46 protein-coding genes are annotated in these 57,671 nt (G+C 34.7%); 26 read left to right on the forward strand and 20 right to left on the reverse strand.

Annotated features, from left to right (window positions below; translation table 11 throughout):
• Nucleotides 1–324: 324 nt before the first annotated feature.
• The 3 genes from ACGH6S_RS08440 to rph form a co-directional block, all read right to left on the reverse strand.
• A complete protein-coding gene (locus ACGH6S_RS08440; RefSeq protein WP_065589926.1) occupies nucleotides 325–2,109 on the reverse strand; it encodes a DUF262 domain-containing protein in 1,785 nt (594 codons plus the stop codon).
• Between the two features lie 285 nt (nucleotides 2,110–2,394).
• On the reverse strand, nucleotides 2,395–3,042 hold the full coding sequence (pyrE, locus tag ACGH6S_RS08445; protein ID WP_174798089.1) for an orotate phosphoribosyltransferase: 648 nt from the start codon (nucleotides 3,040–3,042) through the stop codon (nucleotides 2,395–2,397).
• 13 nt (nucleotides 3,043–3,055) lie between these two features.
• Nucleotides 3,056–3,772 (reverse strand): ribonuclease PH, encoded by a 717-nt coding sequence (gene rph / locus ACGH6S_RS08450; protein ID WP_065561348.1) that lies wholly within the window; start codon nucleotides 3,770–3,772, stop codon nucleotides 3,056–3,058.
• Nucleotides 3,773–3,933: 161 nt separating this feature from the next.
• Between rph and ACGH6S_RS08455 the strand changes: the two genes are divergently transcribed.
• The 3 genes from ACGH6S_RS08455 to ACGH6S_RS08465 all read left to right on the forward strand — a co-directional run bounded on the left by ACGH6S_RS08455 (nucleotide 3,934) and on the right by ACGH6S_RS08465 (nucleotide 6,540).
• Nucleotides 3,934–4,800, forward strand: a complete 867-nt coding sequence (locus ACGH6S_RS08455; protein ID WP_065589924.1) for a YicC/YloC family endoribonuclease — start codon at nucleotides 3,934–3,936, stop codon at nucleotides 4,798–4,800.
• Between the two features lie 11 nt (nucleotides 4,801–4,811).
• On the forward strand, nucleotides 4,812–5,711 hold the full coding sequence (locus tag ACGH6S_RS08460; protein WP_411578684.1) for a DMT family transporter: 900 nt from the start codon (nucleotides 4,812–4,814) through the stop codon (nucleotides 5,709–5,711).
• 145 nt (nucleotides 5,712–5,856) lie between these two features.
• Nucleotides 5,857–6,540 (forward strand): tetratricopeptide repeat protein, encoded by a 684-nt coding sequence (locus ACGH6S_RS08465; protein ID WP_411578685.1) that lies wholly within the window; start codon nucleotides 5,857–5,859, stop codon nucleotides 6,538–6,540.
• Between the two features lie 72 nt (nucleotides 6,541–6,612).
• Here the strand turns inward: ACGH6S_RS08465 and ACGH6S_RS08470 are convergent, their stop codons facing one another.
• A complete protein-coding gene (locus ACGH6S_RS08470) occupies nucleotides 6,613–7,992 on the reverse strand; it encodes an MATE family efflux transporter (RefSeq protein WP_411578686.1) in 1,380 nt (459 codons plus the stop codon).
• A 400-nt stretch (nucleotides 7,993–8,392) separates the two neighbouring features.
• Here ACGH6S_RS08470 and yejK point away from each other — a divergent pair, with 400 nt between their 5' ends.
• The 12 genes from yejK to ACGH6S_RS08530 all read left to right on the forward strand — a co-directional run bounded on the left by yejK (nucleotide 8,393) and on the right by ACGH6S_RS08530 (nucleotide 26,464).
• Nucleotides 8,393–9,397 (forward strand): nucleoid-associated protein YejK, encoded by a 1,005-nt coding sequence (gene yejK / locus ACGH6S_RS08475; RefSeq protein WP_065589922.1) that lies wholly within the window; start codon nucleotides 8,393–8,395, stop codon nucleotides 9,395–9,397.
• A gap of 42 nt (nucleotides 9,398–9,439) precedes the next feature.
• Nucleotides 9,440–10,282 carry a deoxyribonuclease IV gene (gene nfo, locus ACGH6S_RS08480; RefSeq protein WP_174798096.1) on the forward strand — a complete coding sequence of 281 codons (843 nt, stop codon included), beginning with the start codon at nucleotides 9,440–9,442 and terminating at the stop codon, nucleotides 10,280–10,282.
• Between the two features lie 34 nt (nucleotides 10,283–10,316).
• Nucleotides 10,317–10,454: a hypothetical protein gene (locus tag ACGH6S_RS08485; protein WP_167370075.1), complete on the forward strand. Its 138-nt coding sequence runs from the start codon at nucleotides 10,317–10,319 to the stop codon at nucleotides 10,452–10,454.
• The gene (locus ACGH6S_RS08490; protein WP_411578687.1) at nucleotides 10,451–14,155 is read left to right on the forward strand and encodes a DUF4132 domain-containing protein; all 3,705 of its coding nucleotides are present in this window, start codon (nucleotides 10,451–10,453) and stop codon (nucleotides 14,153–14,155) included. Before ACGH6S_RS08485 ends, ACGH6S_RS08490 begins: the two co-directional genes overlap by 4 nt.
• The gene (locus ACGH6S_RS08495) at nucleotides 14,149–17,892 is read left to right on the forward strand and encodes a DUF4132 domain-containing protein (protein WP_411578688.1); all 3,744 of its coding nucleotides are present in this window, start codon (nucleotides 14,149–14,151) and stop codon (nucleotides 17,890–17,892) included. Before ACGH6S_RS08490 ends, ACGH6S_RS08495 begins: the two co-directional genes overlap by 7 nt.
• The gene (locus ACGH6S_RS08500) at nucleotides 17,886–18,983 is read left to right on the forward strand and encodes an ATP-binding protein (RefSeq protein WP_065609770.1); all 1,098 of its coding nucleotides are present in this window, start codon (nucleotides 17,886–17,888) and stop codon (nucleotides 18,981–18,983) included. The genes ACGH6S_RS08495 and ACGH6S_RS08500 overlap by 7 nt, the downstream gene beginning before the upstream one ends.
• A gap of 16 nt (nucleotides 18,984–18,999) precedes the next feature.
• Entirely contained in the window at nucleotides 19,000–21,567 is a 2,568-nt protein-coding gene (locus ACGH6S_RS08505; RefSeq protein ID WP_411578689.1) for a DUF5682 family protein, read from the forward strand.
• 9 nt (nucleotides 21,568–21,576) lie between these two features.
• Nucleotides 21,577–22,761: a VWA domain-containing protein gene (locus ACGH6S_RS08510; RefSeq protein ID WP_411578690.1), complete on the forward strand. Its 1,185-nt coding sequence runs from the start codon at nucleotides 21,577–21,579 to the stop codon at nucleotides 22,759–22,761.
• Nucleotides 22,758–24,932: a hypothetical protein gene (locus ACGH6S_RS08515; protein ID WP_411578691.1), complete on the forward strand. Its 2,175-nt coding sequence runs from the start codon at nucleotides 22,758–22,760 to the stop codon at nucleotides 24,930–24,932. Before ACGH6S_RS08510 ends, ACGH6S_RS08515 begins: the two co-directional genes overlap by 4 nt.
• Before the next feature lie 274 nt (nucleotides 24,933–25,206).
• Entirely contained in the window at nucleotides 25,207–25,458 is a 252-nt protein-coding gene (locus ACGH6S_RS08520) for a type II toxin-antitoxin system Phd/YefM family antitoxin (protein ID WP_065609784.1), read from the forward strand.
• Nucleotides 25,455–25,742 (forward strand): type II toxin-antitoxin system RelE family toxin, encoded by a 288-nt coding sequence (locus ACGH6S_RS08525; protein ID WP_065609762.1) that lies wholly within the window; start codon nucleotides 25,455–25,457, stop codon nucleotides 25,740–25,742. Before ACGH6S_RS08520 ends, ACGH6S_RS08525 begins: the two co-directional genes overlap by 4 nt.
• Nucleotides 25,743–26,047: 305 nt before the next feature.
• Nucleotides 26,048–26,464, forward strand: a complete 417-nt coding sequence (locus ACGH6S_RS08530; RefSeq protein ID WP_296318247.1) for a hypothetical protein — start codon at nucleotides 26,048–26,050, stop codon at nucleotides 26,462–26,464.
• Nucleotides 26,465–26,548: 84 nt separating this feature from the next.
• Here the strand turns inward: ACGH6S_RS08530 and yccS are convergent, their stop codons facing one another.
• Complete coding sequence (yccS, locus tag ACGH6S_RS08535; protein ID WP_202983889.1) at nucleotides 26,549–28,720, reverse strand: YccS family putative transporter; 2,172 nt, start codon at nucleotides 28,718–28,720, stop codon at nucleotides 26,549–26,551.
• Between the two features lie 509 nt (nucleotides 28,721–29,229).
• Between yccS and ACGH6S_RS08540 the strand changes: the two genes are divergently transcribed.
• Entirely contained in the window at nucleotides 29,230–30,768 is a 1,539-nt protein-coding gene (locus ACGH6S_RS08540; protein WP_411578693.1) for a hypothetical protein, read from the forward strand.
• 413 nt (nucleotides 30,769–31,181) lie between these two features.
• Here the strand turns inward: ACGH6S_RS08540 and pgm are convergent, their stop codons facing one another.
• The 3 genes from pgm to ACGH6S_RS08555 form a co-directional block, all read right to left on the reverse strand.
• Nucleotides 31,182–32,819 (reverse strand): phosphoglucomutase (alpha-D-glucose-1,6-bisphosphate-dependent), encoded by a 1,638-nt coding sequence (gene pgm / locus ACGH6S_RS08545; protein ID WP_296300842.1) that lies wholly within the window; start codon nucleotides 32,817–32,819, stop codon nucleotides 31,182–31,184.
• 100 nt (nucleotides 32,820–32,919) lie between these two features.
• On the reverse strand, nucleotides 32,920–33,423 hold the full coding sequence (locus tag ACGH6S_RS08550; RefSeq protein ID WP_065590464.1) for a hypothetical protein: 504 nt from the start codon (nucleotides 33,421–33,423) through the stop codon (nucleotides 32,920–32,922).
• Between the two features lie 22 nt (nucleotides 33,424–33,445).
• Nucleotides 33,446–33,631, reverse strand: coding sequence for a hypothetical protein (locus ACGH6S_RS08555; RefSeq protein ID WP_065609748.1), 186 nt, complete (start codon nucleotides 33,629–33,631; stop codon nucleotides 33,446–33,448).
• A gap of 166 nt (nucleotides 33,632–33,797) precedes the next feature.
• On the opposite strand from ACGH6S_RS08555, the gene ACGH6S_RS08560 reads away from it, so the two are divergent.
• Nucleotides 33,798–34,298 (forward strand): glycine zipper 2TM domain-containing protein, encoded by a 501-nt coding sequence (locus ACGH6S_RS08560; protein ID WP_085163798.1) that lies wholly within the window; start codon nucleotides 33,798–33,800, stop codon nucleotides 34,296–34,298.
• Between the two features lie 211 nt (nucleotides 34,299–34,509).
• Complete coding sequence (gene gloA / locus ACGH6S_RS08565) at nucleotides 34,510–34,917, forward strand: lactoylglutathione lyase (protein ID WP_065609744.1); 408 nt, start codon at nucleotides 34,510–34,512, stop codon at nucleotides 34,915–34,917.
• 57 nt (nucleotides 34,918–34,974) lie between these two features.
• Here gloA and gmk read toward each other — a convergent pair whose 3' ends face one another.
• Nucleotides 34,975–35,598, reverse strand: a complete 624-nt coding sequence (gene gmk, locus ACGH6S_RS08570; protein WP_085163796.1) for a guanylate kinase — start codon at nucleotides 35,596–35,598, stop codon at nucleotides 34,975–34,977.
• A 194-nt stretch (nucleotides 35,599–35,792) separates the two neighbouring features.
• Between gmk and ACGH6S_RS08575 the strand changes: the two genes are divergently transcribed.
• A complete protein-coding gene (locus ACGH6S_RS08575; protein WP_065590468.1) occupies nucleotides 35,793–36,497 on the forward strand; it encodes an AzlC family ABC transporter permease in 705 nt (234 codons plus the stop codon).
• The gene (locus ACGH6S_RS08580; RefSeq protein ID WP_065590469.1) at nucleotides 36,484–36,807 is read left to right on the forward strand and encodes an AzlD domain-containing protein; all 324 of its coding nucleotides are present in this window, start codon (nucleotides 36,484–36,486) and stop codon (nucleotides 36,805–36,807) included. Before ACGH6S_RS08575 ends, ACGH6S_RS08580 begins: the two co-directional genes overlap by 14 nt.
• 90 nt (nucleotides 36,808–36,897) lie before the next feature.
• On the opposite strand, the gene ACGH6S_RS08585 is transcribed toward ACGH6S_RS08580, so the two are convergent.
• From ACGH6S_RS08585 to ACGH6S_RS08620, 8 genes are all read right to left on the reverse strand, one after another.
• Nucleotides 36,898–37,797 (reverse strand): heme biosynthesis HemY N-terminal domain-containing protein, encoded by a 900-nt coding sequence (locus tag ACGH6S_RS08585; protein ID WP_174798107.1) that lies wholly within the window; start codon nucleotides 37,795–37,797, stop codon nucleotides 36,898–36,900.
• Between the two features lie 10 nt (nucleotides 37,798–37,807).
• Nucleotides 37,808–39,250, reverse strand: coding sequence for a uroporphyrinogen-III C-methyltransferase (locus ACGH6S_RS08590; RefSeq protein ID WP_411579496.1), 1,443 nt, complete (start codon nucleotides 39,248–39,250; stop codon nucleotides 37,808–37,810).
• 87 nt (nucleotides 39,251–39,337) lie between these two features.
• Nucleotides 39,338–40,081 (reverse strand): uroporphyrinogen-III synthase, encoded by a 744-nt coding sequence (locus ACGH6S_RS08595; RefSeq protein ID WP_065590472.1) that lies wholly within the window; start codon nucleotides 40,079–40,081, stop codon nucleotides 39,338–39,340.
• Nucleotides 40,078–40,998: a hydroxymethylbilane synthase gene (gene hemC / locus ACGH6S_RS08600; RefSeq protein WP_085163792.1), complete on the reverse strand. Its 921-nt coding sequence runs from the start codon at nucleotides 40,996–40,998 to the stop codon at nucleotides 40,078–40,080. The genes ACGH6S_RS08595 and hemC overlap by 4 nt, the downstream gene beginning before the upstream one ends.
• A gap of 135 nt (nucleotides 40,999–41,133) precedes the next feature.
• Entirely contained in the window at nucleotides 41,134–42,504 is a 1,371-nt protein-coding gene (gene purB / locus ACGH6S_RS08605) for an adenylosuccinate lyase (RefSeq protein WP_296302483.1), read from the reverse strand.
• A gap of 48 nt (nucleotides 42,505–42,552) precedes the next feature.
• A complete protein-coding gene (gene hflD / locus ACGH6S_RS08610; RefSeq protein ID WP_296300847.1) occupies nucleotides 42,553–43,200 on the reverse strand; it encodes a high frequency lysogenization protein HflD in 648 nt (215 codons plus the stop codon).
• A 1-nt stretch (nucleotide 43,201) separates the two neighbouring features.
• Complete coding sequence (mnmA, locus tag ACGH6S_RS08615) at nucleotides 43,202–44,320, reverse strand: tRNA 2-thiouridine(34) synthase MnmA (RefSeq protein WP_411578694.1); 1,119 nt, start codon at nucleotides 44,318–44,320, stop codon at nucleotides 43,202–43,204.
• Between the two features lie 277 nt (nucleotides 44,321–44,597).
• Nucleotides 44,598–45,287: a helix-turn-helix transcriptional regulator gene (locus ACGH6S_RS08620; RefSeq protein WP_085163789.1), complete on the reverse strand. Its 690-nt coding sequence runs from the start codon at nucleotides 45,285–45,287 to the stop codon at nucleotides 44,598–44,600.
• A 150-nt stretch (nucleotides 45,288–45,437) separates the two neighbouring features.
• On the opposite strand from ACGH6S_RS08620, the gene ACGH6S_RS08625 reads away from it, so the two are divergent.
• Entirely contained in the window at nucleotides 45,438–45,665 is a 228-nt protein-coding gene (locus tag ACGH6S_RS08625) for a helix-turn-helix domain-containing protein (RefSeq protein WP_411578695.1), read from the forward strand.
• A 70-nt stretch (nucleotides 45,666–45,735) separates the two neighbouring features.
• On the opposite strand, the gene tpiA is transcribed toward ACGH6S_RS08625, so the two are convergent.
• The gene (tpiA, locus tag ACGH6S_RS08630) at nucleotides 45,736–46,500 is read right to left on the reverse strand and encodes a triose-phosphate isomerase (protein ID WP_411578696.1); all 765 of its coding nucleotides are present in this window, start codon (nucleotides 46,498–46,500) and stop codon (nucleotides 45,736–45,738) included.
• A gap of 99 nt (nucleotides 46,501–46,599) precedes the next feature.
• Here tpiA and zapB point away from each other — a divergent pair, with 99 nt between their 5' ends.
• The 4 genes from zapB to ACGH6S_RS08650 all read left to right on the forward strand — a co-directional run bounded on the left by zapB (nucleotide 46,600) and on the right by ACGH6S_RS08650 (nucleotide 50,078).
• Nucleotides 46,600–46,845: a cell division protein ZapB gene (gene zapB / locus ACGH6S_RS08635; protein ID WP_034910977.1), complete on the forward strand. Its 246-nt coding sequence runs from the start codon at nucleotides 46,600–46,602 to the stop codon at nucleotides 46,843–46,845.
• A 78-nt stretch (nucleotides 46,846–46,923) separates the two neighbouring features.
• Nucleotides 46,924–48,231 (forward strand): DUF2868 domain-containing protein, encoded by a 1,308-nt coding sequence (locus ACGH6S_RS08640; RefSeq protein ID WP_065590480.1) that lies wholly within the window; start codon nucleotides 46,924–46,926, stop codon nucleotides 48,229–48,231.
• Between the two features lies 1 nt (nucleotide 48,232).
• Nucleotides 48,233–49,591: a DUF3482 domain-containing protein gene (locus ACGH6S_RS08645; protein ID WP_411578697.1), complete on the forward strand. Its 1,359-nt coding sequence runs from the start codon at nucleotides 48,233–48,235 to the stop codon at nucleotides 49,589–49,591.
• Nucleotides 49,539–50,078, forward strand: a complete 540-nt coding sequence (locus tag ACGH6S_RS08650) for a C40 family peptidase (protein ID WP_411578698.1) — start codon at nucleotides 49,539–49,541, stop codon at nucleotides 50,076–50,078. The genes ACGH6S_RS08645 and ACGH6S_RS08650 overlap by 53 nt, the downstream gene beginning before the upstream one ends.
• Before the next feature lie 110 nt (nucleotides 50,079–50,188).
• Here ACGH6S_RS08650 and ACGH6S_RS08655 read toward each other — a convergent pair whose 3' ends face one another.
• Both ACGH6S_RS08655 and nifJ read right to left on the reverse strand, forming a co-directional pair.
• The gene (locus ACGH6S_RS08655; RefSeq protein ID WP_085163787.1) at nucleotides 50,189–51,376 is read right to left on the reverse strand and encodes a pyridoxal phosphate-dependent aminotransferase; all 1,188 of its coding nucleotides are present in this window, start codon (nucleotides 51,374–51,376) and stop codon (nucleotides 50,189–50,191) included.
• Nucleotides 51,377–51,637: 261 nt separating this feature from the next.
• Complete coding sequence (gene nifJ, locus ACGH6S_RS08660; protein ID WP_174798113.1) at nucleotides 51,638–55,180, reverse strand: pyruvate:ferredoxin (flavodoxin) oxidoreductase; 3,543 nt, start codon at nucleotides 55,178–55,180, stop codon at nucleotides 51,638–51,640.
• A 601-nt stretch (nucleotides 55,181–55,781) separates the two neighbouring features.
• Between nifJ and ACGH6S_RS08665 the strand changes: the two genes are divergently transcribed.
• Complete coding sequence (locus tag ACGH6S_RS08665) at nucleotides 55,782–57,425, forward strand: hypothetical protein (RefSeq protein ID WP_411578699.1); 1,644 nt, start codon at nucleotides 55,782–55,784, stop codon at nucleotides 57,423–57,425.
• Nucleotides 57,426–57,671 lie beyond the last annotated feature (246 nt).

Genomic DNA, 57,671 nt, shown 5'->3' on the forward strand with positions numbered 1-57,671 from the left:
GGCCAATATTTAGAAACACCTATTTTGATACTTTAACTATCATAAAATTGTTTACCGCCGTGTAGGCAGTTTAGAAATATATAAAGATATGTCAGGTAGAGTTAGTGTTTCATGAGGTCTTTTTGTATTACAAACGGTTGAATGAATGGCCGTAATACGTTTATTCAAATTGATAATAATTTTCTTTATGATATTAACGCCATATCGCTTGTTGGTGATACGGCGTTAATTTTATTTTATGAAAATTTATTACAGTAGGTTTAACTGACTATTTCCTATAACCAACGCAATTGATTCCTACACATCATATTAGTTGATTGATCATTATTTTGCCATTTTTGGGGTATCTATCTGCTTTACTAATGTAAAATCTATAGCTAATAATTTTTCTAATCGTGCAAGTATCCAATTATAACGATCTTTTAATGCATCTTCATGCCATTGTTGATTAAATGTTTTTTGATTAAAATCATCTAATACTTTTTGAGAAAGGCGAAATGCAGTCGTGTTATTAGTATGATTACCCTGATATACGATCATTTTGACATTGAAAGGATTATTACTAGCATCAATGTTTTTTTTACCGCTTAATAATGTCAAATTAGCAATACTATGTAACCATCTGTTTTTTACTTCTTCGGTGATATGATTCCATTCTGCAATAGTCTTATATTTTTTAGGTAATATATGTTCAAGGTGCAAGTCATTATTAAGTTTTAATAAAATAGGATTAGATTGATCGGTTAGATCATACTCAATTAAAATCAAAAGAGGTTTAATCCATGCTTCTTTATCAACCATATTGGAAGTTAGCTGAGATATCGCTAATTCATAAATCTTTTCGGAATTTAACTTATTTGAAAAGATTGCTTTTAAATAATTGATATGTTTTTTTTCTTTCAGTGCTTTAATGACATTAAAAGAAGTCTGCTTTACTTGGGATAATGTTTTTCCCGCAATCCAATATAAATAATAAAAGCGTCTTAGTTCAAAAACTAATTCATCAAAATCTTTATAATTTGTTGTAATGGCTGTCATTAATATCGCTTTCCAATAATTACTCCATCTCAAATATTGGAATGAATAAATATTTTTATCTTTTGAACAATATATTTTTTCGTAATAATTAATAACAAATTGTTTTAATGAGGCTATGACTTGATTAGGATCTTGATTTTCGAATAAGTTTTGTAGCTCTTCAGTGAATGATTTTTTTTGATTTGAGCCTAATAAATAATGTGCGTAAATAATAAACAAATCATTTAAACTTATATCGTCACATTGTTTAATGAGCTGCTCCATTTCACGCCAATCAGACATAAAACTATCTTCTTTTAATTTTGAAGTGGCTAAATCATCTTTATATTTTTTATAAAGCTTTTCTAATAAAAAACTTTTTATTAAGTCAGCAGAAGTTAAATCTAAACCTCTATTATTGAGCACCTGAAACAATTTAATAGCAAAATCACGACTGGTACAATCGATACGTATAATTTTAACTTGGTAAAACAAGTAATTAATTAACTCTCCAAGTTTATTTTCAGGTAAAGAATTTAATTTCTCTTTAAAAATTAGTGCGGTATTAATAAATTTAAATTTGGGTTCTTGATCATTTTTAATTTGATATTTATATGGAGGCGGCAATATTTTTGTTGCTCCCTCGTTTAAAATATACGCTTCAAAATCAGATTGATGAGAGCTATGAGTGTGTAATCTTAAACGTGAAGCTCGGCTATTAAAGATTATTGCAGAACGGATAATATCAATGTTTACAGAAAGGGGATTTAAATTATCATGTAGATTAAGATTCGGAAAATAATCACGTATAACGCAAAATAGTATCATTAACGTTGTTAATCTTTGTTGTCCATCGACAACATCAATATAAGGGGAATTAGGTTCATCATAAGAATTTGCTGTAATAACAGAGCCAAGAAAGTAATTTGGTACGTCATTTTCATATGATTCTAAAATATCGTCCCATAACTGTTCAACTTGTTCACTTTCCCATTTATAAGGTCTTTGATACTTTGGTATTTTATAAAGATTTTTTGTATCACCAAATAATTCACTAATCGATAAACTACGGGGTTTAAAAGATTCTTCCATATTTATACCTACTTATATTTCTATTTAATTTAATTTGAAAACATTTGATTATTAGTTATTATTCTAGCAATTTACTTGTTTCATATAAATTAATTATCATGATTAATAATATAAATAAAATTTAAAAGGCTTGATATGATGATTAAATCTTAAAAAAATAAAAGCAATTATTTTACTTTATTGTGGAATTTATCTTACTGATAATAAAAATTTCTAGATAAAACATAAAAACTAAAGCCTCTTTCGAGGCTTTAGTTTTTATAAATATAGAAAAGTAAATTGTTATTACTTTATCCCAAATTCAGACCGATAAGCTTCAACTTGCATTACTTGATCTTTTCGAGCTGGATCTTTATAGAGGTACTGGATTAAATCATCAAGCGTAATAATTGAAATTACATTGCAATGATAAGTTTGTTTAATTTCTTGAATTGCTGACAGTTCACCACGACCTTTTTCTTGACGATCTAGACAAATCAGTACGCCAGCAAGTTTAGATTGGTTATCTGCTAATATTTTCATCGATTCACGAATAGCAGTTCCGGCAGTAATAACATCATCGACCAACATAACGCGTTGTTGATAGATCGAACTACCTACTAAATTACCGCCTTCGCCATGATCTTTTGCTTCTTTACGGTTAAAGCAGTAAGGAATGTCAACATTATGATGTTCAGATAGTGCAACAACGGTTGATGAAACAATAGGGATACCTTTATAGGCTGGACCAAAAATGACATCGTACTCTAAATTAGCATCCATTAGTGCGGCTGCATAAAAACGACCTAATAAAGCCAGATCTTTACCTGTATTAAATAATCCTGCATTAAAGAAATAGGGACTTTTGCGTCCCGATTTCAAGGTGAATTCACCAAACTTTAATGCTTGCCTATTTAATGCAAATTCAATAAATTCACTTTTATATGATTTCATCGATCCTCTCCAATTAATCTTTTAAGGCCTGTTTTTGTGCATCAATAATAGTTTTGATGCCATTTTTTGCTAGCTCTAACAGTTTTAATAATTCGTCATGACTAAAAGGTTCGCCTTCAGCAGTGCCTTGCACTTCAATCATACGACCATCGTCAGTCATAACAACATTCATATCGGTTTCAGCGTTTGAATCTTCTATGTATTCTAAGTCACACACTGCTTGGCCATCGACAATACCGACAGAAACAGCAGCAACTAATGATTTAATTGGATTTTGCTTAATTTTACCATCTGCAACCATTTTGTTGATTGCATCATTTAGTGCTACACAAGCACCAGTAATTGACGCAGTTCGGGTACCACCATCTGCTTGAATAACATCGCAATCTAACGTGATAGTATATTCACCTAATAAATTAAGGTCGATCATTGCACGTAGTGAACGAGCAATAAGGCGTTGAATCTCCATAGTGCGACCGGTTTGTTTACCTTTAGCCGCTTCGCGTTGAGTTCGTGAATGGGTTGCACGAGGTAGCATTCCATACTCAGCAGTTACCCAACCTTGGTTTTGACCCTTTAAAAAACGTGGCACACCTTCATCAATAGTGGCATTACAAAGTACTTTAGTTTCACCAAACTCAACTAATACAGAACCTTCTGCATGCTTAGTATAATGACGGGTTATTTTGATAGGGCGGACTTGTTCCGCAGATCGACCTGACGGGCGCATGCAATTCTCCAGATGTTACAATTAAAAAATATCTTTTTTGAGCTAATTATTTAGGGGGACATCAACAAGATAAGGTTGATGTTTAGCCTAAGCTAAGAGCATATTATACAGAATATGTGGTACAATGCCCAGCAAGTTTTTTACAAATTTAGGAAGCAATTATGATTTCCAGTATGACCGCCTATGCCAGAAAGGAGTTAAATCAATCTTGGGGAACCGCCTCATGGGAACTCCGATCAGTTAATCAACGTTATTTAGAAACCTATATCCGCCTACCAGAACAGTTTCGTTCACTTGAACCGATGATACGTGAACGACTCCGTAATCGTCTAACTCGTGGTAAAATCGAATGTAATTTACGTTTTGAATTAGATCCTGCAGCGCAAAATCAAGAACTTTCGTTAAATAAAGATCTTGCTAAGCAAATTTTAAATGCCGCAAACTGGGTTCAAACAGAGCATCAATCAGGACAAGTTAACCCGATTGATGTACTTCGTTGGCCAGGCGTATTGTCGGCAAAAGAACAAAATCTTGACAGCATATCACAAGAAATCCTAGCGTTACTTGATACAGCTATCGACGAGTTTAAAGCTGTTCGAGAACGTGAAGGTAAAGCGCTTAGTGATTTAATTGTTAAACGTTTAGAAGCCATTACCGTAGAAGTGGATAAGATTCGTAATTGGATGCCGCAAATACTTGAATGGCAAAAAGAACGTTTAAAAAGTAAATTGGCTGAAGCTAATATTGAACTGGATCATTCTCGCCTAGAGCAAGAAATAGTGATGGTTGCCCAGCGAATTGATGTTGCCGAAGAGCTTGATCGCCTAATGACACATGTTAAAGAAACTTATTCGATCTTAAAGAAAAACGAAGCGATAGGTCGTAGATTGGATTTTATGATGCAAGAGTTTAATCGAGAAACTAACACTATTGCCTCTAAATCAATTAATGCTGAAGTGACAGCCAGTGCAATTGAATTGAAGGTACTTATAGAACAAATTCGTGAGCAAGTACAAAATATTGAGTAATCACCTATCTAATGAATAAAGTACTTGGTATTTTAGCTGTCATATTAGCATCTGTTTTATGGGGGACAACGGGCACAGCAGCTACATTTGCTCCCTCGCTTTCACCTTTACTTATTGGCTCGTTAGCAATGGGCATTGGTGGCATTTTACAATGTATATTGGCGATATCCAAAATAATCAAAGATCGTCATTTGTTAACCAAACATTTTGGTTTTCTTATTGTTGGTGCCATTGCGGTAATGATTTACCCTTTAGCTTTTTATAGCTCCATGCGGTTGTCTGGCGTGACAATAGGAACGGTGGTCTCTATTGGCTCTGCGCCGATTCTTTCAGCCATTATTGAATATATTAGCAATGATTTTCGGCTAACTAAACAATGGTTAATGGGAGCTAGCTGTGGTATTTTGGGAATAATTTTACTTGCCTTTTCAGAAAATAACTCTACTACAAATCAATATGATCATATCACTATTGGCATTTTGCTAGGCTTAATCGCTGGATTCACTTATGCCTTGTATTCATGGTCTGCACGGCAATTAATGTTAAAAGGTATCGCAACAAAATCGGCCATGGGCGCGACTTTTGGTTGTGGTGGCATCTTACTCATACCTGTTATGCTACTTACAGGATCTGCATTGTTTGACTCATTAACCAATATGGCCGTTTGCGTTTATATGGCATTGATTCCCATGTTTCTTGGGTATTTATTTTATGGCTATGGTTTATCTAAAATATCAGCCAGCTCAGCTATTACTATTAGCTTGTTAGAACCAGTTATTGCGGCCATATTAGCGATGTTAATTATTGGCGAACAAATGTCATTAGTTGGGTGGTTTGGGGTTATATTGATTTTTCTGTGTCTTATGTTTGTGACCTTATCGAGTATTACAAACTTATCGGCTTCGACATAATAAGGCTACAATACGAAATACTGAACGGAATTAATAGACTTTTGTTTTATTTTGATATTACTAAAAATAGTTCAGTAATTTTAGTTTATAATAAATTAAAATATATATTTTAACTTCATTAAGTTTTACTAATAAGCAATATAACGTGAAAAAATTAGTTGCATTATTTTTATTGTTCATATGTTTCTCAAACCCATCTTATGCTCAAGATTTTCGAGATTTGAGTTTTGACGAATTATACAAAAAAGCGGCAGAAGAAAATAATCCAGAAGCACAATTTTATCTTGGCGTTAGGTACCTTTATGGTATTTCTGTCACAAAAGATGCGCAAAAAGCAATAGAATGGTACGAAAAAGCTGCGGCACAAGGTATTGTATATGCTATGACTAATATCGCTAGCTTATATTATAAAGGTGAAGAAGTTGAACAAGATTACACCAAAGCTTTTGAATGGTTTCAAAAAGCAGCAGAAAAAGACGACGAAGCTCAATTTAATTTAGGGTATATGTACGAAAAAGGCCAAGGTGTTGAACAAAATATAACGAAAGCTTTGGAATGGTATCAAAAAGCGAGCGAAAATGGCAATGTAAATGCTCAATATTCTTTAGGTGATATGTATTTTGATGGTAAAGTTGTTGAACAAGATTATAGTTTAGCTAAAATTTGGTTGGAAAAAGCAGCCGAGCAAAATGATCCTTACGCACAATGGAATCTTGGTGTGATATATTTTAATGGCTATGATGTTAAAAAAGATACCAAAAAAGCGAAAGAATTGTTTAAAAAAGCTTGTGAAAATGGAATTAAGCATGAATTTTGTGAACAAAAATAAAAACGACTTCAGTAAATAAAATTGGGCTAAATTAAAAAGGGCGTTAAGCCCTGATTAACTTAAACGGCAGTATTAATTACAACAATGTCTTTTCTTGAGTGATTTAAAATACCAATAAAGCACAAGGCAAGCTGTACCTGTTGATAACAGATCGGCTGTTGGGGCAGCAGCCCAAACACCATCAAAACCCAAAAATAATGGTAAAATATAAAGTGCTGGTAACAAAATCAAAATTTGCCTTGAAAGACTTAATAAAATCGAAATTTTTGCCATACCAATACATTGGAAAAAGCTAGTGGTAACCATTTGAAAGCCAACAAAAATAAAAGAGAGTGTAGTAAATCGTAATGCAATAGCCGAAAGTTGCACTAAATCTTCCTCGGAACTAAAAGCTCGTACCAACATATCTGGAATAAAAAATCCTAATACAAAACCGAGCGAAGTTACAACCGTTGCTACTTTCACAGCATAAAAGAAAGTCTTTTTAACGCGATCATAATTTTTAGCACCATAATTATAACCAATAATAGGTTGCATACCTTGGTTGATACCAATGACAATCATAATCACTAAAGTAATAAGCCGGTTAGCATTAGAAAAAGCAGCAATTGAATCATCGCCCGACACATTAGCAAGTGGAGCATAACGATTAAGTTGCCAGTTAATAAACACTACAACGATTGATGCCGCCATTTGCATTGAAAAAGGCGATAAACCGATTGATATAACCGATTTTGCAATTGAAAGGTCCAACTTAAAATTACGACGATAAAGCTTAATATTACTATTCTTATTTAAAAAATGTTGCATAACAAACACAAAGCTAATCATCATCGACAACGTTGTTGCCATTGCAGCTCCACGCATTCCCCAGCCTAAACCAATAATGAAAATCGGTGCCAAAATAATGTTGGCAATCACACTGACAAACATAGTTACCATGGCTTTAAAAGGGTAACCACTTGCACGCATCATATTGTTGTAGTTAAAAGTGAGGGTTAAAAAGATACTACCAGGTAGAAAAATCTCTAAAAACTCTCTAGCATAAACATGGTTAACAGGGCTAGAACCGACAAAACGTAACACGGGATCAATAAAAATAAGCAGCATTGACAGCGTAAAACCACTCAGCAGCGCAGTTAGCATAAACGACGTACCAGCGACTTTTTCGGCCTTGTCGTTTTCACCACGACCTAAAAAAATTGAAATCCGACTGGCCGAACCGATTCCAACTAACATACCAATTGCCGCTGCTAAATTCATCACAGGTAAAATAAGACCAGCAGCACTTAACGCCTCGCGCCCGATCCAATGGCCAATAAAAATGCCATCAATAATATTATAAAGTGTATTAACAATCGTTCCAATCACTGCTGGCAGCGCATATTGCCAAAATAGTGCACTGATTTTTTTATTTTTAAAATCATTATAAACATCAATAGAGTGAGCCATTGCTTTTAATTTTCCGTTGATAAATATTGTAAAGAAGTTTCAGGTAACTATACGTTTCAGTATAAAAAGCATAATCATTATTTTACATTGATAATGATACCCCCAAATTGCTTGTTAGGTATATTAGCAAAATAATAAATTCAGTTTTCGATTTTTACTTATTTCTTAATTTTAATGATTATAACTGATAGCGATTATCTAAACCTTGCTATCGCGACTGCGCTTACGTGTAGTTAAATCTTGTCAAAAAGTTTCAGGTAACTATACGTTTCAGTATAGATTTATGCAATTTAACTGTGCTAGTTTAACAGACTGGCAAATTGTTAATAGCACTTTTTCAGCGCTTTGATAAAATAATGTCCTTAATGATGATTATAGCGATCCAATAGGAACCTCACCAATGAGCGTACAAATAGAAAAGATCATACTGCATAAATTAATTAGAAAAAGCGACACCGAAATTGAACTACAACTTCGTGACTCAATGCTCGACAACGAGCAAGCGGTTGTTAATCTAATTGAAGATATCAACCGCATCTATAATAACAAAAGCAAAGCCTATGGATTATTTAATAGCGAAAGCTTATTTGAACAATCACTAAAAGAACTACGGCTAGGCAATCAAGATTTTTTACATTTCAGCCAAGAATCAACCAAACAACTACGCAACGAACTTGCCAAATATCCTTTTGCAGAAGGAGGAACGGTGGTGTTTTGCCAATATCGTTATTTAGCGGTTGAATACTTAATTATTGCGGTGTTAAATAGTTGTTTAAGTATGTTAGTTAATGAAGACTTAGATATTAGCGAAACGCAATATCTAGACATTGACCATGCCGATATTATTGCCCGTATAGACATGACCGAATGGGAAACCCAAGCCGACTCAAAACGATATTTAACCTTTTTAAAAGGACGAGTAGGGCGAAAAGTATCTGACTTTTTTATGGACTACCTAGGTGCTAATGAAGGATTAGATGCGAAAGCACAAAACAAAACACTGGTTAAAGCGGTAGATGATTACTGCCAAGAAATGCAATTTGACAAACAAGACAAAACCAACGCACGTGAAAGCGTCTACAATTACTGTCAAGCTCAATTACAAGCTGGTGAAGAAATTGAACTAAAAAATCTAGCCAACGAACTACCAACAAGTGACGATAACAACTTTATTGAATTTGTCAAAAATAGTGAATACGATTTAGAAGACACATTCCCCGTTGATCGTAGTGCATTGCGCCAACTTAAAAAATTCTCGGGCAGCGGTGGCGGATTAACCTTAAGCTTCGATTCAAATTTGTTAGGTGAACGTATAAAATGGGATCCACAGACTGACTCACTGGTTATTAAAGGTGTACCGCCTAATTTGCGTGATCAGCTACAACGCAATAGCGGCTCGAACTAATTATCCGCTAATCATAAACTAACAACGTTATTAGGACAAAAAATGAAATACATTGGTGCACATGTAAGTGCAGCAGGTGGGGTAGATAACGCCCCGATAAATGCCTATCAAATTGGCGCAACCGCATTTGCGTTATTTACCAAAAATCAACGACAATGGCACGCCAAACCGCTTGAAACAGCCACCATCGACAGCTTTAAAAAACGCTGCGAAAAATATGGTTTTACCAGCAAACAAATTTTGCCACACGATAGTTACCTTATTAATTTAGGACACCCCGATAGTGAACAGCTTGAAAAATCACGCACTGCTTTTTTAGACGAAATGCAACGTTGTGAACAATTAGGATTAACATTACTCAATTTTCACCCCGGAAGCGATCTAAAACAAATATCGGTTGATGAATGCCTAGCACGCATTGCCGAATCGATAAACATTACGCTCGACAAAACACAAAATGTGGTTGCTGTTATTGAAAATACGGCTGGACAAGGCTCTAACTTAGGCTATAAATTTGAACATCTTGCGCAAATCATTGACCAAGTCGAAGACAAAAGCAGAGTTGGAGTTTGCATTGACACTTGCCACGCTTTTGCCGCTGGTTACGATTTACGTACCGAACAAGCTTGCCAAGAAACTTTTGCTGAGTTCGAAAAAATAGTCGGTTTTCAATACTTACGAGGCATGCACTTAAACGATGCTAAAAGCGAATTTGCTAGCCATGTCGATCGCCATCACAGTTTAGGCAAAGGCAATATTGGTGAAACTGCATTTAAATATATTATGCAAGATCCAAGAATTGACGAAATTCCTCTTATCTTAGAAACCATTGATCCTGATATTTGGACGCAAGAAATAAACTGGCTAAAGGAGCAATGTCAATAGTTATTAAAGCGTTACACCTTTTGTTATCGGTGATGTGGATACAATTAAAAATAACACAATTGAAATTAGCAAAGATCCTCGTGTGTTACTAGCAGAAAGTTATGCTGATTATATGGCTGTTGCTAAGGCATGTAGCGGATTTGATCCAGAATGGGAGAAGAAAGGAATATGAAAAAAATAAATGAATTATCATCACAACAATTAATTACCACTATATTTGACCCAGTAAAAGAACTGGATAAAACCATGCCAACGCGCATTACTCAATATATCTTACAGGGTGATGAACTAAATGTATTAGTTGATTTAAATCAATTGTGTCAGTCTTCAAACACGGCTACTAAACTTTATGAGTTACTTCGAAGACCTTGTGACCTTCATTATACAAATATTTGTGACGAACCCAATTCATCCGAAAAAGCAAGAATGGCTTTTTATCAGCGGTGGACTGATGATTATACTTTTGAACAGATAATCCGTTTTGCACGAGTTTTAACGGCGTTATGTGGTAATTTACGTTTTATTAAACTTATTACTCCAGAGTTACCCTCTTGGTTTCTATACCTGTTATATGATGGATTGATTACTACGTTACCGATTTGTTGTAACAATGAAGAGCGGATTGATGAGCGAAAAAATTGGTCAATTAAACAATTGCATCAGTTGTTAGAGATTGAGGAATCAGGATTAGGTAAAAAGTTATTATTTGCTATTTTTGACCGCCAAAATATTACATATAGCGGCTGTTTTCAATATTTCTTTATGATTAATGGTCTATTACCTTATGTTATTGAGCATATCGAATTATTCAAACAATTACCGAATCAAGATATTGCGATATTAGGGCAAGTCGAACAATTAAAATATATTCGAAAGCATCCTGAACTACAAATGCCACTGATTGATTTTATTGCTGTGCAGTCATTAAATAGCTCCAAACAAGTCAATCAGCTAGCAACTGAAATGTTACTTAGTTCCCCTGTCGAAATAGTAAAGCCCCATTTACAACGTTTGTTAACTGCTGGCACAGTTAAGCAGCGTAGTCATGCTGCCGCATTACAGGCTAGAATATCCTCCGATTCGACAATCTTACAACAAGCCTTAGCTAACGAAACTAACAAAACGGTCATTGCTGCGATAGAAAGTGCTTTATCACGACTTGAAAGTGCAAATACAGCCGAACAACAAGCAACTTTAATCATTCCTGATTTTGAGCCAATCGATGATGTTGATTTACCCATTATTGCTCGTGATATTTTGCAGCAAAATTATGAAGAACATTTAATAGAAAGTGAAAAAGCGGCACAAAAAGAAGTTGAAGATAACAAAAAATATAACCTTCCATATAATTGGGCAAGAAAATACTATAAAACGTTAAAAACGATTACCTCACAGGATTTAGATGATGTCTATCACTATTTAAATGGTAAGATTGAATATTCGGCGTTACTCAAAAAAATCAATAAAAATATCGATATTAAATTTTTATTAGCCAAAAAAAGGTTACAGAATCTACCTGAATTTACGCTTTTTCATCTATTACGAGTGACTCAATTAGCTGATAAAGATACAGGCGTTTATTATTTCGAAAGATTATTTGAAAAAAATGAATTTATAAAAAAATTAGATCTTAGACAAATTGCAGATGTATTAGTAAAACTCAATTATTCTCAGCATGTGCCCTATGTCGTTGCTGTGCCATTTTTAACCAAAGATACCTATCACGATGTCTATGAAAATGAACCACACAAATTATGGCCATTTTTTGCTGAAAACGAATTTTTGCTTGATGAGGCCTTAGGTTTTGCTCCCAAACAAGAAGCCTTGTCTTATCTTAATGTTGATGTAGAAAGTACCATTAAAATATTACAAACTTTCCCAAATATTCCAACTAAATATGTTGCTTATCTATTTGAATTAGCTTTGGGCGAAAGTAAACAAGTACGCTATGCCGCACAAAACGCTTTAAGTGTGATTACTAATATTCATTGCCAAGTTGAACAAGCTTTAACATCAGCAAAGCAAGAGGTGCGAATTGCCGCCGCTAATTGGTTAGCAGAGTTAGGACAAAAATCTTCAATTAAAGCATTAAATAATGCCTTAAAAAAAGAAAAACGCGAAACTGTACAAGCTGCTTTATTAGTCGCTTTAGAAAAATTAGGCGAAGATATTAGTCAACATCTAACCGTTAAAAAATTATTAACCGATGCACAAAAAGGCTTAAAAGGTAAAAAACCTGCTGATTTTGACTGGTTTGATAAAAATCTAATTCCGCCATTAACATGGAAAAATGGTGATGTAGTTGATCCTCAAATTATTGAATGGTGGGCGTGGTTAGCGGTCAAGTTAAAAGATCCAGCTAATCCATTGTTAATTATTTATAGTCGCTTATTAAGTCAGCAAAGCCAACAGCAATTAGGCGAATTTATTTTACAAAGCTTTATTAAGCAAGATACGCGAATGCCAACGTTGGAAGATGCCGAAGCAAAAGCCAATTCATTAGCCGATAAGCGATTGCAGCGATATATTGGCTACTACCAGCAACACCCTCAATACTACCCTAGTTATGCCAATATTACTTTTGAACAAGTATTTGAAGAGATAAAAAAAGAGGCTTTGGCAGTGTATCTTGGTTCAGCCATTAAAGCGAAAGGATTATTAGCATTAACTAGTGGTATTAAAGGTCATATTGCAGTTTCGTTATTACGTAGTTTTATGAAAGATCATCAACAACGACGAGCGCAAATTGAAGCGATGCTTGAACCGCTTGCTCAAAGTGATGATCCGTTGATCATTCAACTCTTGTTATCGCTTGCCCGCCGTTATCGTGCTGCATCTGTACAAGAAAAAGCCCGCTTATTGGTAGAAAGTATTGCAGAACGCAATGGCTGGACTACTGATGAACTAGCTGATCGCACCATATCTACCGCAGGGCTAGATGATAATGGTGTGTTAACCCTTGATTATGGTGAACGCACATTTACAGCTACTTTTGATGATAAGTTTAAATGGCATTTAAAAAATGCAGATGGTGACGAAATTAAATCCTTACCAGAAGCCCGAAAAAGCGAAGATCAAGCCTTAGTGAAAGAGGCAAAAAAACAGTTTTCCAACAGTAAAAAAGAACTAACGCAATTGCTTAATATGCAAATTACCCGCTTTTATGAAGCTATGTGTACACAGCGTCAATGGCGAGTAGAGGATTGGCAAAAATACTTACAGCCACATCCTATCGTAGGACGGCTTATTCAACGTTTAATCTGGCTTGAATTAGATGAAAATGGACAGATAGTAAACAGCTTTAGACCAACTGAGGATGGTAGCTTAATTACAACTGAAGATGAAGAAATAGAACTAAATGAAGGTAATCGCATTGCCCTTGCCCACTCTGCAGTGTTGCCAAGTGCTACCACAGTAAAATGGCAAAATCATCTTAAAGATTACAAAGTCCCCGAGCTATTTGATCAATTGACTCACTCATTACCAGATATAAGTAAAGTTAAAGATGACATTATTGATGAACGTTTAGGTTGGTTAACTGACAGTTTCACGATACGTGGAATCTTAACCAAATTGGATTATAAGCGTGACAATGTTGAAGATGCAGGTTGTTTTTATGGTTATTATAAGTATTTTTCTAGTCTTAACCTGTATATTAATATTGAATTTAGTGGCAGCATGGTACCAGAAGAAAATATCCCTGTTGCTCTTTTTGACCTCTATTTTAGTAAAAAGCCAGGTTTAAAAGATAGACCAATAGCTCTCGATAAATTGCCTCCAGTGTTACTCGCTGAAGGTTATGCTAACTATATGGCGGTTGCAAATGCGTGTAGTGGCTTTGATCCTGATTGGGAAGATAAATTAATATGGTAAAGGATACTGTTGACAATAATGAGCGCAATTTATTAGCGTGTTTTGAGATTTTGCGGGGGTTAGATAAATTGATTCCTGAGCGCATTTGTAAATATATTTTACAAGGTCAAGATCCTCTAGTTTTAGAGGATTTAAATCAATTATCACAAACGTATAATAATGCAAAGCGAGTTTATGGGCGCCTAGGCTTTCCAGGTGCGACTAATATCATTTATTATTCCACTGAGAAAAAACAACCAATAAAAGCAAGAGCGCTATTTTATCAACAATGGACGGATAACTATACGCCAGAACAGATTATCCGTTTTGGTAAGGTATTGGCAGCAACCTATATTGAAAATATGCAGCAAAGTCGCATTTATTCAGAACAAAAAAATATTGATGTGATCACGCCAAATTTACCATTATGGTTTTTATATCTATTTTTAGATGGATTGGTTTCAACTTTGTTTAGCTATAATCAAAGTGCTGAAAAAATTATTCTTGAACGTCAAAATTGGTCTGTTCAACAATTACATCAATTGCTCGAAATAGAACAAAAAGGGCTAGGGAAACAACTATTATTTGCTATTTTTGACCGTCAACAAACACCAGAATCTTATTTAAAGTGTTTTTATTATGTGTTTATGATTAATGGTTTATTGCCCTATATTTATGAACATCTTGAATGGTTTAAAACCTTGCCTGAACAGGGGCTATCTAGAGCTGGTCAATTACAGCAATTACAATATATTGCTAATCAAGACAAACTTAAACAAGATGTGATTGATTTGCTTGTAAAACAATCAACAAGTAATATAAAAGCAATCAGTGAGTTAGCAACAACCTTGTTACTAAGTTTACCTATTGACATAATACAAGCTGAATTACAAGCTTTATTAGATCAAGGAACGCCTAAGCAACGTTGCCGTGCGATAAACTTATTAGTTAGATTATCTGTTAATCGCAAGATTTTAGAAGAAGCATTAACCCGTCAGACGAATAAAACCGTAATAAAAACCATCGAAGGGGCTTTATCACGATTAAGTGTCAATGAGGATGCTAAACAGCAAGAAATCGGATTAATTATTCCTCCTTTTGAATCGATCGTTGAAGTTAATTTACCTTCTAAAGCGCGAGATATTTTGCAACAAAACTACCAAGAAATATTAGTCCAACAGCAAAAGAAAGCAGAACAGGAAATTCAATATAACCAAGAATATGGTTACAAAATCACATCTGAACAACAGCGTTATGCGCAATTAAAAACAATTACTGTTACTGATTTAGATGCGATTTTTGATTGTTTAAATGGTAAAGGTGATATCAAACAGGCGGATATAAAAAATAAATTAATTTATGATGTTATTTTGAATAAAGGGCGCTTGCCATCGTTACCTGAATTTAATCTTTACCACTTATTACGTGCGGAAAAAATTTGTCATCATCAGCCTAATTCCTTTTATTTAGGTTTAAGTTTTTCTCATCATGAAATCTTGTTACGTACTGATTTACGCCAGTTAGTTGAAGTCATGAATAAAATAGATTATGTGCCAGATGCGAAACGTACCATCGCTGCCGCATTTTTAATGAATTATTATTATGAAACCACAGCTGAGGTCGATCCTAATTTAGTTTGGCCATTTTTTGCCGAAAATTCCGTTTATCTTGATGAAGCATTAGGACTACTGCCAAATCAAGAACTGCAAAACAGTGATTATTTCTTTGAGAAAGAGCGAGGGATAAAAATATTAACTTTTTTCCCGAAGTTACTAGCTAAATATGTGACTTATTTACTTGAACTGGCATTAGGTGAAACTCAATCATTACGTTTATTAGCACAAAAAGCATTGAGTATGTTGCCTGATATTCATTACCGAGTGGAAGAGGCATTAATATCAACCAAACAAGCTCAGCGTATTTTAGCTGCCAAGTGGTTGGTAAAATTAGGACAGAAATCATCAATTAAAGCACTGAATAATGCGCTAAACAAAGAGAAATCTGAATCTGTACAAGCAACATTATTAGCTGCGCTTGAAAGTTTAGGTGAAAATATAAACCAATATTTAACGCCAACAAAATTATTAGATGATGCACAAAAAGGCTTAACAGGCAAAAAACCAGCAGATGCCAAATGGCTTGATGAAAACTTAATTCCAGCATTAACTTGGCAAAATGGTAAGGTGGTTTACCCTCAAATTATCACTTGGTGGATTTGGCTTGCGATAAAATTAAAAGAGCCTGCTAATCCATTATTAATCATTTATACCCGACTTTTAAGCATCAAAAGTCAACACGAATTAGGTGTATTTATTTTACAGGCTTTTATTAAGCAAGACACACTAACGCCAACACTTGAAGAAGCCGAAATAGAGGCAAACTTAAATGCAAAACAGCGTTTGAAAGATTATTTAAATTATGCAAACCGTTATCCCGAGTATTATGGTCAATATGAAAATATGACTTTAAGCGAAGCTTTCGAAATGATAAAGCAAGAAGTGCTTTCCCGTGTGATTGGTTCAGCTATTAAATCAAAGGGGATATTATCACTAATTGGAGGCATACAAGGTAATACTGCCGTATCGATAATAAAAAACTATATTAAAAACTATCAAATCAGGCGTGGACAAATTGAAGCCATGCTTGAATCAATAGCCGTTAGTGACGATCCGCTTATTATTCAATTTTTATTATCAATTGCACGTCGTTATCGAACGCCGTCCGTGCAAAAAAAAGCAAAATTATTGATTAACCAAATTGCTGAGCAAAAACAGTGGACGGCTGATGAACTGGCTGATCGCACCATTCCAACAGCAGGTTTAGATGAATCGGGCGTACTGAGCCTTGATTATGGTGAGCGAATTTTTACAGCTACATTAGATGATAAATTTAAATTTGTATTAAAAAACGCCGAAGGTAAAGAAATTAAAACACTCCCCGAAGCAAGAAAATCTGAAGATGAAACACTTGTTAAAGAAGCAAAAAAACAATTTAGTAATAGTAAAAAAGAGCTGAAACAGTTAATTGAATTACAAATAACGCGGCTATACGAAGCCATGTGTTTGCAACGACGTTGGTCAGTTTTAGAGTGGCAAGAATATTTCTATAACCATCCCATTATGAATCGATTAATTCAACATTTAGTATGGCTTGAAGTGAATGAATCAGGGGTAATTATAAAGAGTTTTCGTCCAACCGAAGATGGCAGTTTAATTGATTTAAATGATGATGAGATTACGCTTAGTAAAGAAAACGATGTTACTGTTGCACATAGTGCATTGTTAACTAACGAAGTAGTGAAAACATGGCAAAAACATCTTGCAGATTACAAAGTTCCGCTACTACTTACACAATTTAACCATTCGTTGCCTGATGTTAGCCATGTTGAAGAAAATATTATTGATGATCGTAAAGGGTGGCTAACAGACAGTTTTACAATACGAAATATATTAATTAAACAAGGGTATAAGCGAGAAGACATTGAAGACGGTGCTTGCTTTTACGGCTATTATAAATATTTTAGCGAGCTTGAGCTTTATATCAATATTGAATTTAGTGGTAGCTATGTGCCAGAAGAGAATATTCCCGTTATACTTTACAATCTATATTTTAGTAAAAAGCAAGGGAAAAACGGTAATGCAATTGATATCAACGATGTGCCGCCAGTATTACTAGCAGAAGCTTATGCTGATTATATGGCTGTTGCTAATGCTTCAAGCGGTTTTGATCCAGAGTGGGAGAAGAAAGGGTTATGGTAAAACAAACACAAGCCATTCGCTTAAGTGCAGAACAACGTTATGCTAAAGAGTTAAATAAGTTGCTGAAATTGGATAGTAATAACAATAAACCTCAAGGCTGGCAGTTATCACCAAAATCGGTACGAACGTTTATTTTAGGTAATGAAGAGGTTGGCATCAGTCGCAAATTTTTTGGTGACGATCCCCTTGTTGATCGAGCAATAGTCTCTTTGCTTGGTAAACAAGGTTTAATGTTAGTTGGCGAACCAGGTACAGCTAAATCGATGTTATCTGAACTGCTAGCTGCAGCAATCAGTGGTGATTCAAACCTAACTATTCAAGGTACGGCAGGGACAAATGAGGATCATATCAGATATTCTTGGAATTATGCTTTATTATTAGCAGAAGGACCAACTGAACGAGCATTAGTTGGTTCGCCAATTTACCACGGTATGCAGCAAGGTAAAATTGTGCGCTTTGAAGAAATAACACGTTGTCCTCCTGAAATTCAAGACGTACTTGTGTCATTGATGTCAGAAAAGCAAATGATGATTCCAGAAATGGGACAGCATGCTAAAATTAGCGCTCGACCAGGTTTTAATCTTATTGGTACGGCAAATTTAAAAGATCGTGGTGTACATGAGATGTCGGCTGCATTAAAACGTCGCTTTAATTTTGAAACCGTTAACCCAATTACTGATAAAAACTTTGAAATAGAATTAATTCAAATGCAACTTAACCAGGAATTAGGTGAACTAAAATCGCAGATCATTATTCCAGTCGATGTCATTGAACTATTAGTAACAACGTTTCAAGAGTTAAGACAGGGGCAAACACAAGCAGGCACTAATCTGAAAACACCTGATGCGGTGATGTCAACAGCAGAAGCTGTCAATATTGTTTATGCCTCAGCATTAGATGCCTATTATTTTGATGAGGGCACCCTTGAGGGTGGACATATTGCTAAACAGCTTATTGGTGTAGTTTTAAAAGACAATGCTGATGATATTAAACGAATTCAATTTTATATGGATAATGTGGTGCGAGAAAGAGCCAAAAACTCATCAGTATGGCATTCATTCTACCAGGTGTCTAAAAAATTCTGGAAATAATAAATAGATAATCATTATGGGAAGCTCACCATTACCACAACGTCTACAAAATGCTTTGATATGTCGAGATGCATTACAACAAGCGCAGATCTATTTTGCTCCAGTGCGCCATCATAGTCCTGCTTGTAGTTATGCTTTGCGACAGTTGATTACTCAAATTAAACCGACCCATATTTTGATTGAAGCACCTGCTAGCTTTTCAGAAAAACTTGAGGAACTACTAAATAATAAGACAGAGCCACCCATTGCTATACTTTGTCAAACAGATCTTCAAGTAGACGAAGTTGTCTTTCAGAAGAATGAAGAATATAGTGAAGAATATAAAGAGGATGATAAGGCTAACTCGCCATCGCATCAAATTACTCGCTCCGTATTTTATCCATTTTGTAGTTACTCACCAGAGTGGCAAGCAATGCAATTGGCAAAACAATACAATGCAAAAATTCAATTTATTGATCTGCCTTGGGCAGAACAAGTTACTCAAGAATTCACATCATTGCAGAGCAAATCATTACTTTCTGAAACCTATCTAAAGCATAGCCAATACATTACTCAATTGGCTAAGAAATTACATTGCCGTGATCATGACGAAGTTTGGGAGCATTTATTTGAATTAAGAAATTTTACCGATCTTGCTGATTGGCAAACATTTTTTGAAGATACGTTTATTTGGTGTGCAATGGCGAGGCTTGATTACGATTCATCATCACTTGAAGCTGAAGGATCGAGCCAACGAGAACAGCACATGTTAACCGCAATTGGGCGATTAAAAAAATCGACCCCCGATGCAAAAATTGTGGTGGTCACAGGCGGATTCCATACTTTAGCATTATTTGAAGGATTATGGCAAAACAAGCTTCTATTACCCAAACGAACCGATATTACCCGATTTAATCGACAGCAGAAAAGTGGCGACAGGGATCGAACTTGGCTTATTCGTTATAGTTTTGATCGCCTTGATGCATTAAATGGTTATACAGCAGGGATGAATTCTCCTGCTTATTACCAAAAATCTTGGCAATCAATGCTAGCTTATGAACAAAATTCTAATCAACCGCAAACAACCCAATGTTATCGAAAAACACAATTGATTGATTTTTTATCGATTATTACTGATAAATTAAGAAAAAAGCAAAATTGTAGTGATGCAATTGGTTTTATCCCTTTAAAGTCGGCGATTGAACAAGCCTGTTTATTAGCTGAACTTCGAGGTCATTATGGTCCAGGTCGTTATGATCTGCTTGATGGTATTCAATCTGCTTTTATCAAAGGAAGTATTCACGATGTACGCAGTGATTTTTGGCAAATAGTTTATCGTAGCTTATCAGGAAATCAATTAGGACAAATTCCTAATGATATAGCCTCACCACCACTTGTTAATGAAGTTTATTCAACACTTAAAAAATACCGTTTTAAGCTCGACGACACATTGCCTAAAACTACCCATATTGATATTTACCGTAACCCAGAACATCGGCAACGAAGTCGATTTTTACATCTACTTGCCTTTTTGGACGTTGGATTTGCTAATCGTCTTGACGGACCAAATTATCAATATGGAACAAGGTTAACCATTATGTTTGAAGATTGGCAATATTTATGGACTCCAATGGTTGAAGCTAGGTTAATTGAGCTGTCAGAGCAAGGCACGCAACTTGAACAGATTGCTATACAAAAACTACAACAGTCAATAGAGCAATTAACAGAAGATGGAATGGCACAATCTTGTTTGTGTGCAGTAAAAGGGGTGATACAAGCGGCGTTAATGGGATTACAAACCTATTTCTCTCAATTATTAGTGAAATTATCATCATTCTTAGAAGTTGACAGTAATTTATTGTCATTAGTGGATTGTGGGCATCGTTTACTCTATTTATGGCAAGGTCGGGACTTTTTAGCACTTAATGTCAGTTCAACTTTGTTAGTATTGCTAGCTAAAGTACCAAAACAAGCCTTTTTCTTACTTGATACATTAAAACAATCCGATACAGAGCAACAGCAAGAAAATTTAAAAACATTATTATTATTTAGAAATTTAATAAATAATCTACCAGATAAGCTAGATGTGAAAAAGTTGAAACAGGATTTTTACCTGAATTTACATCGTTTACAACCGTTATTAAGCGAGGCGCCATTGATTCGGGGCGCTATTGATAGTATTGCTTATTTGGACTCTCAAATTAGCCAATCAGAGTTTGACCACAAAATAAAAATGGCTTTTGAGTTAGGATCCCAATATGAACAGGCAAGTAGCTATTTTATGGGGATAATGCAATGTGCACCCGAATTAATTATCCACTCTTCACAATTATTAACAAGCCTTGATGAATTATTAGCAAATTGGAAACAAGATCAATTTATCGAAATACTTCCTGATTTACGACTTGCATTTACGCAACTCACACCGAAACAAAATGCGATAATTGCCGAAAAAATTTCTAAAAAATATAGTGCTAAAAAAGAAGATATGAGTATTGAGCAATATAGATTTAGTGAAGAAGAATTGCAAAAAACACTTTCTTTGGAATTATCTATCTCCCAATATATTCATCAACAACAACTACAAGATTGGTTTAAACAGTAAGGATTTAGCATGATCGGCAATAAAAAAATCATTGATAAAAAAAATGTTGCTCATGTTAAGCGATGGCGATTGATATTAGGAAAATATGCAGATGGACACCTTAATCAGGCGACATTTAACCAACATGATCATAACTTAGAACAAACATTAAATTATCTTTATCAGCATGAATACCGCAAGCGAGGTTTAAAAATAGGTGATGAAGATAGTAGGGATAGTGTTAGAAAAAAGATTTCACCTGGTGGCAATGAAAATTCTGTATTTAACACAGTAAATTGGCTCAATAAAATGCGAAAACTGTTCCCTAAAAGTACATTTGAACGCATGCAACAGCAGGCGATTGCCCGTTATCAACTGCAAGGAATTTTAAACGATCCTAATGTTATTAAAGCGTTAGAGCCGAATTTGAACTCTGTGCGTTTATTAATGAATTTAAGAGGGCAATTAAAAAGTGAAGTCTATTTGGCAGTTAAAGAGCTGATTCAAAGCGTTGTTGATGAAATTTTACAAAAAATCAAATCCGATTTTGTTAATGCCTTGATAGGTAAAAGGAATCGATTTCGTCGTTCCAAAATACGTTGTAACCAAAATTTTGACTGGCGTGCAACAATTAAGGCTAATTTGAAACATTTTGATCAACAAAAACAACAAATGATTATTGAAAATGCGATTTTTAACTCCCGTGCAAACAAACAATTACCTTGGGATATTATTTTATGTGTTGATCAAAGCGCCTCAATGGATAGTTCAATTATCTATTCTGCTGTTTGTGCTAGCATTATGGCTAAATTACCTTCTGTTAATTTACATTTATTTGTTTTTGACACTCAAATTGTTGATCTGTCTCACTTAGCCCATGATCCTGTGGAAGTTTTAATGACAGTTCAGTTAGGGGGGGGAACTAATATTGCCAAAGCGCTCAATTATGCTGAACAAAAAATTAAAAATCCACAACGAACAATTGTGGTATTAATAAGTGATTTTTGTGAGGGAGGAGCATTAATTCACCTTTATGCAACTGTTTCAAGAATGAACAGTAATAGAGTCAAAATGTTAGGTTTAGCGGCGCTAGATGATAATGCTGATCCTGTTTATGATTTGCAAATATCGCAGCAATTAGCTAACCGTGGTATGCAAATTGCGGCATTAACACCAGAACACTTTGCTGCTTGGCTAGCGGAGGTTATGCAATGAGTTGGCAACATATCTATTTAAACTATGATCAAGAATCATTGGCACTTTATGCCAATATTGGCTTAGTTCGCCGTGCTCGTAAAGATATCGAGGCTAACAAAGTAAAATTAATTGAAAAAAACAATGAAGATTATTTAGAATTCAATGCAGACGGTCAGCAAGTTAGATTACCTGCTCAAGGTATTCAAGCTGCAAGTTGTAATTGCCCTGCTCACGGGCATTGTAAGCACATTATATCGGCTGTTTTATGGCTACAATCAAATGCTTCATTGTTAGAACATTCTATTACCGATAGCAATAACATCGATGATGAAAATCAAATTAAACCGTTAGATCAATCTAATGATTTGCATAAATCTGATAATAAAATAAGTACAAAACAGCTTGAAACAATAAGACCTTTAGCTAACGTGTTAACTGAATTATTGTCATTAGATGCCTCCAAACTTTTAAAAAAGGCAGGAAAAGCCAATATTTTTAAAGCTTATCAATTTGCGTGTAGTTGGCAAAAAAATCATTTAGTTACGATAGAATACCAAGATTCACAAATACGAATTATTGTACCAGAAAGCGATACACCTATTATTTATATGGCGGGTACTGGCTTTGATGGAATGATTTCAACTTTCTGTACAAACCAAAAAATGGCAATACATTTAGCAGCTATTGCTTATCTATTTGAAAAAAACAACAAAACATGGCCGTGGCCAATCCAATATCGACAAAGCATAACACATGAAAGTGATCAGCTTTCTGCTGATGAAATTACTTTGATTAAACAGATTCAACAGCATATTTGTAATCTTATCAATCAAGGTTTATCTCATGTGAGTCATAATCAAGCTGATCAATTACAATTACTTAATATGTCAGCAAGATCTCAAGGATTACCTCGTCTGGCTGCAATGCTTCGGCATCTTAGTCAATTGGTTGAGTTACTTGCCAAACGGCATTTTGCGGTTGAAGAACAAGATATACTTCTTTTTTTAGGGCAGATACAAGCCTATACCGAAATGCTATTACATCATCAAGGTGAACAACTTTTCAAATTAAGAGGTAGGATAAAACGCCAATATAAAACAGAATCACAGCCCCTTGAGCTATTACCATTAGGCGGTCGTTGGTGGCAAAGTAAAACAGGTGCCATTGGTGCAACTTTCTACTTTTGGGATATTGAAAAACAACAATACCAAGAAACAACATTAGCCAGATCCTATAAAAACGATATCAATTTTAATCGCACAATGATTTGGAACAGTATGTCAATATGGCAAACATTTCCTTATATGTTGATGCAAAAATCAATAAAGCTTCATCACCCTCGTTTATCAGATACTGGCGAATTGGCGATTCATGGTTCAACTGTTACTTTACAAGAAACAGGGTGGAATGATAACAATTATCAGGATTTTAGATCAAAAGCGGGATTTGAAAATTGGTCAATACTGAGCGACTATTTACAAGATAATCATTTAGATGATTCACCTCTTAATGAGATGTTAATTCTTCATATAGCAAGCTCAAATAAACCTTATTTAGATGAAATTCGACAAAATTTAGTTTGGCAAGTAAATGATAATGATGGAAATAGCCTTTTTTTATGTCTCTTTTGGGATGAATATGAAAAATTACGTATCGATGTTTTAAAGAATTTTTTAGAAACCAACAATCACCCCTTAACCGTATTTGTCAACTGTGTAAAAAATGACAACTTTTTGGATTTAGAGCCTTTTGCATTGCTTTACAAAGAGCAACTAACAGGAGATATCAAAACATTAAACCTTGATTTTGAAGACTTCTGTCATAAAAGTAAAAAAAATAATTCTAAACAAAATGTTATTATAAATAATTATTTAGCGCATAAAAAGCATCTAGGCGAAAATCATTATATGACAGATTCACTTTCAACCTTAATTATTCAACCACTTTTAACGATACTTGAGAGTATGGTATGTTCTGGAAGACTTGAATTATTCACTGATCAAAAACAGCAATTAATTTCGATTCAATATGATTGTGATACTTTAGGATTAAACACATTAAGTACCGTTTTAAATAAAATTCTCAGTCAACAACAAATAGCGGTAACACATATCTTACAAGCAGTTTACTTGTGTTATCTTTTAAAAAAGACAAACTACCAATTACCAATACAACTGAAAGATTTATGATATAAATACCTTATCGCTATTACATAACTCTAGTAGAAAATAATATTGTGTATTTTTGCGTTTATTATTCAGTAGAGCGTTATATTCTTTTATGCTAAATAAAGTTTTTAAATGTTATAAGACTAATATTCCAGTGTGATCGTAAGGTTCGTTTGGTACTATAAATAATACATAATTAGAATTATTTTAAAGGGTAACAAGCACTGATAAGACTTGTTAACAGGTCTTTAAGGTGTTATATTTAATATGCATAACAAAACAAGGGTATATGATCATGCCTAATATTATTTTGAGTGATACTACTGCAAGTATCAGTGAATTAAAAAAAAATCCAATGGCAACAGTGAATGCAGGACAAGGTTTGCCAGTTGCAATTTTAAATAGAAATCAACCTACATTTTATTGTGTTCCAGCCGAACTTTACGAAAAAATGCTTGATATGATTGATGATCAAGAATTAATTGCATTAGTTAAAGAGCGAGAAAAACAAAAGCTCGTTGATATTGATTTGGAAAGTTTTTTATGAAATACACCATCAAGTTTAGAAAGGATGCAGAAAAAGAATGGAAAAAACTTGATCGAACAATACAACAACAATTTGCAAAAAAACTACTAAAATGTAAAGAAAACCCTCATATACCAAGTAACAAGCTACGAGGAATCGTTAATTGTTACAAAATAAAATTAAAGGCATCTGGGTATCGATTGGTTTATCAAGTTCAAGATAATGTGCTAATTATTATTGTTGTCGCTATAGGAAAAAGAGAGCGTAATGAAGTTTATAACCAAGCGAGTAATCGATTGAAATAATTTAAATATCGTCATATTTTAGTTCAATTTTAATGACAACTTTATCTTTTCAATGACATCACCACATAATCTTAATATATAATAACTTTCATTCTGTAGAGAAACATATTTAACTAAAATTATTATAGTAAAATACTTAGAATTTTTACGTTAGGTCATTTTTTTTGATTTATTGCTACATTTAATATGATTAGTTGGCTTGATAGTAATCAAAAAATAATATGCTAGTATTTATATGTACATAACATTTTTAATATGAAAGAATTTACATGATAGATTTTAGGTTAAAATCCTTGAAAGAAAACATGTCGGGGCTAATTTTTGAGTTCGCAATACCTCCTTTTAAAGATTATTGTTGGAACGAAACATCAAAGTATCTGGCAGAAAACGCATTTAACTTTATTGAAAGCATTATATACAACAATGTACCTAAGTATCAAAACCATGGGCATTGGGGGAAAACGGAAGTTAATAAAAAACAGTGGTTCTTAATAAAATCATCATTAATCAAGCTTAAACAGAAGCTTGATCACTCTCTAAATCTAATAGAACTTGAACATGACTTATACGATTTTAAGTTTATTTTTGATAATGATTTGCAAGAAATGACAAATAATTTTTACAAGTATAAATCTTCTTTTTCACAGATGATTGGTGATTTTATAACATGGATTGATGATAATATACAAAAATACGGTTCAATTTATATTTTGGGTATATAACATTATTTATCAATAAAAGAATAAATGAATTAATTCTCAAATGCTAGTAATGTGGTTTAAAGTTCAATTCCCTTATTAAACCATTTAATGTTCCAATTCACTTGCAAGCATGACAACCTCAGGCAAAATATCCAAAATCAAAGCCAATTGTTGCATAACTAACAGATCATTATTTGTTTTATCATCATCAATTGAAACAGCCGAAATAGTTTCGATATAATCGGTGACGGATTTTTTAATAGCTTGGTATTCACCGTCGATCTTTTTAATGCTTAATAGATTAATAATATAGACTGACAAATCATCAAATAGATCGAAAGTCTGTTTTGAAAGAGGTTTATCGCGATGCGCACCTAAAGTCGAAAGATAGCTAATCAACGTATGATTAAGTGTTAACAAACGAAATCCCTGATCGATAACAACTGGATTCATATGCGGCTCTTTAGTCATCAAACTAATTAATGACGACAAATCTGCATTACTATCATGCGCCGCACGCCTAGCTAAACGATACATAACATCATTAGTTTTACCAGTCAAATACTGACGACCAATTAACGCTAAGTAATGGCTATCGTCATGGCAAACACGATCCACTAATTTAGGTAGATTTCTAAACTTCCAGTCAGGCCAAATAAAGCTCACAGCAAACCATGCAATAAAACAACCAATTAACGTTGCAATAATACGTGCGACCGCAACTTGAATACTACTTTCGCCAATTAAACTGAAACTAAAAAACACCAGTAACGTAATAAACGCAGTAGCATAAGCATATTGTGAATTCTTAAATAGAAAAAACAGCCAACCAGTGATAATAATCAACACCAACTGCTCAGGAACACTTGGAAATAAAAACGTCAACGGAATACCTACAATAATCCCTAGAATGGTACCGATTACGCGTAATTTTAACCGATATTTTGTAGTTGAATAGTTAGGTTGACACACAAACAAACTGGTTAAAATAATCCAATATCCATGCTGTAAATCGGAAAAATGAATCACCATATAACCAACAAAAAACACCACACACATACGAATTGCATGACGAAATAGTGCCGATTTTATGGTTAAATTGTTTCTAATCTTGGCAAAAATAGCATAAAAGCTGGTTAGTTCTTCATCGATTAATTGATTATCTTCTTCTGCTTTTGGCAAATGTTGCTCGGTATCAATATTAGCAAGTAACAGATCGATAGAAAGCAAATTTTGATGTAAACTCTTAAGCGCTTTAATCATCAGCATATCGCTTTTATGACTAGCATGATATTGATTAATAGCTTCTTCAAGATACGAAAAATAACGTGAAAACAGCGGATCATGTTGATAAGTTTGATTTAACTTAATTGTCATTGCCAATTGCGCACAAGCTTTCGCTTGCAAATTTAAAATACGAGCAAATCTAAATAAAATATCACTATGTTTAAAATGCACACTAAGCGCTTGATAATGTCCATGCGCTGAACTTGCTCGCTCATGAATATCTTGCGCGACAAAATAATAGCTTAGTAACTTTCTAATATAAGCTTGTCCACGATAGCTTTTTAAACGATTAAATAGCGAACGTTTTGTATTATTAAAAGCACTAATGAGTTGATTATTACTATTGTTTAATTGCAAAGTCTGTTTTTTAAAACCGTCAGACTCATCGGGATCAAACATCGCTGCCTTAGCGTCAAGATATTGTGCTAAATCAATAAAACACTGTGAAAGCGATTGTTGGGTTGTGCGAATAGGTTGAATGATCGATTCAATTAACGAAACAACATTATACCAAAGCGCACCTAACAGCAAAAAACAGGGCAAAGTGTAATTATCAGTAAACAAATTATGCCCAAGCATGGTATAGGCAGCAATTAAAAGTGATCCAAACGCAATCACACCGTAACGTTGCCCAAGCGAACCAAGCATGGTAAAAATAAATGTTGAAGAAACCAAACCAATAATAAAAAATGCAGGATAATCAAATAACAACTCGACTGAAAAAGTGGCAATAGTAAAACAGAACAATGTAAGAATTAAATTAATACAACGACTTAATAAACGAGTATCGATCTCGGTCAAACCAGCTGCCACAACACCAAGCGTAAGAGGAATAACTAGCGAGGTATACCCAAAATACCACGGAACTAAAGTCGAACCAGTTAAACTAATTAACATCCGAAGACTAAAAAGAAGATTACTGCTGTAAAAGACTTTACGTAAAGACAAAATAAATGTGTGCACGGTGTATTGGGTTTGGTGTATGTTCAAATAATAGCTACTAGAATACTATATTGCATCAATTAGGGAAAGAGATCAAAAAGTTGTTTCTTTTTAAGAAAAATAAAAATAACAATAAAATCAATAGTCTACCTGAGCGATTTTAGAGTAAGAAACACACTTATAGCACCACAATGTTAATAAGTTTGCCTTATCAGAGCGCCAAAATATGCCGATAACGAAGTAAAGCTAGCACGCCAAACTGGGCTATTGGGCGTGTTTGTGTTTTAGATGTTATCAGCAATATTAACCATTCCGTAAAAGTCAAAAAGTCTGAAATCAGACATCATAATTTAGTTAAAAAATTCACCTATTTTTATAACTGAATCATTTCTATCTTTATGTTTCTTTAAATTTATTTACATTTCTTTACAAAAAAGTCCGCCAAAAAACTAGCCAAAATTTTCACAAAAGATTATACTTTTACAGCTGATAGAAAATCAGCTTATTTAATAAGTTAATAAAAATGAAATGGAACATTCATTAATAGGTGAAATGTAATGGATTATTGTCGTAGGCGCAAGAATAGGCAGGCCTATATTTTAAATTCTCTTAAATCTTCAAATTATCAAAAACTCTTACAAACTGATATTTCTTTAGTGAAATTAGCGGATTTATTTATACCGCAACTAAAATTCATTTTTACATTCTCAAGCGTATGGTTCTTGACTCCGTTGTTGTTATTATCGTATTCATCGAACTCTCAAGCACTAACGGCTCATACAAGCGGTGTTATACAGGGTAGTGCGCCTTATTTAACATTTGACGAAGGTCGGACTAAGGCTATAACAACTGATGAGCTATTGGCTATCACATTATCCGATGGTAGTAAAATCACACCTAGAATTAATAGTTCCTCGTCTACAAAGCCAATTGAGTTACCCATAGATGGTCAAAGTTTTGCTGATATTAATATGCTGGTGCCAGCATCTACCAATTCAGTAAGTATAGACAGCTTAGTGACACTTTATCATTATTGGGGGGATGATGATGGTGATGGAGAAGGTAGCGGTGGAGTTAAAATAACAGGAAGTATAACGCTCAGGATAACCGATAGTGATGGTCAAGCAGTTAATCGTAATGATGTTTTAGATATTTGCAAGTCACCTTATAAAGTGGAATTAAGTAGTACAGACGGTAATATAAGCACTTATTACGGCATACCAAACACCAGCTCCTTTATAGGTCGTAAAGTAGCATATTATATCAAACCGAAGGCATCGCCAACCATTTGTTTTGTAAGACCGAATCTATTTTGGGGGGACGGATTAAGTGCTGGTCCAGCCGAAATATGGAACGACAAAAAAGGATTTTTAGTTCAATCAACCCATTCAGACTCATACAGTCAAAATTTCCCGACAACGGGAGCTGATAATTTATATTTTGATTTCATCATAGGTGGAGTTGACGTTGGTCAGTTGACTTGGGAAGCCGTTACTTTGGGGGGAATAACTGCTACGGTAACAAATGTTGTAGCTAGTGATAGATGGATTCCTAATGACGATAGAAGGAAAGTCGTAGCACGCGTTAAATTAACAGGGCCTGCAGCAAGGAGTAGTCAAAAACAGTCAGACACTCCCAGTATAATTTCCAAGCCAAGTTTACCACAAACGTTTGAATTAGTGGGTAAGGATAGTCGTGGTAATGTATTAAAATATGGATTTCAATTAAGGAAATGGTTCGTTAGTCGAAATAAAAAAGATATAGTTTCTAATCAAGAATCTTGGTGTAATAGTATAGGTTATCGTCTTCCACAGACAAGTGATTTGACTAATGAAGGTGAATCTGGACGTGGAGCTAAACCGTCTTCAAGTTATAAACATTATCAACGCCGAATAGGAGCTGGATTTCTTACAGAGTGGGGACCTTTGCATAATTACATTGATGGGGGTTTTGGCTCCTCTTTTTGGTCAAGTGACAGGAAAAAAGATCTCCATGATAATATAATTTATTGGCACGAGATAAGCCCAGCAGGTCGTTCTGTCTGGAAGAGCAGTGTTGACAGTACTGCGGCTGTTTGTGTTTTTAATGCTTTGTAAGGTGTAGATGGTAGATAGAAGTTATGGTGTTAATAAAAGACAAAACCAACGTAAAGATAAGTTCAAATAGGTAAAGTTTGCTGTGGGTACTTTAATGATTGAAAGCAAAAAAAGCGATTCGACTAGCAATACTGAAGGCTTACGCTTTTGCATAAAGTGCAAAAGCATTTTTTTAATTCACCACAATAAAAAAATCAACCAATAGTTATTTGATTTCACTTAAAAACTTTAATAAAATCAGTATTCTACCTGAGCTGTTTATATGAAAAATTCTACCGCTTTAGCTTAAAATTGTTCAGAAAACATATTGATTTTATTTGTGTGTTTGTTTTGATATCTTTCTAATAAAAGGATTATGTGAAAAAACAGCAACCAAATAGTTGCTGCTTTTTATTGCGTTTGTTTTTTTTCGGTTATTTAATCGCTTTTGCTACAATTTCTTGGGCTTCTTGTTGGAGTGTATTTAAATGTTCGTTGCTTATAAAGCTTTCTGCATAAATTTTGTAAGCATCTTCTGTTCCTGATGGGCGAGCGGCAAACCAGCCGTTTTTGGTTATCACTTTAAGCCCACCAATTGCAGCATTGTTAGCTGGTGCAGTGGTTAAACATTGAGTGATTTTTTCACCTGCTAAGTTGTCGGTGGTTAGTTGGCTGGCATCAAGTTTGGCTAGTTTTTGTTTTTCACTAAACGAGGCTGGCGCTTGGATTCGTCCATAATAAGAAACACCAAATTTATCTTCAAGTTCTTGGTACTGTTCTTGTGGATTTTTGTCTAGTTTAGCCGTCATTTCGGCAGCAAGCAGACATAAAATAATGCCATCTTTGTCGGTAGACCATACTTTACCATTCGTTCTTAAAAACGATGCGCCTGCGCTTTCTTCGCCAGCAAATCCAAGTTTACCATTGTAAAGCCCATCTGCATACCATTTAAAACCAACTGGGTATTCTAAGTACTGTTTGTTTAAGCTATTAGCAACTCGGTCGATCATTGAGCTTGTGACTAGTGTTTTACCAATAGCAATATCTTTGTGCCATTGTGGACGGTTTTGGAACAAGTAATTAACACAGGTTGAAAGGTAGGCATTTGGGTTCATTAGCCCTTTTGGTGTCACGATGCCATGACGATCAAAGTCGGTATCATTACCAAAGGCTAAATCAAATTGATCTTTTAATTTTAATAATCCAGCCATAGCCCAACAGCTTGAGCAGTCCATACGAATAACTTCGTCATGATCTAGATGCATAAAGCTGAAAGTTGGATCGACTTTGTTATTAACAATATTAAGGTTGATGCCATACTTTTCGGCAATGCGTGGCCAATAGGTGATACCAGCACCACCCAATGGGTCAACACCGATTTTGAGCGATGATGATTTGATAAGAGAGAGATCTAAGATATTTTCAAGATCGTTGATATAGTCGGTTTCGTATTCTTTGGTGTGGATGTAATTTGAATTTAGAGCCTTGTCTAAGGTGACACGTTTTACACCATTGAGTTTGTTTTTCAGTAATTCATTGGCGCGGTTTTCAATTTGTTTGGTGATGTCAGTATCCGCAGGTCCACCATTGGTTGGGTTGTATTTTATTCCGCCATCTTCTGGTGGATTATGCGATGGAGTGATAACAATGCCGTCTGATAGCTGTGATTGTTTGTTTTGATTGTAAGTTAAAATGGCATGCGAAATCACAGGCGTTGGCGTATAACCCCAATCACGAGCCATAACCACGGTTTGCTCATTGGCGACAAAAACTTCAAGCACTGATTTTAAGGCAAGTTCTGATAAGGCATGGGTGTCTTGACCAATAAAGCAAGGGCCTGTAATGTTGTTCGCTTTGCGGTATTCGGCAATTGCTTGAGCAACGGCTAATATATGTGCCTCATTAAATGTGCCTTTGTTTGAGCTTCCGCGATGACCTGATGTACCAAAAATGACTAATTGGCTAGCATTATCCGTATCAGGTTGGATTTGGTAATAGTTATTGCGTAATGTTTCAACGTTGATAAGATCTGATGGTTGAGCTAACATTCCTGCGCGGCTTTGCTTGGCCATTTTTTACTCCTCTTTCATAAAAAAATACTTTATATGACTAAAAACGCGAATCTGTTGAGTTTATATCACGTTTTTAGCTTTTTTATTTTTATTTAACCTATTAAGGTAAAAATGCGTTGGTGACTTGGTTTATCATGGTTTCAGATATGCCCATGTCACTCATTATTGATTCAATAATATATAATTTTCTGGCAGTATTAGTGTTGCTGATAACCCAATAAGGTGTACCAATGATTTCGCGGGGTTTTGTGTTTTTGCCTGATGTTTCTAGTAATTGTTTATCTTTGGCTAAATATTTTCGCTTGCTTCCATGTAAGGATGTTGCAGCTATGGCAAATAGTGCTGGATTATAGTTATACAACGCACTAAGCAGTAATATAAAGCGACTAATAATGGATTTCTCGTTTGTGAAAGCGTCACTAGTTAATAAGTCATTAAACAGTGGATAATGATTCTCTTTTTGTGCAATAGTCTGTTTTTTTGCCGATGTAGATTGGTTTATATTTAATAAACGTCGTAATATACTTGATGCATCTTCGCCAATGTGTTTAGTTTGGCCAGCAATAAATTGGTATAATTCTTCGTCGATTTCGATAGTTTTCATTATGTTACTTGTGCCTATTGTATTATTTCACGGGACATCCTAAAGCAGGAATTTTGCCTAAATGCGAATCATGGGCTGATTTGTTATCTAAACAATCATTCGATGGCTGTTTAATGGCAGCATTATCGGTTGTTGTAGGTGCTTGATTTGCATCATGACAAGCAGTTATCATAACTGATAATGTTAATAGAAAAAATAACCGTTTCATATATTCATTGCATAGTTGATAAATTTTTGTGCTGAGTATAACCTAACTTAAGCATAAATTGTATTGGCTATTGATAAAATAATGAAAATGGTATTGTTGTTTTAAAAAAAAAATATTATTCTAAACTGTGTATAAAAAGCTTATACTATTATTATATGAGGAATAAATTATGAAAAAAATCGTCACGTTAACTATTTTAGCTGCAATTTTATCTGGATGTAGCAATAGTGATGTTTATTCTGGCGATGTTTATACAGCAGATCAAGCAAAACAAGTTCAGCAAGTAAGTTATGGTACAGTTGTTTCAGTACGACCTGTTAAAATTCAAGCTAATGCGTCAAATGGTAAAAGTGAAAGTGTAGCAGGTAGCCTTGGCGGTGCTGTTATAGGTGGCGTTTTAGGTAATACTATTGGTAATGGTTCTGGCCGTGTGTTAGCTGCTGCAACAGGAGCTATTGGTGGTGCGATTTTGGGTGATGCTATTCAAAATAAATCTAGCCAAGCTAGTGGTGTTGAGTTAGAAATCAAGCAAAAAAACGGATCTAATATTGTTCTTGTACAAAAAGGTTCGGCTAACGATTTTTATGTTGGTCAAGCTGTTCGTTTAGTCACTAATGGTAAACAAATTAGCGCATCACCACGTTATGGTAGTAGTGTAAAAAAATAACGCTTAATTTTATTAGTTTTGGACATATTGTCCTTAAATAACAACTAATTTTCGCTCATCTCAATGGTGAGCGGATTACTTTAGCAAATAACTTGATTAAATTAATTATTGTTTTTTATCTAATCGATGAATTTTTCACAAAAGTTTGCCTGTCTGAATGCTAACATATAAGCTCAAACAAATTATTAATCGTATAAGGAACAACAAAGTAATGCGTATATTACATACTATGATTCGAGTTGGCGATCTACAGCGCTCAATCGATTTTTATACTCGTGTAATGGGAATGCGGGTGTTAAGAACTAGTGAAAATACTGAATATAAATATTCACTTGCATTTGTTGGTTATGGTGATGAAACAACTAGCTCAGTTATTGAGTTAACTTATAATTGGGGTACCGATAAATACGAGCATGGTTCGGCGTTTGGTCATATAGCTATTGGTGTTGATGATGTTGCTAAAATGTGTAATGACGTCAAACAAGCTGGAGGCAAGGTAACGCGCGAAGCTGGACCTGTAAAAGGTGGCTCAACTATTATTGCTTTTGTTGAGGATCCTGATGGCTATAAGTTAGAGTTGATCCAAAATGATCAGGCTGATAAAGCGTTAGGTAATTAATTTATTCCATAAAAATATCGCCACTTTTTTGGCGATATTTTTTCATCTTATTTCGAATTATTCCCCTAGCAAATCTACTAATAATTGCCTATTGATGATAGCTTGTTTTGGTTGCTCAAGGCTGGCAGTGGTAATAATGGCACTTAAGGCATTTAATGAGGTGTCAAAATCATCGTTAATAATGATATAGTCATATTCGTTATAATGTGAAATTTCAGCTCGGGCTTTTTGCATTCTTTTGGCAATCACATGGTTGTCGTCTTGCCCACGTTTAACTAGGCGGTTTTCAAGCTCTTTGAGCGAAGGTGGTAGTATAAATATGCTTTTTGCTTGTGGCATTTTTTGGCGTACTTGCCTTGCACCTTGCCAATCAATATCTAGAAAAACATTAATTCCTTGCGATAGGCTTTGTTCTATTTCGGCTTTAGATGTGCCGTAATAGTGGTCAAATACGTTGGCATATTCGACAAATGCTTGCCGATCAATTAAGGATTCAAAGTGTTTGTGATCCACAAAGTAATAGTGTTCACCATGCGCTTCTCCTGGGCGAGGATCGCGCGTAGTATGCGAAATTGATACTTTAGCTTGATGTTGATTCTTTTGCGCTAGGTAGGCTCGGATCAGACTTGATTTGCCTGCACCACTTGGTGCAGAAATGATAAATAAAGTTCCTGTATGCATAGATATATTTGTCACATTAATTGTTATTAAGTTATTTTGATTGTCATCAATATTAGTTAAGCGATATTATAGCAAATTTCGGCAATATATTATGGCTTATTGTGAATTAAGTTATTTAATTTGTCATTTTTAATATGTATTTGTAATATAGGTAATATTAATCTATAGCATATTGTTATTATTAAGGAATATCTATGCCATTATCATTTAAAGATGGAGTTTATGCTTGTATTCCAACGCTATTGGGGTATATCGGTATTGGTATTGCTGCCGGTGTTGTGGGTAAATCGGCAAATTTATCGGTACTCGAAATTACATTACTGGCTATTATTGTTTATGCAGGCGCTGCGCAGTTTATTATTGCTGGATTAATGATAGTAGCTACACCTATTTCGGCTATTATTTTTACTGTTTTTTTAGTTAATTCACGTCATTTTTTGATGAGTATGGCAACAGCTCCAGCTTTTCGCAAAGCATCGTTATTAAATAATATTGGTATTGGTAGCTTATTGACCGACGAAAGTTTTGCCGTGGCAATAAATGCGATTACAAATAAAGTGCCAGTTAATGCTGCTTGGATGCATGGCCTTAATTTAACGGCTTATATTACTTGGATTTTGTCTTGTTTTATTGGTGCTTTAATCGGAGAGTGGTTGCCTGATCCTACACAATTTGGTCTAGATTATGCTTTAGTCGCCATGTTTATTGGTTTGCTCTATTTACAATTGATTAGCGATAATAGCAAAAGTCTTAAAAATCGACTTTTAGCTATGTTAACGGTTGCTGTTTTGCTAATTTTCTTAATGCGTTTTGTGTCACCTGAAATGGCTATTTTAATCAGTACGTTTGGCGGTTGTTTTATGGGTATGGCAATGGAGAAAAAGCATGACAACTTATAGTTTATTGATTATTTTAGGTTGCGGGTTAGTAACTTGGTTGCCAAGAGTGATTCCATTTATATTAGTTCGTAAATTTCAGTTGCCTAATGTTGTGACTCAATTCTTGTCATATGTACCTTTATGTATTTTAACAGCGCTATTTGTGCAAAATTTATTTGTGGCAAAGGAGGGGCATTTTCCTGATTTTAATGTGGAATATTGCTTAGCGACAATTCCAACCGCAATTGTTGCCTTTTTGACTAAGAATCTAATGTGTATTGTGGTTGCTGGTATGTGCTTTATGGCGTTAATTCGCTATTTTATGATTTGATCTGTATCAATCAATAACTGAATTTTTAACCATTATTGTGAGTTCAAACTAAAACAGGGCAATTACCCTGTTTTTTTTGTTATATTTTTTTTATGTTCTTTCTTTTTGTTCAAGTTTACTAATCGATTTTAATATCTTTTCTGCTTCGTTTGCTTGGCCTAGTTGAGTTAGATAATTAGCCATCGCTTTTTGATAAGCCATATTATTTAAAATGGCTCTTGGTTGTTCATGCCACCATTTTACTAGTGTTTGTGCATCACTATTAGTCGATAATTGCTTAATTCGACCAATATAGGCTGCTTGTTTAAACTGATCTAGTTGCGACTCGCTGTACACTTTAGCTTTGTACATTGCTGGTAATAGGTCAATAATCGCTTGATAATCACCCATTTCATAATAAAGTTGATCTGCTAATCTAAGTACTTCAGCATTGCGAGGCTTTTCGTTTAGTAGCTGGTCTAATGTGATGCGTGCAGTTGTGTATTCTTGGTTTTTTAGTTGCAATCTAATTTGTACTAGCTGAAAGGCAAATAACTCATTAGGTTGGCAACTTTTAGCGGCTTGTTCTAGCGACTGATTAGCGGGGATTAATTCATCATTATCAATTTGAGCTTGTGCCGCAAGTAAATACGATAAGGTGGTATTTTTTGCCCCTTTGGCACTTTTGATAAATAGTTTAGCAGCTTGCTTATAATCACCTTCAAGTAATAACATTTGCGCTTGTTCAACACGTTTTATCGATTTTTTTGGCGACTTTAAGCGTAGCCAATTGCCTAATGCTGTTTTAGAATTAAAAATTTTATTCAATAAACAATAGATTAAATAAAGGCAAAGTAGACCAACTAATTCAAGTATCATAAATGAATTAAATGACATGCTGACACGATATTTGGCAAATTCAAATACCGCTGAACCTTGGTGCCCTTGTAATAATGGTCCCAAAAAGAATCCACCCACTAGTACTAAGAAAATAATTAGTATTTTTATCATTATTATTCTCCTATTTTGTTAACATTGAGCGAACGCGGGTTTGCATTAGTTTTTCAAGTTCGCCAATGCTAGTTAGGTTTTCAGGCACATTTTGATTGCTGATTGATTGATTTTGCAAATTTTCAAGTTCATTAATAAACGCTTTAACGCTTGGAGCATTCCCATCAAAATAAGCATTAACCCAAATTGCGGTTTCATTTAGTGCACGTTGGTAAATAAGTTCTTGATGTCTTGGTACGGCTTGCGCTGCAATCAATAAACGGAAGCGGATGTTTTCACGTAGGTAAAGCGACTGTTCCAAATTCAGTGGTGCTTTTAATATTTGGCATTTGACGATTTGTTTTTCGTCTTGTCCTGCTTGTTCTAAACAAGCCTTAAAGTTGTTCTCTTTGTCATCAAGTTTTTCTATGGTGATAAATTTATCCATAAAAGTCTTGGTACTGCTTAATAAATTATCAGACCAATCGTTAACCGATGATGATACCCCACTATTATTATCATTAGCTATATTGTTAATGTTTGTTTGTGGTGTGTTTGTAGCATCTTCGGCATATTGTGTCATGCCAAGATCGATATCTTTATAATTACCTACTAAAGGTAATTCGGTAAGCGATTCTGATAAACCGATTAAATTCATAATAATGCCATCGGTATCAGTAAAGCTTACTTGAGCAAGTGAATTAATATCCTTACTAATTGCCTGTCTTGCAGGCAATAGGCTTGGGTCATCAGCTTGAGTTAGGCTTTCGTCAGCACTTTTTAGTAGTAATCGTGCGGATGTGTAGTCTTGGTCACTCCAAATTTTACGACCAGCTAAATGTACTAAGTAATTGGCTTGTGAAATTAACCAAACATTGTGATCACTTGTTGACATTGCTGCTAAGCGTTCATTGATATTTTGTAAGCTTTGTTCTGTCAATTTTTGTGAATCATTAATTTGAGTTATTAATTGTTGCTGTAGCTGTTGTTGATCACTCAGTTTACGATCAATACGCTGTTCTAGTGAATTGAATTGCTGATTTTGTTTATTAACTGCGTCGGTAATACTACTTTGTAAATCATTTGTTATACTTTGCTTGGTTGTTTGTTTTAAATTGGCCAGCTCAGTTTGTAATATTGAGATGGTTTTTTTTTGTTTTTTAATTTCCTGTTGACCATAATAAAGCCCCAAACCACCTAAGCAAACAGTTAATGCTATAGCAATTATTGATAGTTTTGAAACGGGTGATTTGCTTGTGTTCTTAGTGTTATCGCTAACACTGTTTTTAGGTTGGGATTTAGATTCCACAGATGGATTGGATTGAGTGGTTGTTTGATTTTTTTTATCTTCTTTCATAGTGTTATTCGCTTCATTTTGAACCGCTGTTATCGTTATTTGACTAAACGAAGTTGTGTTTATTGTTGAAAGTGTTGCATTGGCACCGTAATATTTTGGTGGCATAAATAACCTCATTTAGATTTCTAGAAATTTATGTTGCATTATGACATAGAGTTAACATTGTTTTAAATAAATTTTAATTATTGTCTTAATAAGCAAGTGTCATAGATTATTTATATTATCGGCTATAGTATAATTTATCATTACAGCGTTAAAAAGCTTTTGATTATTCGCACTACTCACTAGTTGAACTTTTTGCCAATTAAGTTGTTTCGCTTTTGCAAAAATTCGTTGGCTTGTTACTACAAGATTAGCATGCATTTTATGTTCAAGATTGATATATAACTCAAGCTGGATTAAGTGTTCTAGACTAGTAATAATGATGATTTGATTTTCAATATTACTAGATAATATCTTTGGCGGATAGGTGATTGGCTCACGGCAGTAACACGTTATTGATTTTACTTTGGCTTTTCGATTTGTTAGTGTTTGAGATAATAATTGCCGACCTGAATTACCGCATAAAATTAAAACAGTATGATTTTGTACAGATTCTTGCTGTAGTTTTATCAATAATCCTTCACTGTCTTCTTGTTCTGGATAATTGACTTTAGTTGTGGTGAGCTGGTTAAATAATTGTGCTGACTTTTTTCCTATTGCGTAATACCGAACATTAGTTGGTAATATTAGATTGCCAATATAGGTTTTAATAACGTGTGTAACTTGTGGTGAAACAACGATTACAATATCGTTAGGTAAAAGTTTATTCAGTTGTTGTTGTAAATTTAGTAGGTCATTGCCTTGTGAAATAGTAAAAAATGGAAGATGTTGTACAGGCAAATTTGCTTGAGCAAATAGTTGGGTAAGGTTTTCACCCTCTGGAGAGGGTCTAGTTACATAAATCATCCGCCATTTAATTCCTTTAATATTGTTTTCGCACCTTGATCTAATAAGCGTTTTGCTAATTCTTTTCCTAACTTTTCGGCTTCAGTTATACTACCCTCTAATGTCCCTTTAATTATTTTAGAACCGTCAATGCGTCCAACAAGTCCTTGTAGTGATAAAATATTGTTATTTAATTGGCTATAACAAGCAATGGGCACTTGGCATCCACCTTGTAAAGCTTTATTCATTGCTCTTTCTGCTTCAATACAAACTCGGCTATGTTTGTCATCAAGCACTGAAAGAATCTCTAATATTTTTTTGTCATCTGCTCGGGTTTCAATACCAATAGCACCTTGTCCGACAGCAGGTAAAATTAAGTCAGTATCAATATATTGTTTGATTCTGTCTTGTAGTGCTAAACGTTTTAAACCCGCTGAGGCTAGTATGATGGCATCGTATTGTTGATTATCCAATTTAGCTAAACGAGTGCCTACATTGCCACGAAGATCTTTAATTTGTAAATGGGGATATTTTGCACGCAATTGACATTGACGTCGTAAACTTGATGTACCAATTATTGCACCATTGGGTAGCTCATCTATATTTGAATATTTATTTGAAATGAAGCTATCACGTACATCATCTCGCTTGCAAATTGTGGCTAATGTTAATCCTTCAGGAAACTCAGCTGGGATGTCTTTTATTGAATGGACAGCAATATCCGCTTCGTTATTTAATATTGCTTGTTCTAGTTGTTTTACAAAAAGGCCTTTACCACCAATTTTCGATAAAGGGCTGTCTAGCAATACATCGCCTTTAGTTACCATGGGAATTAATTCCACTGTCAAATTTGGGTGATTAGTTAAAATTTGTTGCTTAACAAAATTTGCTTGCCATAGCGCTAATGGGCTTTTACGAGTTGCAATGCGAATGTTCAATTAATTTCCCTATTTTTTGTTTAGGTGATTTATATTTAATGAGTAATTTCTACACTAGTGTGATTAATATGATCACCTGAAAGTCAATATGGCCTGATAGGGTGTGACTGTATCAGGCTATTTGGATTTAAGTTGTTATTCTAAATTGTCAACAAAGCTAACGGCATAACCAATATAGTTAGCTGGTGTTAACTGTTTTAGTCGTGTTTTTTCACTTTCGGGTAGATCTAATGAGTCAATGAATTCTTGCATGCCTTTTGCATCAACTCGTTTGCCTCGAGTTAATTCTTTCAATTTTTCGTAAGGTTTTTCGATACCATAACGGCGCATTACTGTTTGAATTGGCTCGGCTAATACTTCCCAGTTGCGATTAAGTTCTTCAAGTAAGTGGTCTTGGTTGACTTCGAGTTTGTTTAATCCTTTTAGGGTTGATTGATAAGCTATAATGGCATAACTAATACCTACACCTAGATTACGCAACACTGTAGAATCGGTTAAATCACGTTGCCAGCGTGAAATCGGTAATTTGCTACTTAAATGGTTCATAATTGCATTGGCAATCCCTAAGTTGCCTTCTGAATTTTCGAAGTCGATAGGATTAACTTTGTGTGGCATAGTTGAAGATCCGATTTCGCCAGCAACAGTTTTTTGTTTAAAGTGATTTAGTGAAATATATCCCCAAATATCTCGATCAAAGTCTATCATAATGGTATTAAAACGTGCTACACAATCAAAGAATTCGGCAATATAGTCATGTGGTTCAATTTGGGTGGTATAAGGATTCCATTTTAGTCCTAGCGAGTTAACAAAATTCTCACTAAATTTATGCCAGTTCACTTGCGGATAAGCAACCATATGTGCATTATAATTTCCCGTTGCGCCATTAATCTTCCCTAGTATTTCAACCGATTTTAGTTGTTGTAATTGGCGTTTTAAGCGGTAAGCTACATTAGCAAACTCTTTACCTATGGTTGATGGCGTAGCGGGTTGACCATGTGTTCTTGATAGTAGTGGTAAATCACGATAAGCGATAGCTTGTGAGGTGATTTTATCAATGAGTTTATTCCAATATGGCACTAAGACAGCTTCTCGAGCTGTTTTTAGCATTAACGCATAAGATAAGTTGTTAATGTCCTCTGATGTGCAAGCAAAATGGATAAACTCATTAATGGCGTGTAATTCTTCATGAGTACTCACTTTTTCTTTTAGAAAATATTCTACAGCTTTAACATCGTGATTAGTGGTTCTTTCGATTTCTTTAATGCGACTTGCATCTTGCACACTAAATTGGTCTACAATTTGATTAAGATGATTAATAGCTGATTGACTTAATGTTGGAACCTCTAAAATATCTGCTTGTGAAGCTAATTTTTGTAGCCAACAAACCTCGACCTGAACGCGGTATTTTAATAAACCATATTCGCTAAAAATGGTGCGTAACTCTGTGGTTTTTTCACCATAACGCCCGTCAATTGGCGAAAGGGCAGTGAGTGCAGATAATTCCATCGGTTTTACTCCGTTACAATATTTGAAATATCAGTTATAAAGTGCAAATTAGTTTGCGCAATTAATTTGGTCTAATAGTTCTTGTGCTGCTTTACAAATGCGTTTACGGCAAAAAAGAAACTGGAAACGATTTCCACCAACTTGATACCATAAAATAGCCGATCGAACACATCCCAAAAGGGCGGTTCTTACTTTTGCTTGTACCAATGTGTTTTGTAAAAATTCGATTTTGCCAACAACTTTTATTCTTGTTGATATCGGGCTGATGATATCAGAATAAATTCCCGCTAATGAATAGGACAGATCTTCAATATTAGTACTAACAGTTTCATCATTTATATCTAGATAAAGTCCTGAAATGCGTTTTAATCGTTGGTCAATTTTATCTAATGCGTCATTATTTTTTAATAATTTGCTAGTAATGCCAATTGTACCAAACAGGTAACGAATAATTTGGACTTGTTCTTTTTGTCCTGATAATAATAGTTGTATTACTGTTTGTAATCCTGTTTTGATATTTTTAATACCATCATAAACATCATCCGTTGTTTTTGGCGAGGTTTTAAACAAGCTTTTTATTGCTTGTTCATAAAGTGTAACATTACAAACGCCTGTGTTAGCAAGTTGTGGCACCAGTATTGCACTTTGTGCCGCACCAGCGAGGGCAATAGCAATATGGTGGTATTTATTATTCACGTTAGTCTTCCTTACTGTTTGTAATTCGTTCTTCTATAATACCACCACCAAGACATACTTCATCTTTATAAAAGACAGCAGACTGACCTGGTGTAACAGCTACAACAGGATTATTAAATATGACTTTAATTTTGTCATCGGTTAATGGTATTACTTGGCAGGCTATGTCTTGTTGACGATAACGTGTTTTTACAGTACAGCTAAATGGTTTTGTTACTACTTTACGATCAACCCAATGAAGTTGTTGAGTAATTAATCCTTCAGAAAGGAGTGCTGGATGATCATGGCCTTGTGCCACAATCAATTCGTTATTGGTAAGATCTTTGTCTACAACATACCATGGTGTGTCGTCAGCTTGTTTTAAGCCACCAATACCAAGCCCTTTGCGTTGCCCTAATGTGTGATACATCAAGCCTTGATGTTGACCAATAATCTCTCCATCAATAGTGCGAATGTTACCTGCTTGAGCGGGTAAATATCGTGCTAAAAAGTCACTAAATTTACGTTCACCAATAAAGCAGATGCCAGTTGAGTCTTTTTTAGCAGCGGTTGCTAAACCAAGTTGTTGTGCAATTTTTCGCACTTCTGGTTTTTCGAGTTCACCAACTGGAAATAAGCTTTGGCTTATTTGTGCTTCGCTAAGGGTGTAAAGAAAGTAGCTTTGATCTTTGTTATTGTCGATCCCTCGTAATAATTCGACTTTATCGCCTGTTTGACGTTTACGGACGTAATGCCCTGTGGCAATAAAGTCTGCGCCAAGATCTTCGGCCGCATATTCTAAAAATGCTTTAAATTTTATTTCTTTATTACATAAAATATCAGGATTTGGCGTTCGGCCTGCTTTATATTCAGATAAAAAATGTTCAAATACGTTGTCCCAATATTCGGCAGCAAAATTGACAGTATGTAATTTTATATTTAATTTGTCACAAACTGCTTGCGCATCGGCTAAGTCAACAGCGGCAGAGCAATATTCTTCTGTGTCGTCTTCTTCCCAATTTTTCATAAATAACCCAACAACATCGTATCCTTGTTGTTGTAATAAATAAGCTGAGACAGAAGAATCAACGCCGCCAGACATACCGACAACGACTTTTTTTCGAGTGTTTATATTTGGCATAATATTATATTAATAGGTAAAACTAATAAAAAATTTAATGCTAATTTTAGCATAACTAGTGAAAAAAGCATAAAGTTATGCTGATAACGATTGTTAAGTTAATTTATTTTTTATAATAGCTTTACATTGATTTTATACTGAAACACATAGTTACCTGAAACTTTTTGACATTTTTTTTAACTTGATATTCATTGAAAAAAACGAGAGTTAAATACATTAAAACAGCCTTACCAGTCGAAGCCGATAAAGCTGTAATTAGCCCAAGCTTAAATGGGTTTTAGTTAAGATCTTTTAGAAGATAAACTACATGCCCAATAATTTTAAATTCTTGCGGTTCATGCTTATCCCCAATAATGGTTGGGTACTTAGGATTGTCGCAAAGTAATGCTAAGTTTGCTCCTTGATTTTGAATGCGTTTTATACTGATTTGATCCTCATATTCAACAGCATACAAATAGCCATCGATCGGTTTATAATGCGCTTTATCAATAATAAGAATATCATGATTTGATATTGTTGGCTCCATGCTATCACCTTTTGCCCATACGGCGACTAAGTCTTCGTAATTACAGCCTTGATGCCTTATTAAATTAATATCAAATGGGATTGATTCGATTTTTGAGTAAGATTTTACCATATTATTTAAATGGTGGAATGGAATATATACTGAATCTTGAGTATCTGAATCTGATAATAATCGACATTTTCCTTTTCCAGTTACTAACCATTCAATAGGAACATTACATTTTTGGGCAATGATAGCTAATCTATTTAGTGATGGGTAGGTTTTGCCTGATAAGTAATCTCTTATTACAGCTTCTGACATGCCAACTTTTTTAGCAAAGGCATTACCTGAAAGACCTTCTAACACTAGGCTTAATCGATTTTTAAAATTAATGACCCCTGTATTAGTTAGGGTTCGTGTTTTTTCTTTTTCGGTTTGGTTTTTTATTTTATTTTCGAGCATTTTTCCCTCTATTCCATTTTTTTATTGTTTTTATTATTTTAAATCGTTTTTTTCTGTGTTATTCTGTTCTATATAAATTCATATCTTTTGAACATTGTATTACCGATAATCTTTACAATAGTAAGAATTTAACTAATAGAGGATCTCATAATGAGAGAGCAAGATCAAGACTGGGCACCATCTAGAGTTGTAGGCGAAATTAAAATTAGAGGCGGAAATTTAAGAGCATTGTCTAGAGCTAGTGGTTTGCAGGCTGATACTTTAAGAAACGCATTATATCGCCATTGCCCTAAGTATGAACGAATTATTTCTGATTATTTACAAGTACCTGTCGAAAAAATTTGGCCTTCACGTTATTCGACTAAGGCTAAAAAATGATATTAATTTAAATGATAAAAAGACGCTAAATTAAGCGTCTTTTTATTTTGTTATTCGACATATTTATGCGTTATTTTTTAGCCTGTTCAGCCGCTTTAACAATTGCCGCAAAAGCATCAGCTTTTAGTGATGCACCACCAACTAATGCGCCATCAATGTCGGGTTGAGTAAATAGTTCAGCCGCATTTTTATCATTAACTGAACCACCATATTGAATGGTTACTTGTTGTGCTACTTTTGCATCTTGTTTAGTAATATGATCACGAATGAATTTATGAACAGCTTGTGCTTGTGCAGGAGTTGCAGATTTGCCAGTTCCAATAGCCCAGATTGGTTCATAAGCAATAACCGCACCGTTAAATGCTTGAACACCAAGTGCTTTTATTACTGCATCAATTTGGCGTGCGCAAACAGCTTGTGTTTGACCAGCTTCGTTTTCTGCTTCGGTTTCGCCAATACATAATACAGGCACTAAACCAGCTTCTTTAATTACACCAAATTTTTTTGCAATAAATTCATCAGATTCTTTGTGATAAGTTCGGCGTTCAGAATGTCCAATAATAATATGAGTCACGCCAATTTCTTTTAACATGTTAACTGATACTTCGCCAGTAAAAGCACCTGATAAATTAATACCAACATCTTGTGCTCCTAAAATAATATTAGATCCACCTAATTGGTGTTTTACAAAATCAAGGTATACAACAGGTGGTGCAATTGCAATATCACATGCTGTGTCGTTTGATAGCTCACTTTTTAGTCCTGAGACTAAGCTTTTAGCCATATCCAAACTACCGTTTAATTTCCAGTTACCCATAACGAGAGGTTTTCGCATAATTTTCTCCAACTTAAAATTTAAAAAGGTGTTGATTTTAGAATGAATTCGGTATAATGATTAGCATTATACACCAAATAATTTGAGCTGAGGAAAAATATGTCATTAGAAATACTAAATCAATTAGAAAGTCGAATCCAACATACTATAAATACTATCAATACATTACAACAAGAGATTGCAACCTTAAGAAAAGGCAATCAAGAGTTAGAGCAATTAATTAATGATAGTTCAGATGAAATGAAAGCACTACGTGACGAAAACGAAAAGCTAAAACAAGATCAGCAAGTATGGCAACAACGTATTCAAACTTTATTAAGTAAAATTGGTGAAATTACACAATAATTGATTCGACTTTATGAACGCGACTTATGTCGCGTTTCTTTTATATTTTATTTATTATAATGTTGAAGATTAAGTCTAATGCGACAAAAGCTAAAATCACTCTGGTTGACCGAAACGATCCATTTAATTGAAACAGAATTTGGGCAGTTTGCTGATCAAGATATCAACCGACAAGTAAGAGCCGAACAAATATCGCTTCCAGATCGAATTGTGATGCGTGCAATCATGTTGTCTAAACAAAATGGATTGTATTTGGCGCAAAAAGTACTTTTGCGATCGGTAAAGTTATCTTTTGCATTATTGCTGCTACTATCTGTTTTTTTAGGTGGTTCATTAGCATTGGGAGCATTAAGTCAAAACCCTATCAATTTGTATTGGGCGCTTTTTAGTTTGTTAGGCGTTCATTTAATTACGCTAACTATTTGGCTTGGTTCGTTTTTCCTCTTTTCCAATTTTGGTGGTAGTTTGTTGATTCATTGTTGGTTATGGTTGGCTAAAAAGCTTTCTCAAAAAAAGACAGTGCAACAACTGATCCCTGCATTTGTTGAACTATTTGGCTCTCGTATTCGTTGGCTTATTGGGTTTGTGCTTAATCTGTTTTGGACTGTGATTTTAAGTTGTGCATTATTAGTTTTAGTTGTGCTATTTTCAACTAAGCATTATAGTTTTGAATGGCAAACCACTTTGCTTAGTTCTGATACGATTATTGGTTTAACTCATTATTTAGGCTATTTACCGTCATTACTTGGCTTTGAAATTCCAAAAGACGAAGTTATAAAGCTAAGCGAACATGCGTTAAGTGCTGGTGAAATTCGATCATCGTGGGCTGTTTGGCTGTTAGGTGTATTTATTGTTTATGGATTAATGTTGCGGCTTTTGTGTATGGTGTTTTGTGGTGTTAATTGGCTTATTAGTAGTCGTCGAATTGAGCTTAATATCTCTCATCCTGATTATCAAATATTAGCAAATCGGTTGCAGTCATTATTTGTGAATATTGAAGATGCTGATAAATTAGGTCAAAATAGTCACCAGTGGCATTTTTCAACACATTCAATAGAAGCTGCTGAAGGTAATTTTTTGGTTGCTATCGATGTGCAAGAAAGTTGGCACTACCCTGAGTCTGTCTCATTTTTAGGTTTTTTAAATACGCGTGAACAGCGCAGTAATATTCTAGATTATTTACAATTAACGCCAGCTCAAAAATTATTAATTGCGGTTGATACCGATAGAGCGCCAGATAGGGGAGTATTAAATTTTATTAATCAACTGATTAATAAATCTCAGCAAACTCGTATTTGGTTTATTAATCAAGGTAAACAGTATCATAATTGGCAATCATTATCTTTACAGTTGGCTCAACCTGACTGGCTAAGCGAGGCTCTGTAAAATGCTATCAACATTAAAATTAGCAGTGGTTGGTCATGCCAATGTTGGCAAAACATCTTTACTACGCACCTTAATTCGTAATAGTCATTTTGGAAATGTATCTGATAGCCCTGGCACCACAAGACACGTTAAATCAATAACATTGCCACTTGAGCATAATAAATCAATAATTTTTTATGATACTCCAGGATTAGAAGACAGTTTAGCACTTTATGATTATATTAACCAATTACTTCCTACTAATGCAAAACTTGATGGTGTCGATAAATTAACATTTTTTTTACAAAGCCCAGAGTCTGAAAACGTATTTAATCAAGAAGCTAAAGTCATCAAGCAACTGCTAAATAGTGATGCGGCTATCTATGTGATAGATGTACGAGAGCCAGTATTGGCAAAGTATCACGATGAATTAGCTATTTTAGCCAATAGTGATAAGCCCATATTAGCTGTTTTAAATTTTACTGCAGACAGTAACCAAAATGAAAAGGAATGGAAAAGATTACTGTCACGCATTGGGATTCATGCTATTATAAGATTCGACGCTATATTTCCTCCTTTGGATGGTGAAGAACGTTTATATCATAGCCTTGCTTTACTAGTTGAGCCTGCTAAGGTTATATTAGATAACTGGCTAGATAAAATCGCACAAACTCGTAATTCTCGAAATCAAACCGCTAATCTGATTATTGCCGAAACACTCGTTGATGTTACAGCCTTTTATGAAATGGCTAAATCAGAAGATGTGCAGGCAATTGCTGATATGCAAAATAAAGTTAGAAAGCGAGAACAAATGGCGATCAATGAATTATTAAAATTGTATCAATTTGATTCAAATCAAGAAAGTGAAGAGAATTTACCTTTAATAAAAGGTCGCTATAATGCTGATCTATTTAATATTGATGCTCTAAAAATGATGGGTACTCATTTGACTAAAGGCTTTGTTCAGGGGGCGACAATTGGTGCTAGTATTGATTTAGCGACCGGAGGTATCTCACTTGGATCAGCTGCGTTAATTGGTGCCGCAGTTGGTAGTTTAATGCAGACTGCAAAACATTATGGTTCTAGAGTTCGGTATCAGCTTTCTGGATATAGAAAGTTAAGTGTTGATGATGTTATTATCTGTTTTCTTTCTTTGCGCTTAATTCGCCTTAAAGAAAGTTTGAATCATCGTAGCCATGCGGACACTAGCCCAGTTAGATTATCTAAAATAGATAAAACCGAATGGGAAAAAGGCGTGTTGCCTAAAAGCTTAAAATTGGCTAGGCGTTATTCGTATTGGTCAACGTTAAATAAAGGAACAAAAAGAAATGATAAAAAAAGGCAATCAACTATTAGGGACGTTGCTCGACAACTGTACTAACGTGAAAAAACGTTTTTTAATAACTATATTGTTTTTTTCTATTTTCATGTTGTTTGGTTGTAGTACTACCCAACGTCAAGTTTCTATTAAGAAAACTAAACCTAGTCCTAATCTAACCATGTTAACTAAAATAGAATCTCATTATAAAAAATGGCAAAACACGCCATACCGTTATGGCGGTACGACTTTAGCGGGTAGTGATTGTTCTGGTTTTGTAATGAATTTTTTTAAAAATAAACTTTCAAAAAACTTACCAAGAAGTGCTGCTGAGCAAGCTCGGCTAGGTGTTAAGGTAAACACCCCTAAAGCAGGTGACTTAGTATTCTTTAAAACAGGCCGTAGCCGTAGTGGTCTACATGTTGGTATTTATTATGCAGACGGCAAATTTTTACACGCTTCAACATCAAAAGGTGTAGTTTATTCAAACTTAAATGATAGTTATTGGAAAAAACATTATTGGATGACGCGTCGTATTATGGGTAGCTAAATTTTTTTCGTCATTATTTTCAATGAATAATTCAATTTTGACGGCTTATAATAAAAATAAAGCTCTTTAAATTAGCTAATATTTAAAGAGCTTTAGAATAAGCTGTTAATTTAAATTTTCCCTTTTTCTTTTAATTCACGCATTACATTTGCAACGTAAAGCATCTCACTCGGCGAACCTAGCGATATTCGACACCAATTTGTTGCTGGTGCGAAATCTCTACCAATTAATACAAAATTATTTTTCATTAGTTCTCGATAATCTTTCAAATCAATTGGACTTTTGTGAAACATAAAATTAGTTTGAGATTTTAAATAATGCAAACCTAGTTCTGATAAAGCTTTTTCCATAATTTGCCTTGATACATCAACCGCTTTTTTAGAGTATGTTAAAAAGGGTTGATCATCTATTGATGCGAGAGCTGCGCAAACACCACAGTAATTCAGTTTTTCACCAGCAACATATTGAGCTATATTCTTAACGTTTTCAACTGAACTGACCACATAACCCACTCGTAACCCTGCCATAGCATGGATTTTTGAGAATGTTTTAAGCAATATAACATTGTCACAACCTTGTGTAATTAATTTATCAACTGATTCAAATGCAGGATCATTAACAAATTCAGCATAGGCTTCGTCAACAATAAAAATAGTATTTTTAGGCTTACTTTTTATCCAAGATTCAATTTCACTTGTTGCAAAAACTGTCGAAGTTGGATTGTTTGGATTAACTAAATAGACAATTGAAAATCCATTATAATCTTCGGCAGCTTTTTGTATGCCTTTTATATCGATCTGCCAATCTGGCAAACTTGGTACTTTGGTAATTTTTAAATTAAAGATCTTTGCAAAATGTTCTCCATCTCCATAAGTAAGCTCTGGAATGACTAATTGAGTATTTGGCTTAACAAATGCAGCAATAGCACTACGAATACCTTCTGAAGATCCTGCAGTTAATAAAATTTGAGTATCATCGACTTTATGATATTTAGCTAATCGTTTGTTAAGTAATGGCATTTCGGCTTTGGCATAGCGATTAGCTTTTGGTACAGCCTCAATTGCAGCTTGTTTTGCTCGTGGTGACATACCAAGCGCATTTTCATTAAAGTTGAGCCTTACAGGATTGTTAATATCAGGTGTTGCTGCATTTTCAAGCATAGGTAGAGAGAATGAAACCGAGTTCTGCGCTTCTATTGCATGAGCTTTAGATAATAATTGATTAATAGATATCCCTGCAATTGCCGCACTGGAAAATGTGATTAATTTTCTTCTACTAACGTTTAAATTGGATATCATGATTCACCTCCCATTTAATTAATTTTTATGTGGTCAATTATTAATCATGCAAAAATAATACCAAGTTTTTAACGATCATTGGATAATTGATTCGTATATTACTCAATAACATAAAGTTAGTGATATTGGGTTGTTATGTGAGCTATTGTGATTTGAATATGCACAATCCTGGTGCTTTATTGCTCAAATGCGGTAATAAAAAAGGACTATTATTAATAACAGCCCTTTATAATGGCTTATAATTACCATGTATAGCTATTGTCAGCTATCTGCTGGTGTCTCAATATCCGAATAGGTTGCTAGCATCTGTAAGAATTTATATTTAGAATCTGCCATTTTTGTTGAACGTTCATGCAAGGTATTTGCAATTACAGGTTCAAGTGTTTCTAAACGACGGAAACGTTGTTCTTTTAGTAAGATACCAGTTAGTGACTCACTATTTGGTGCTTTTGAGTCTAGCACCAATCCTGGTTTGCCTTCTGCCATACGGCGTGGGTCGTAACGATACAAAGGCCAGAATCCTGATTTAACTAGATCTTTCATTTGTTCATGCGATTTAGCCAGATCATAGCCATGTTCCTCACAAGGACTATAAGCAATAACTAAAGATGGTCCATCATAAGCTTCGGCTTCTTGTAAGGCTTTAAGAGTTTGGTTAAGTTGTGAACCTAATGCAACTTGTGCAACATAGACATGGCCATACATCATTACACTAACACCAAGATCTTTACGTGCTTTATGCTTACCTAAATCAGCAAATTTTGATACAGCGCCCATTGGAGTGGCTTTTGATTGTTGGCCTCCAGTGTTGGAATAACACTGAGTGTCTAATACCAATATATTTACGTTATCAGTTAAGCTCATAACATGATCAAGCCCGCCGAATCCAATATCGTAAGCCCAACCATCGCCACCAATAGCCCAAACTGATTTATCTACCAAATAATTTGCATCTATCATCAACTCTTGTGCTTGCGAAGAATCTAAGTGTGCAAGCTGTTCACGTAATAACTCGACTTGTTGACGTTTTTCCGCTATAGAGGTTTCTGGTGATTTTAAGGCGATGACTATTTCGGGCGAAATATCACCAGCAACATAATCAAGCAAACGTAACGCCCGTTTTTTATGTTGGTTATAAGTAATACGATATCCTAATGCAAACTCTGCATTATCTTCAAATAATGAGTTTGCCCAAGCAGGTCCACGACCATTTCGATCAGTAGTATAAGGCGATGATGGAAGGTTGCCACCATAAATTGATGAACAGCCAGTGGCATTGGCAATCGCTAAATGGTCACCATAAAGTTGGGTCAACAATTTGATGTATGGTGTTTCCCCACAACCTGCGCAAGCACCCGAATATTCAAATAACGGTGTAAGTAATTGCGATGTACGCACATCAATGCGTTCAAGCGTGCTGATATCACGATCAGGCAATGCAGTAAAGTACTCAAAGTTAGTGCGTTGAGTCTCAAGATTATCGATCCGTGATTGCATGTTAATGGCTTTAATTTCAAAATTATTACGATCACGAGCTGGGCACACTTCGACACATAAATTACAGCCAGTACAATCTTCTGGTGCAACTTGTAAAACATATCGTTGTCCCTTCATATCACGAGCTTTTACTTCAAGTGAGCTTAATGAATCAGGCGCATTGATCATTTCATCAGGATCAACAACCTTAGCTCGAATAGCTGCATGAGGACAAGCAACCGCACAATGATTACATTGGGTACAGAGTTCAGGTTGCCAAATAGGGATCTCTTCAGCAATGTTACGTTTTTCCCACTTAGTTGTACCTATAGGCCAAGTTCCATCGGGTGGAAATGCTGATACAGGCAAGTTATCGCCTAAACCAGCTAACATTGCAGCAGTGACTGTTTTAACAAAATCAGGCGCATTAGCAGGTACAATAGATGGCATTGTTGAACTGCTTTGGTCAACACAGCTAAGCGGTATTTGTTCAAGCGAAGCTATAGCTAAGTCGAGCGCTTTCCAGTTATTTTCAACTAAATCTTGTCCTTTACTGCTGTAACTTTTGGCAATGACTTCTTTTAATTGGGCGATATTAAAATCGTTTTTAAAAATTCCAGCTAGATGAAAAAATGCCGCCTGCATAACGGTATTAATTCTTGCGCCTAAATTACATTCACGAGCTATTTTTGCCGCATTGACAATGTAAAAGTGTGCTCGTTTTTGTATTAATTGAGCTTGCACTTCTTTTGGAAGTCTATGCCAAATTTCGTCTTTGCTATACGGCGTGTTAAGTAAAAAGATGCCATCGTCTTTTAACTTATTAACAATTTGATATTTATCGATAAACTGATCTTGGTGGCAGCCAATAAAGTGTGCGCTGGTAATTAAATAGGGTGAATCAATTGGATCTAAGCTGACTCGTAAGTGTGAAGTCGTCAAACCACCTGCCTTTTTAGAGTCATATACAAAATATCCTTGTACATAAAAAGGAGAATTATCACCAATAATTTTAATATTATTTTTGGTTGCAGATACCGTGCCATCACTGCCAAGCCCATAAAATAGCGCTTCAAGAGCAGATTTTTGTGGTATCGATTGGTCAGGTAAAGGTAAAGAAAGCCCAGTTATATCATCATAAATACCAACGGTAAAACGTGGTTTGGGTTTATCTAATCCAAGTTCAGTAAAAATAGCAAGTACACAACGAGGATCAAATTCTTTAGATGATAACCCATAACGTCCACCTATAATAAGTGGCATAGTTGCGCGTTCTTTGCGCGACAGGCTTTCAGCAAATGCGGTCATAATATCTAAATAAAGCGGTTCGGCTTGTGCTCCCGGCTCTTTAGTTCTATCAAGCACAGCAATTTTATTAACAGTACTTGGCATAACTTCGAGCAGATGATTGGCTGAAAATGGGCGGAATAGCCGAACGATCACAACCCCGACTTTTTCGTTTTGTTTAAGTAAAACATCAACTACTTCTTTTGCGGTGCTAGCACCAGATCCCATAATAACAATAATATGCTCAGCATCACTAGCACCATAATATTCAAATGGTTGATACTTTCGGCCTGTTTCTGCTGCAAAAGCATCCATAGCATCAACAACATGTTGATAGACATTATCATAATAAGTATTTATCGCTTCTCGGCACTGGAAGTATGTATCAGGATTAGCTGATGTACCTCGAGTTACCGGTTTATCAGGCGTTAATGCTCGTGAGCGATAGGCTTTAATGGCTTCGTGTGGTAATAAATTACGGATTTGGTCATCACTTATTGGATAGATTTTATTAACTTCATGTGAGGTTCTAAATCCATCAAAAAAATGAACAAAAGGAACAAGGCTATTAAAACTGGCCATTTGCGAAATTAAGGCAAAATCTTGCGCTTCTTGCACTGAACTAGAACAAAGCATCGCAAAACCAGTTTGCCTAATTGCCATCACATCAGAATGATCGCCAAAAATTGAAAGAGCATGCGTTGCAACAGTACGTGCTGCAACATGCAAAACAAAAGGAGTCAGTTCGCCGGCTATTTTGTACAGCGATGGGATCATTAAAAGCAAACCTTGTGATGAAGTAAACGAAGTTGCAAGTGCACCTGTCATTAATGAACCATGAACGGTTGCAATTGCACCTGCTTCGGATTGCATTTCAATCACTCTTGGTGTATCACCAAAGACATTTGGTTTATTAAACTCAGCCCAAGTGCTAGCTTGCTCGGCCATGGTTGAGCTTGGTGTGATTGGGTAAATAGCAATGACTTCGTTTGCCCGATAAGCGACGGATGACACCGCACTATTAGCGTCTGATATGATCATTAAAAAACCTTTTATTTTATAGTGTTATGACATTACTAACTTATTATAAATTTGTATTATTGTATCAGAAACTAACCTAGCTTTTCGTTATTTTTATGTTAAATTTTTTATCATTACAACTCTAGATAAAAATATCGATAAAAACTAAAGTTAATTAACTTAAACTTTAGAAATTATTCATGTTGTTTATTATGATTTGAGTTATTACTTATAAAAAATAAAGATCTTGTATTGTATTAAATATATGATATTTCAAGAATATAAGATATTAAAACAAATACCATAATTTTCTACGTAAGTCGTGTATTGATTATGGGGGAATTTATACAACTATGATTTGCTTTTTAGATTATACTTTTATAAAAAGTATTTAGGAGTATATACCGCTTAAAGCTAAGAAACTAATAATTATCAAAAAATATCTCAAAGATAGATACTTTAATCTCAAGCCTAATAAAGTATTACAAACAGTAACAAAAAAACTAGCGAAGTCATTTTAAGTATTCTATAATTCAGACACTTTTGTAGTATTAATCGCTCATTAAACGAGCTATTGATTATTAAAAATTCAAATAAAATAAAAACTTACTTGACAGGTGGAATGTTATGCGCTATCATATTAGGCACAAGGCACAAGCATTGGCAATCTTATTCCCTAAATCTTTCTAATTATCACAGTAGTCAAAAACAGACGCTATTCTTATTTTTGTCATTGAAGCTGGCAAAATATCTCAAATTTTCGCTAAAGCGCAAATTTTTATCAAAATCGTTGTTGTTTTTTGCTCCATTGTTATTATTACCGTATTCGATAAGTTTACAGGCACTATCAGCACAAACATCAAGCGTTATTCAAGGTACAGCACCGTATTTAACGTTTGATGGTGGAGCAACTAAGATAATGAGCGTTGAAGGATTATTGGGTATAAAGTTACCGAATGGTCTCTATATACCTTCAGGCATAAATAGCCCACTTTACCCAAATGCGACGGTAGATACCTCAAGTGTAGACAACCCAATAGAGATGCCAAATATAACCAACACTTTTGCTGATATTCAAACCATAGTGCCTGTTTCAAATTATCCTGAAGTTTCGTTAACTAATTTGGTTAATGCTCCGTATAATTATGGTCGAGATGATGACGGGGATGATGGCATTAATGCAACTGGCAAATTAACGATTAAATGGCAAGATAGCAGTGGTCGGGATATCACGGAACAAGTCAAAAATAACCCTAATAAACAATTAAATCTTTGCGACGCACCTTATCAACTTACCTTAACGGTAACTAATGGTAATTTATCAACGCAGTATGGTATTCCTAATAGTAGCGATTTTACTGGAAATAAGCATAGCTATTACATTAATCCAAAAATGGACATGCCCATTGTTTGTTATGCACAGCCGAATTTATATGTGGATAACTTAGCTTGGGGATCTGAGTATGATTTAGATGGTCCTAATTGGGTTGCAAATAAAGGATTTAAAGTTTTGGATGTTAGTAATCCTGCTGAGAATTTTCCAACAACAGGGGCTGATAGGTTGTATTTTTATTTATTACTAGGGGGAATTACTCCAGAGCAAGTAATCGTGGCAAACGGAACAACGGTAAGTGCAGAAAGTGGTACTGGAATAAGTTTGTCATTAAGTAAAGATGAGACGCCTAAATGGGAAGATTGGCTTGGAAACCCTGTTTCAGCCTATTTTGGTGGTGATAAAGGATTAAAAGTACTACTAAAAGGTCCTTCTATTAATTCAACAAATAAGGTGTTTACTCCATCATTATTTAAACTCTATGCTGATAGTAGCCATACAAAATTGTTGTATAGTTTTAAAATAGAGCGTTGGTATATTGTCCAGCCAGGCAAGTCAGCAGGCTATGCTAATGCACAACGTTTTTGTCAAAATTTAGGCAATGGTTATCGTATTCCCGATATAAATGATTATTCTAATGCCAATAACTTTGGTTGGACTGGCGGTATACCAAGAAGAAGTTCGGCTTGGTATCAAAGACGTTTAAGTTACCAAGAAGGCAATCGTTGGATTGGTGGATTATTTAATGAATGGGGAAGAACTTATAACGGGACTAGTAGCTATTTTGGCAGCGACTGGGATTCTGGAGATGGTTATTGGACTGCTCAACCATCTGGTATTTATGATCAGTATATTGTTAATTCCGGTGATGGCTATATAAACATTACTTACTTGACCCAAAGCGAAGTTAGAGTTGCTTGTGTTGTACCTTAAAATAATGCAATATTAAAAAATATTGAAGATGTAAAAAACGATAACAGGTAATATACATATCTACTATGTAAATACTAATTTAGTAGAATACCAAGTATTTCTAAAATTACTAGGTGGAGTATTATATAAAATTCTGCCTAGTTTTAGGATAGGCATCGTAAAAATATTAATATAAAATTCAAATTGTTAGAGATAAAAAATAACTATTCGTTTGAGAGTGATGAAAAATTTTTTATCAAAGATTAA

Origin of the sequence: Gilliamella sp. BG3 (assembly GCF_046635605.1) — a bacterium.
Lineage (GTDB): Bacteria > Pseudomonadota > Gammaproteobacteria > Enterobacterales > Orbaceae > Gilliamella > Gilliamella bombi.

Excerpts from the sequence above, each read along its gene's own strand:
- ACGH6S_RS08515 (WP_411578691.1), top strand. The coding sequence starts at position 22,758 with ATGAGTTGGCAACATATCTATTTAAACTATGATCAAGAATCATTGGCA.
- ACGH6S_RS08540 (WP_411578693.1), top strand. The coding sequence starts at position 29,230 with ATGGATTATTGTCGTAGGCGCAAGAATAGGCAGGCCTATATTTTAAAT.
- ACGH6S_RS08490 (WP_411578687.1), top strand. The coding sequence starts at position 10,451 with ATGAAAAAAATAAATGAATTATCATCACAACAATTAATTACCACTATA.
- ACGH6S_RS08550 (WP_065590464.1), bottom strand. The coding sequence starts at position 33,423 with ATGAAAACTATCGAAATCGACGAAGAATTATACCAATTTATTGCTGGC.
- ACGH6S_RS08585 (WP_174798107.1), bottom strand. The coding sequence starts at position 37,797 with ATGATAAAAATACTAATTATTTTCTTAGTACTAGTGGGTGGATTCTTT.
- pgm (WP_296300842.1), bottom strand. The coding sequence starts at position 32,819 with ATGGCCAAGCAAAGCCGCGCAGGAATGTTAGCTCAACCATCAGATCTT.
- rph (WP_065561348.1), bottom strand. The coding sequence starts at position 3,772 with ATGCGCCCGTCAGGTCGATCTGCGGAACAAGTCCGCCCTATCAAAATA.
- tpiA (WP_411578696.1), bottom strand. The coding sequence starts at position 46,500 with ATGCGAAAACCTCTCGTTATGGGTAACTGGAAATTAAACGGTAGTTTG.
- ACGH6S_RS08440 (WP_065589926.1), bottom strand. The coding sequence starts at position 2,109 with ATGGAAGAATCTTTTAAACCCCGTAGTTTATCGATTAGTGAATTATTT.
- ACGH6S_RS08620 (WP_085163789.1), bottom strand. The coding sequence starts at position 45,287 with ATGCTCGAAAATAAAATAAAAAACCAAACCGAAAAAGAAAAAACACGA.
- ACGH6S_RS08640 (WP_065590480.1), top strand. The coding sequence starts at position 46,924 with ATGCGACAAAAGCTAAAATCACTCTGGTTGACCGAAACGATCCATTTA.
- nfo (WP_174798096.1), top strand. The coding sequence starts at position 9,440 with ATGAAATACATTGGTGCACATGTAAGTGCAGCAGGTGGGGTAGATAAC.
- ACGH6S_RS08650 (WP_411578698.1), top strand. The coding sequence starts at position 49,539 with ATGATAAAAAAAGGCAATCAACTATTAGGGACGTTGCTCGACAACTGT.
- ACGH6S_RS08590 (WP_411579496.1), bottom strand. The coding sequence starts at position 39,250 with ATGAGGTTATTTATGCCACCAAAATATTACGGTGCCAATGCAACACTT.
- ACGH6S_RS08460 (WP_411578684.1), top strand. The coding sequence starts at position 4,812 with ATGAATAAAGTACTTGGTATTTTAGCTGTCATATTAGCATCTGTTTTA.
- ACGH6S_RS08580 (WP_065590469.1), top strand. The coding sequence starts at position 36,484 with ATGACAACTTATAGTTTATTGATTATTTTAGGTTGCGGGTTAGTAACT.
- nifJ (WP_174798113.1), bottom strand. The coding sequence starts at position 55,180 with ATGATCATATCAGACGCTAATAGTGCGGTGTCATCCGTCGCTTATCGG.
- ACGH6S_RS08530 (WP_296318247.1), top strand. The coding sequence starts at position 26,048 with ATGTCGGGGCTAATTTTTGAGTTCGCAATACCTCCTTTTAAAGATTAT.
- ACGH6S_RS08665 (WP_411578699.1), top strand. The coding sequence starts at position 55,782 with ATGTTATGCGCTATCATATTAGGCACAAGGCACAAGCATTGGCAATCT.
- ACGH6S_RS08520 (WP_065609784.1), top strand. The coding sequence starts at position 25,207 with ATGCCTAATATTATTTTGAGTGATACTACTGCAAGTATCAGTGAATTA.
- ACGH6S_RS08625 (WP_411578695.1), top strand. The coding sequence starts at position 45,438 with ATGAGAGAGCAAGATCAAGACTGGGCACCATCTAGAGTTGTAGGCGAA.
- ACGH6S_RS08525 (WP_065609762.1), top strand. The coding sequence starts at position 25,455 with ATGAAATACACCATCAAGTTTAGAAAGGATGCAGAAAAAGAATGGAAA.
- ACGH6S_RS08470 (WP_411578686.1), bottom strand. The coding sequence starts at position 7,992 with ATGGCTCACTCTATTGATGTTTATAATGATTTTAAAAATAAAAAAATC.
- gloA (WP_065609744.1), top strand. The coding sequence starts at position 34,510 with ATGCGTATATTACATACTATGATTCGAGTTGGCGATCTACAGCGCTCA.
- ACGH6S_RS08595 (WP_065590472.1), bottom strand. The coding sequence starts at position 40,081 with ATGATTTATGTAACTAGACCCTCTCCAGAGGGTGAAAACCTTACCCAA.
- ACGH6S_RS08510 (WP_411578690.1), top strand. The coding sequence starts at position 21,577 with ATGATCGGCAATAAAAAAATCATTGATAAAAAAAATGTTGCTCATGTT.
- ACGH6S_RS08455 (WP_065589924.1), top strand. The coding sequence starts at position 3,934 with ATGATTTCCAGTATGACCGCCTATGCCAGAAAGGAGTTAAATCAATCT.
- ACGH6S_RS08500 (WP_065609770.1), top strand. The coding sequence starts at position 17,886 with ATGGTAAAACAAACACAAGCCATTCGCTTAAGTGCAGAACAACGTTAT.
- ACGH6S_RS08495 (WP_411578688.1), top strand. The coding sequence starts at position 14,149 with ATGGTAAAGGATACTGTTGACAATAATGAGCGCAATTTATTAGCGTGT.
- gmk (WP_085163796.1), bottom strand. The coding sequence starts at position 35,598 with ATGCATACAGGAACTTTATTTATCATTTCTGCACCAAGTGGTGCAGGC.
- pyrE (WP_174798089.1), bottom strand. The coding sequence starts at position 3,042 with ATGAAATCATATAAAAGTGAATTTATTGAATTTGCATTAAATAGGCAA.
- ACGH6S_RS08575 (WP_065590468.1), top strand. The coding sequence starts at position 35,793 with ATGCCATTATCATTTAAAGATGGAGTTTATGCTTGTATTCCAACGCTA.
- ACGH6S_RS08655 (WP_085163787.1), bottom strand. The coding sequence starts at position 51,376 with ATGATATCCAATTTAAACGTTAGTAGAAGAAAATTAATCACATTTTCC.
- ACGH6S_RS08555 (WP_065609748.1), bottom strand. The coding sequence starts at position 33,631 with ATGAAACGGTTATTTTTTCTATTAACATTATCAGTTATGATAACTGCT.
- yejK (WP_065589922.1), top strand. The coding sequence starts at position 8,393 with ATGAGCGTACAAATAGAAAAGATCATACTGCATAAATTAATTAGAAAA.
- ACGH6S_RS08645 (WP_411578697.1), top strand. The coding sequence starts at position 48,233 with ATGCTATCAACATTAAAATTAGCAGTGGTTGGTCATGCCAATGTTGGC.
- ACGH6S_RS08505 (WP_411578689.1), top strand. The coding sequence starts at position 19,000 with ATGGGAAGCTCACCATTACCACAACGTCTACAAAATGCTTTGATATGT.
- mnmA (WP_411578694.1), bottom strand. The coding sequence starts at position 44,320 with ATGCCAAATATAAACACTCGAAAAAAAGTCGTTGTCGGTATGTCTGGC.
- zapB (WP_034910977.1), top strand. The coding sequence starts at position 46,600 with ATGTCATTAGAAATACTAAATCAATTAGAAAGTCGAATCCAACATACT.
- purB (WP_296302483.1), bottom strand. The coding sequence starts at position 42,504 with ATGGAATTATCTGCACTCACTGCCCTTTCGCCAATTGACGGGCGTTAT.